Annotated in this window: 41 protein-coding genes and 1 tRNA gene; 23 read left to right on the top strand and 19 right to left on the bottom strand. The window is 67.2% G+C overall.

From position 1 onward, the window contains the following. The coding region (locus B1A78_RS05345; RefSeq protein ID WP_077145960.1) for an FAD-dependent oxidoreductase at positions 1 to 946 on the bottom strand (946 nt) is incomplete at its 3' end. Between the two features lie 157 nt (positions 947 to 1,103). On the opposite strand from B1A78_RS05345, the gene B1A78_RS05340 reads away from it, so the two are divergent. From B1A78_RS05340 to B1A78_RS05330, 3 genes are all read left to right on the top strand, one after another. Continuing rightward, positions 1,104 to 1,177, top strand: a tRNA-Gln gene (locus tag B1A78_RS05340). Positions 1,178 to 1,415: 238 nt separating this feature from the next. Beyond that, positions 1,416 to 2,132: a Bax inhibitor-1/YccA family protein gene (locus tag B1A78_RS05335; RefSeq protein WP_077145966.1), complete on the top strand. Its 717-nt coding sequence runs from the start codon at positions 1,416 to 1,418 to the stop codon at positions 2,130 to 2,132. A 117-nt stretch (positions 2,133 to 2,249) separates the two neighbouring features. Then, positions 2,250 to 2,909 (top strand): DedA family protein, encoded by a 660-nt coding sequence (locus tag B1A78_RS05330; protein WP_077145959.1) that lies wholly within the window; start codon positions 2,250 to 2,252, stop codon positions 2,907 to 2,909. 7 nt (positions 2,910 to 2,916) lie between these two features. On the opposite strand, the gene B1A78_RS05325 is transcribed toward B1A78_RS05330, so the two are convergent. Together B1A78_RS05325 and B1A78_RS05320 are read right to left on the bottom strand one after the other, a co-directional pair. Continuing rightward, positions 2,917 to 3,159: a hypothetical protein gene (locus B1A78_RS05325; RefSeq protein WP_077145958.1), complete on the bottom strand. Its 243-nt coding sequence runs from the start codon at positions 3,157 to 3,159 to the stop codon at positions 2,917 to 2,919. Beyond that, positions 3,156 to 4,208, bottom strand: a complete 1,053-nt coding sequence (locus B1A78_RS05320) for a Glu/Leu/Phe/Val dehydrogenase dimerization domain-containing protein (protein WP_077145957.1) — start codon at positions 4,206 to 4,208, stop codon at positions 3,156 to 3,158. Before B1A78_RS05320 ends, B1A78_RS05325 begins: the two co-directional genes overlap by 4 nt. 119 nt (positions 4,209 to 4,327) lie before the next feature. Here B1A78_RS05320 and B1A78_RS05315 point away from each other — a divergent pair, with 119 nt between their 5' ends. From B1A78_RS05315 to B1A78_RS05265, 11 genes are all read left to right on the top strand, one after another. Next, on the top strand, positions 4,328 to 4,792 hold the full coding sequence (locus B1A78_RS05315; protein WP_077145956.1) for an Lrp/AsnC family transcriptional regulator: 465 nt from the start codon (positions 4,328 to 4,330) through the stop codon (positions 4,790 to 4,792). Between the two features lie 142 nt (positions 4,793 to 4,934). Next, complete coding sequence (locus B1A78_RS05310; protein WP_077145965.1) at positions 4,935 to 5,828, top strand: TauD/TfdA family dioxygenase; 894 nt, start codon at positions 4,935 to 4,937, stop codon at positions 5,826 to 5,828. Beyond that, a complete protein-coding gene (locus tag B1A78_RS05305) occupies positions 5,825 to 7,228 on the top strand; it encodes an FAD/NAD(P)-binding protein (RefSeq protein ID WP_256837487.1) in 1,404 nt (467 codons plus the stop codon). The genes B1A78_RS05310 and B1A78_RS05305 overlap by 4 nt, the downstream gene beginning before the upstream one ends. A gap of 96 nt (positions 7,229 to 7,324) precedes the next feature. Beyond that, positions 7,325 to 7,948 carry a TetR/AcrR family transcriptional regulator gene (locus B1A78_RS05300; protein WP_077145955.1) on the top strand — a complete coding sequence of 208 codons (624 nt, stop codon included), beginning with the start codon at positions 7,325 to 7,327 and terminating at the stop codon, positions 7,946 to 7,948. Between the two features lie 350 nt (positions 7,949 to 8,298). Beyond that, positions 8,299 to 8,712, top strand: coding sequence for a hypothetical protein (locus B1A78_RS05295; protein WP_077145954.1), 414 nt, complete (start codon positions 8,299 to 8,301; stop codon positions 8,710 to 8,712). Between the two features lie 5 nt (positions 8,713 to 8,717). After that, on the top strand, positions 8,718 to 10,013 hold the full coding sequence (locus tag B1A78_RS05290) for an efflux RND transporter periplasmic adaptor subunit (protein ID WP_077145953.1): 1,296 nt from the start codon (positions 8,718 to 8,720) through the stop codon (positions 10,011 to 10,013). Positions 10,014 to 10,105: 92 nt separating this feature from the next. Then, a complete protein-coding gene (locus tag B1A78_RS05285) occupies positions 10,106 to 13,285 on the top strand; it encodes an efflux RND transporter permease subunit (RefSeq protein ID WP_077145952.1) in 3,180 nt (1,059 codons plus the stop codon). An 11-nt stretch (positions 13,286 to 13,296) separates the two neighbouring features. Beyond that, positions 13,297 to 14,700 carry an efflux transporter outer membrane subunit gene (locus B1A78_RS05280; protein ID WP_077145951.1) on the top strand — a complete coding sequence of 468 codons (1,404 nt, stop codon included), beginning with the start codon at positions 13,297 to 13,299 and terminating at the stop codon, positions 14,698 to 14,700. Positions 14,701 to 14,914: 214 nt separating this feature from the next. Beyond that, positions 14,915 to 15,532, top strand: a complete 618-nt coding sequence (locus B1A78_RS05275) for a hypothetical protein (protein WP_077145950.1) — start codon at positions 14,915 to 14,917, stop codon at positions 15,530 to 15,532. 4 nt (positions 15,533 to 15,536) lie between these two features. Continuing rightward, on the top strand, positions 15,537 to 16,070 hold the full coding sequence (locus tag B1A78_RS05270) for an RNA polymerase sigma factor (protein WP_077145949.1): 534 nt from the start codon (positions 15,537 to 15,539) through the stop codon (positions 16,068 to 16,070). After that, positions 16,067 to 16,390, top strand: coding sequence for a hypothetical protein (locus B1A78_RS05265; protein WP_077145948.1), 324 nt, complete (start codon positions 16,067 to 16,069; stop codon positions 16,388 to 16,390). Before B1A78_RS05270 ends, B1A78_RS05265 begins: the two co-directional genes overlap by 4 nt. A 27-nt stretch (positions 16,391 to 16,417) precedes the next feature. Here the strand turns inward: B1A78_RS05265 and B1A78_RS05260 are convergent, their stop codons facing one another. The 6 genes from B1A78_RS05260 to B1A78_RS05235 form a co-directional block, all read right to left on the bottom strand. Further along, a complete protein-coding gene (locus tag B1A78_RS05260) occupies positions 16,418 to 18,589 on the bottom strand; it encodes a toll/interleukin-1 receptor domain-containing protein (protein ID WP_077145947.1) in 2,172 nt (723 codons plus the stop codon). 57 nt (positions 18,590 to 18,646) lie between these two features. Further along, a complete protein-coding gene (locus B1A78_RS05255; RefSeq protein WP_083733854.1) occupies positions 18,647 to 20,359 on the bottom strand; it encodes a flotillin family protein in 1,713 nt (570 codons plus the stop codon). Positions 20,360 to 20,427: 68 nt separating this feature from the next. Then, positions 20,428 to 21,051 carry an OB-fold-containig protein gene (locus tag B1A78_RS05250; RefSeq protein ID WP_077145946.1) on the bottom strand — a complete coding sequence of 208 codons (624 nt, stop codon included), beginning with the start codon at positions 21,049 to 21,051 and terminating at the stop codon, positions 20,428 to 20,430. 15 nt (positions 21,052 to 21,066) lie between these two features. After that, complete coding sequence (locus B1A78_RS05245) at positions 21,067 to 21,792, bottom strand: hypothetical protein (RefSeq protein ID WP_256837486.1); 726 nt, start codon at positions 21,790 to 21,792, stop codon at positions 21,067 to 21,069. Continuing rightward, positions 21,789 to 23,000, bottom strand: coding sequence for a toxic anion resistance protein (locus B1A78_RS05240; RefSeq protein WP_077145945.1), 1,212 nt, complete (start codon positions 22,998 to 23,000; stop codon positions 21,789 to 21,791). The genes B1A78_RS05245 and B1A78_RS05240 overlap by 4 nt, the downstream gene beginning before the upstream one ends. Positions 23,001 to 23,063: 63 nt before the next feature. Continuing rightward, entirely contained in the window at positions 23,064 to 24,023 is a 960-nt protein-coding gene (locus tag B1A78_RS05235) for a bile acid:sodium symporter family protein (RefSeq protein WP_077145944.1), read from the bottom strand. 284 nt (positions 24,024 to 24,307) lie between these two features. On the opposite strand from B1A78_RS05235, the gene B1A78_RS05230 reads away from it, so the two are divergent. From B1A78_RS05230 to B1A78_RS22215, 3 genes are all read left to right on the top strand, one after another. Next, entirely contained in the window at positions 24,308 to 24,973 is a 666-nt protein-coding gene (locus B1A78_RS05230; RefSeq protein WP_077145943.1) for a purine phosphorylase, read from the top strand. Beyond that, positions 24,970 to 25,632, top strand: a complete 663-nt coding sequence (locus B1A78_RS05225) for a D-Ala-D-Ala carboxypeptidase family metallohydrolase (protein WP_077145942.1) — start codon at positions 24,970 to 24,972, stop codon at positions 25,630 to 25,632. The genes B1A78_RS05230 and B1A78_RS05225 overlap by 4 nt, the downstream gene beginning before the upstream one ends. A 111-nt stretch (positions 25,633 to 25,743) precedes the next feature. Further along, positions 25,744 to 26,274 (top strand): hypothetical protein, encoded by a 531-nt coding sequence (locus B1A78_RS22215; RefSeq protein WP_144037694.1) that lies wholly within the window; start codon positions 25,744 to 25,746, stop codon positions 26,272 to 26,274. A gap of 40 nt (positions 26,275 to 26,314) precedes the next feature. Here B1A78_RS22215 and B1A78_RS05215 read toward each other — a convergent pair whose 3' ends face one another. The 3 genes from B1A78_RS05215 to B1A78_RS05205 are packed head-to-tail and all read right to left on the bottom strand — an operon-like array spanning position 26,315 to position 29,317. Next, positions 26,315 to 27,322 (bottom strand): cytochrome d ubiquinol oxidase subunit II, encoded by a 1,008-nt coding sequence (locus B1A78_RS05215; protein ID WP_077145940.1) that lies wholly within the window; start codon positions 27,320 to 27,322, stop codon positions 26,315 to 26,317. Further along, the gene (locus tag B1A78_RS05210) at positions 27,319 to 28,710 is read right to left on the bottom strand and encodes a cytochrome ubiquinol oxidase subunit I (protein ID WP_077145939.1); all 1,392 of its coding nucleotides are present in this window, start codon (positions 28,708 to 28,710) and stop codon (positions 27,319 to 27,321) included. Before B1A78_RS05210 ends, B1A78_RS05215 begins: the two co-directional genes overlap by 4 nt. Continuing rightward, a complete protein-coding gene (locus B1A78_RS05205) occupies positions 28,697 to 29,317 on the bottom strand; it encodes a GbsR/MarR family transcriptional regulator (RefSeq protein WP_218667945.1) in 621 nt (206 codons plus the stop codon). The genes B1A78_RS05210 and B1A78_RS05205 overlap by 14 nt, the downstream gene beginning before the upstream one ends. A 188-nt stretch (positions 29,318 to 29,505) precedes the next feature. On the opposite strand from B1A78_RS05205, the gene typA reads away from it, so the two are divergent. The 5 genes from typA (at position 29,506) to rutA (ending at position 34,423) form a co-directional block, all read left to right on the top strand. Next, positions 29,506 to 31,338, top strand: coding sequence for a translational GTPase TypA (gene typA, locus B1A78_RS05200; protein WP_077145937.1), 1,833 nt, complete (start codon positions 29,506 to 29,508; stop codon positions 31,336 to 31,338). A 111-nt stretch (positions 31,339 to 31,449) separates the two neighbouring features. Continuing rightward, complete coding sequence (gene rutB / locus B1A78_RS05195; protein WP_077145936.1) at positions 31,450 to 32,178, top strand: pyrimidine utilization protein B; 729 nt, start codon at positions 31,450 to 31,452, stop codon at positions 32,176 to 32,178. Next, positions 32,178 to 32,561, top strand: coding sequence for a pyrimidine utilization protein C (gene rutC / locus B1A78_RS05190; protein WP_077145935.1), 384 nt, complete (start codon positions 32,178 to 32,180; stop codon positions 32,559 to 32,561). The genes rutB and rutC overlap by 1 nt, the downstream gene beginning before the upstream one ends. Then, on the top strand, positions 32,558 to 33,352 hold the full coding sequence (gene rutD, locus B1A78_RS05185) for a pyrimidine utilization protein D (RefSeq protein WP_077145934.1): 795 nt from the start codon (positions 32,558 to 32,560) through the stop codon (positions 33,350 to 33,352). The genes rutC and rutD overlap by 4 nt, the downstream gene beginning before the upstream one ends. A gap of 12 nt (positions 33,353 to 33,364) precedes the next feature. Continuing rightward, the gene (gene rutA, locus B1A78_RS05180; RefSeq protein WP_077145933.1) at positions 33,365 to 34,423 is read left to right on the top strand and encodes a pyrimidine utilization protein A; all 1,059 of its coding nucleotides are present in this window, start codon (positions 33,365 to 33,367) and stop codon (positions 34,421 to 34,423) included. Here the strand turns inward: rutA and ligD are convergent. The 6 genes from ligD to B1A78_RS05150 form a co-directional block, all read right to left on the bottom strand. After that, on the bottom strand, positions 34,420 to 36,924 hold the full coding sequence (gene ligD, locus B1A78_RS05175) for a DNA ligase D (RefSeq protein WP_077145932.1): 2,505 nt from the start codon (positions 36,922 to 36,924) through the stop codon (positions 34,420 to 34,422). The genes rutA and ligD overlap by 4 nt on opposite strands. Next, on the bottom strand, positions 36,911 to 37,393 hold the full coding sequence (locus B1A78_RS05170; RefSeq protein WP_077145931.1) for an MgtC/SapB family protein: 483 nt from the start codon (positions 37,391 to 37,393) through the stop codon (positions 36,911 to 36,913). The genes ligD and B1A78_RS05170 overlap by 14 nt, the downstream gene beginning before the upstream one ends. Further along, entirely contained in the window at positions 37,393 to 38,253 is an 861-nt protein-coding gene (locus tag B1A78_RS05165) for a Ku protein (protein WP_077145930.1), read from the bottom strand. Before B1A78_RS05165 ends, B1A78_RS05170 begins: the two co-directional genes overlap by 1 nt. Positions 38,254 to 38,326: 73 nt before the next feature. Next, a complete protein-coding gene (locus B1A78_RS05160) occupies positions 38,327 to 40,507 on the bottom strand; it encodes a TonB-dependent siderophore receptor (RefSeq protein WP_077145929.1) in 2,181 nt (726 codons plus the stop codon). A gap of 40 nt (positions 40,508 to 40,547) precedes the next feature. Further along, a complete protein-coding gene (locus B1A78_RS05155; protein WP_077145928.1) occupies positions 40,548 to 40,727 on the bottom strand; it encodes a hypothetical protein in 180 nt (59 codons plus the stop codon). Then, entirely contained in the window at positions 40,724 to 41,890 is a 1,167-nt protein-coding gene (locus tag B1A78_RS05150) for a PepSY domain-containing protein (RefSeq protein WP_077145962.1), read from the bottom strand. Before B1A78_RS05150 ends, B1A78_RS05155 begins: the two co-directional genes overlap by 4 nt. Positions 41,891 to 42,104: 214 nt before the next feature. Here B1A78_RS05150 and B1A78_RS05145 point away from each other — a divergent pair, with 214 nt between their 5' ends. Beyond that, positions 42,105 to 42,536, top strand: coding sequence for a hemerythrin domain-containing protein (locus B1A78_RS05145; RefSeq protein WP_218667944.1), 432 nt, complete (start codon positions 42,105 to 42,107; stop codon positions 42,534 to 42,536). Between the two features lie 9 nt (positions 42,537 to 42,545). Here B1A78_RS05145 and B1A78_RS05140 read toward each other — a convergent pair. Next, the coding region (locus tag B1A78_RS05140) for a CHAT domain-containing protein (protein WP_144037693.1) at positions 42,546 to 44,176 on the bottom strand (1,631 nt) is incomplete at its 5' end.

Raw genomic sequence — 44,176 nt, 5'->3', positions numbered from 1 at the left:
GGGTCTGGTAACCGATGCAGCTGACGACCAGCCCCGCCTCGATCGCATAGGTCTCGCCGGTCGGGACCGAGCGCAGTTCGGCGTCGAGCGCGGTGCGTTCGACGATCACGCGCTGGACGCGGCCCCCATTTTCTTTGGCGCCCTCGATCGCCACCGGCATCGCGAAGAAATCAAAATCGATCGTCACCGGCTTGGCGACGGGGTTGGCGGCGAAGGCGCGCAGATGCGTCACCGACTTGCGCATGCCGGGTTCGAGCAGCGCGTCGTCGCCCTCGGGCGGCAGGTCGGCGGGGTCGACGCGCGGGGAGGCGCGTTCGAGATGGCCGAGCTCGCCGAGCTCCTTCGGCGTCATCGCGATCTGGTGCGGGCCGCGGCGGCCGAGGATGTGGATCTGGCGCACCGCGCTGTCGGCGAGCGTAGCGCGCGCATGCGCGACGATGTCGCTGCCCGAAAATTCGCCGGGCGTCTTGGCGAGGATGCGCGCGACGTCGAGCGCGACATTGCCGTTGCCGATCACCGCGACGCCGGGCGCGGTGAGCTGCGGGTCGAGCCCGGCGAAATCGGGATGGCCGTTGTACCAGCCGACGAAGGCGGCGCTGCCGATCACCCCCGGCAGCTCGGCCCCCGGAATGTCGAGCGGTCGATCGTTCGGCGCCCCGGTCGCGAGCACCACGGCATCGTAAAGCTCGACGAGCTCGTCGATCGTCACGTCGGTGCCGACCGCGACATGGCCGACGAAGCGGACATTGTCGGTCAGCGCGACGCCCTCGTAACGGCGCGACACCGCCTTGATCGACTGGTGATCGGGGGCGACCCCGGTGCGGATCAGCCCATAGGGGACGGGCAGGCGGTCGATGACGTCGACCGCGATATCCTCTGCCTTCTGCAATGTTTCGGCGGTGTAATAGCCGGCCGGACCCGAACCGACGATCGCGACATGACGCATTCAGCCCACTCCTTCGGGGTGTCCGCGCGGGGCGCGGCCCCCTGTTCATTATGCGGGCGATGCTAGCGGCGATTTGCGGCAGGGCAAGGGGGAGCGATCAACAGGCCGCAACGGTCTTGACAGCGCGCGTCCCGAATCATAATGCGCCCGCCTCTGGTGCCCTGTCGTCTAATGGTAAGACTGCGGTTTCTGATACCGCCTATCGAGGTTCGAATCCTCGCGGGGCATCCAGACTTCCCCATCCAGTCCTGCGACATCCGGTTCGGCGCTCTCCGCCCGCGACCAATCCTTCATTGATCTTTCACGATCGATCGCTAATTATCGGACATGCGGGCCGGGCCCCTCTGGCGATCGATCTTCGGACGGTCGTGATGTCGGACCGCATCGAGCATGCTCGATGCAGGTCCTTTCTATCTCAGTTCGTTGAACCTGTGCGCGCTGCTCGTTGGATCGATCAACGAGGATGGATATGTTCGAACAACACTCTCTCAACCCGGCGCGCGGTGCGGCCGATACCGCCGCGTTCGATGCCGGGCTCAAGCGCCATATGCTCAGCGTCTATAATTATATGGCGTCGGGCGTCCTGCTCACCGGCATCGTCGCGCTGCTCGTCGCCTCGACGCCCGCGCTCTACCAGCCGATCTTCGGCACCCCGCTCAAATGGGTGGTGATGCTCGCGCCGCTGGCCTTCGTCTTCCTCTTTTCCTTCCGGATCGAGAAGATGTCGGCGTCGACCGCCCAGACGCTCTTCTGGGTCTTCTCGGGCCTGATGGGGCTGTCGCTCGCCTCGGTGTTCCTCGTGTTCACCGGCGCCAGCATCGCGCAGACCTTTTTCGTCACCGCGGTGATGTTCCTGTCGATGAGCCTCTATGGCTATACGACCGGGCGCGACCTGTCGAAGGTCGGCAGCTTCCTGGTGATGGGCCTGATCGGCGTCGTGCTCGCGAGCCTCGTCAACCTGTTTCTCCAGTCGGGCGCGTTGCAACTGGTCGTGTCGATCGTCGGCGTGATTGTCTTCACCGGCCTGACCGCGTGGGACACGCAGAACATCAAGTCGCAATATGCCGCCCATCATGGCCATGAAACCAACAGCAAGCTTGCGGTCTTCGGGGCGCTCTCGCTGTATCTGAACTTCGTGAACCTGTTCCAGATGCTGCTCAATCTCATGGGGCAGCGCGAGGAATAGGCCGCACGGGCCGTGGCATTCGTGCGACGATCCGAATGACGCCGTCATCGGCGCGATGCCGCCGCCCGCTATAGTCGGCGCGGCGGCATCGTCTTCGGGTGCCCGACAGGAGGATATGTGGACGATCTGATCCCGCGCGCGACGGCGTTTATCGCGCAACACGGGATGTGGGCGGGGCCGATCGTCGGCCTTCTCGCTTTCGGCGAATCGCTCGCCCTCGTCGGGCTTTTCATTCCGGCGACCGCGCTGATGATCGCGGTTGGCGGCTTGATCGGCATGGGCGCGGTCGAACCTTTGTGGATCATCGGCTGGGCGATCGTCGGTGCCTGTCTCGGCGACTGGATATCCTATGCGCTCGGGCGCCGGATCGGCCCGTCGGTCTATCGGCGCTGGCCGCTCAACCGGCACCGCCAGATGGTGGCGCGGGCGCGGCTCTTCTTTCGCCGTTACGGCTTTCTGTCGATCTTTGCCGGGCGCTTTCTCGGTCCGGTCCGTGCGACGATCCCGCTCGTCGCCGGGGTCATGGACATGCAGCACCGCCGGTTCCAGATCGCCAATGTCACCTCGGCGATCCTGTGGGTGCCGGTGATGTTCGCGCCCGGCTATTTCGCGGTGAAGAGCCTCGGCTCGGTCGAGCATGTGACCGAGGCGCATCTGCTCGGCATGGGCGTGGTCGTGGCTTTGCTCACCATCGCGGCGGCGGCGATCGGCGCGCGGGTCTTGGGGCGCAGCGACCGCAAACGCAGCCGCCGCCGTACCCCCGCGCGTGCTCGCTAAATAGGCGTCAGGCGGGCGTTGCCTCGCGCCGCCCGGCGTCGATCACCAGCACGGCTTCGCGCAGCCGCGCGACCAATATGTCGGCGCCCTTCGCGTCGACCCCCGCGACCTCGACCATGATTCGCAGCCCGTCATCGGCGCGTTCGGCGGTGAGCGCCTCGGGCACCAGCGAACGCTGCGCGAACAGCCCGACGACGCGGAGCAGCGCCTGCGGGTCGTCCTGCATCCAGATTTCGAAGCGCTGGCTCAAGCCGCGACCCGGTCGACGCCGCTGATCAGCCGCTCGGCCATGCGGTCGGCGACCAGCGCGGGCGACAGGCGGCATCCCGCCGCCTCTTCGAGCAGCGCGGCGACGCGCGGGCCGATCTGCGCGACGCGCGCGACGACATGCGCGCGATTCTCGCCCAGATATTCGGCCGACACGCTGATGATCCCGCCGGCATTGGCGACATAGTCGGGGACATAGGCGATGCCGCGCTTCACCATCAGCTCGGCGACCTCGGGGGTGGCGAGCTGGTTGTTCGCGCCGCCGCAGACGAGCCGCGCCTTCATCGCGCCGACGCTCTCGGGGGTCAGTGCGCCGCCGAGCGCGCACGGCGCGAAGATGTCGGCCTCGACCCTGTGGATGTCGGCGACATCGACGACCCGCGCGCCGAGGATCTTTTCCAGCCGGTCGCGGCGGTCGGGACTCACGTCGGCGATCACCAGCTCGGCGCCCGCATCGGCGAGGCGGCGACACAGTTCGGCGCCGACATTGCCCGTGCCCTGCACCGCGACGGTCAGCCCTTTCAGGCTCGATCCGAAGGCGTGCGCGGCACCCGCCGCCATCGCGTCGAACACACCCTGCGCGGTCCAGGGCGACGGATCGCCGCCGGCGCGCCGCGCATCGGCCTCGATCCCCGAAACGTGGCGAGTCTCCGCGGCGACGCTGCGCATGTCGGCGACACTGGTGCCGACATCCTCGGCGGTGACATAGGAGCCGCCGAGCGCGGCGACCGCGCGGCCAAAGGCGCGGAACAGCGCCTCGCGGTCGAAATCGCCGGCGGGACGGCGGAGCACCGCCTTGGCGCCGCCGAAGGGCAGGCCCGCCATCGCATTTTTGTAACTCATGCCCTCGGCGAGCCGGAAGGCATCGGCACTCGCGGCGGCGAGGTCGGGATAATGCCAGAAACGGCAGCCGCCGGCGCCGGGGCCGAGCCGGGTCGAATGGATCACGATGACCCCGTCGAGGCCGGCGGCCTTGTCTTCGAGGCGCACGACCTCGGCGGCGGGTGTCAGGCGCGAAACTTGTACGACCATGGGAAATCTCCTTGCCCGCCGCTTATGGCGGGGCGGGCGGGGAGAAACTTGCCCCAAATGGCTGGAAAAATCGCCGATATGGGTTAAATAATCTCGAAATCACGATAATATGAGAAGGTATGACCGACCTTGACCCCTTCGAGAAGAAAATCCTCCGCGAATTGCAAGCGGACGCGAGCCTGACCACCGCCGAACTCGCCGAGCGTGTCGGGCTGTCGGCGACCCCCTGCTGGCGGCGGATCAACCGGCTCGAGCAGGAGGGCTATATCCGCGCCCGCGTCGCGCTCGTCGATCGGCGCAAGGTCGGGCTCAACGCGCATATCTTCGCGCAGGTGAAGCTGAACGCGCATGGCCGCGCCAATCTCGACGAGTTCGGCGCCGCGATTCAGGGCTTTCCCGAAGTGCTCGACTGTTTCGTGCTGATGGGCAGCACCGATTTCATGCTGCGCATCGTCGCGAAGGATATCGACGCCTATGAGAAATTCTTCTTCGACCGGCTGAGCAAGCTTCCGGGCGTGCAGGAAATCAACTCGACCGTCGCCTTGTCCGAAATCAAGTCGACCAGCGCGCTGCCGATCGCCTGACCATCGATTCTGCGACCAGTCGTGGCTTTCGCGCGGGCTGTCGCGCAACCCTTGTCAATCAAACTGGTTGAATTATGATCGCGGGCTGTCGGGACGACACGAATCGACCGCTTTCCAGTCCATCGACCAGAAGGATCGCGCCATGGCCAGTTTGCCGCAGACACCCGACATTTTCGAACAGGCCCACTCGCTGGGCATCGTCCTGTCGCCCTCGACCCCGACGCTCGGCGCCGAGATCGCCGGGCTCGACCTCGACCGCCCGCTGACCGATGCCGAGGCCGAATGGCTCCACGCCGCCTGGCTGCGCTTCAAGGTCGTCTTCTTCCGCGACCAGGACATCAGCTACGACGGCCATGTCCGGCTCGGCGAATTGTTCGGCGAGCTCGAGGGCCATCCGGTGATCCCGCATGTCGAGGGCTATCCCGAAATCCTGCGGATCGAAGGCGTCGAGGGCGTGCAACTCACCGCCGAGACGCTCGCGCCCTTCCAGGCCTATAACAAATGGCACACCGACGTGACCTTCCGCCAGCGGCCGTCGATCGCCTCGATCCTGCGCGCGCGGACATTGCCGCCGCTCGGCGGCGACACGATGTGGGCCGACACCGCCGCGGCATACGCCGGGCTGCCGCAACCGGTGAAGGACCGCATCGCGGGGCTCGAGGCCGAGCATGACATCGTGCGCAGCTTCGGCGGCCGCGTCTCGGAGGAAAAGCGGGCGCAGCTCGCGCGCGACTTCCCGCCGGTGCGCCACCCGGTGGTGCGTACCCACCCCGAAACGGGCGAAAAGATCCTCTACGTCAACTACACCTTCACCAGCCGCATCGTCGACATCCCGGAGGAGGAGAGCGACAGCCTGCTCCGCCTGCTCTTCGACCGGATCAAGGTGCCCGAATATCAGGTGCGCTTCCGCTGGACCCCCAATGCGATCGGCATCTGGGACAATCGTTCGACCCAGCATTATGCGGTCGGCGACTATTGGCCCGAATATCGCGCGCTCGAACGCGTCACCGTGTCGGGCGACGTGGTCAGACGATGAAGTTCGACGGCACGATGCTGCAGGGCCCGCGCCCGCGTTTTCGCACCGCGACCCGCGTCGCGATCGTCGGCGCGGGCTTTTCGGGGACTTTGCTCGCGATCAACCTGCTCGAACAGGATGACGTCGAGGTGCTGCTGATCGAGCGCGACCGCCAGCGCATGGGCGCCGGCGTCGCCTACAGCAGCCCCGACGCCGACCACCTGCTCAACGTCCGCGCCGGAAATATGAGCGCCTTCCCCGACCGTCCGCACCATTTCTGCGACTGGCTCGCGGCACGCGGCCTCGGCTGCGACAAGGCCTTCGTCAGCCGCGCGACCTATGGCCGCTACCTGCGCGAGACGCTGGGGCAGGCGATGGAAAAATATGGCCGGCGGCTGCAACTGGTCGACGACGAGGTGCTCGACATCGCCGAACATGGCGGCAAGGTCACGCTGGGGCTCGTCAACGGCGGGCTGATCGAGGCCGACAGGGTCGCGCTCGCGATCGGCAATCTGCCGCCGCACGACCATCCCGCGATCGCGCGCGCCGGACTCGCGCCGCTCCACTATGTCGGCGATCCCTGGACGGGGCCGCTCGCCGAGGGGCTGAAGCCCGACGATATGGTGCTCGTCGTCGGCACCGGGCTGACCGCGGTCGACGTCGTACTGCGGCTCGTGTCGAACGGTTTTGCGGGGCGCATCGTCGCGATGTCGCGCCGCGGGCTGCGTCCGCACCGCCATGTCGACGGCCTCGCGCCGGTCCGCCCGATCCTCGCCAAGCCCGCGCCCGAACTCTCCGAACTCGTGCGCTGGGCGCGCACCGGCGCGGCAGAGGACGACTGGCGCCTGACGGTCGATTCGATCCGCCCGATCACCCAGATGATGTGGGCGTCGGCCGACGCCGAAAAGCGCCAGCGGTTCCTGCGCCACCTCCGCCCCTTCTGGGACGTCCACCGCCACCGGCTCGCGCCGCCGGTCGCCGACCGCATCGACGCGCTGATCGCCGAGCGCCGGCTGGTCTTCCGCGCCGGCAAGATCGAGGAGGTCGCGGGCAGCGTCGACAGCGTCGCGGTCCACTGGCGCCCGCGCGGCGAGGATCGCCGCCAGCGGCTCGACGTGGCGCGCATCGTCAATTGCACCGGGCCGCAGGGCGACCTGCTGCGCGCGACCGATCCGCTCGTCCGCCGGCTGCTCAAGCAGGGGCTGATCCGCCCCGACGCGCTGCGCCTCGGGCTCGACATCGATCGCGACGGCCATGTCATGAACCGCGACGGCCGCCCCGCCGAACATATCCTCGCGATCGGCCCGATGACGCGCGGCGACCTGTGGGAAGTCGTCGCGGTCCCCGACATCCGCACCCAGGTCAGCGCGCTCGCGCGGCGGCTGGTCAACGCGCACTGGACGGGGGGCGAGGGGCTTTAGGCGCTTCCCCCTTTCCCCTCCCGCCTGCGGGAGGGGAGCCAAAGGTCGCGACCCCCCTCTGGACTTTCGTGGCCGGCTTATTATATACCGACCGTTATGGAACAGGATGTCATCTCCGCCCCGGCCTCCGGGCAAAAGGGTCGCCCGCGCGAATTCTGCGTCGATCAGGCGCTCGCCGAGGCGCTCCACGTCTTCTGGGCGAAGGGCTATGACGGCGCGTCGATGACCGACCTGACCGAGGCGATGGGCATCACCAAGCCCAGCCTCTACGCCGCCTTCGGCAACAAGGAAGCGCTGTTTCACAAGGCTTTGGATTTGTACGAGCAGGAAAAGCTCGAATATGGCCGCGCCGCGCTCGAACAGCCGACGGCGCGCAAGGTCGCCGAATATTATCTGCATGGCGCGATCGACGTCCATGGCGGCACCAGCGATCCCAAGGGGTGCATGGGGCTGATCTCGTCGCTCGCGTGCAGCCCCGAGGCCGAGTCGATCAAGGCCGATGTCGTGCGCCGCCGCGCCTCGTCGCAGCGCCTGCTCGTCGAGCGCTTCGAACGCGCCAAGGCCGAAGGCGACATCCCCGCGCATGTCGATGCCGAGGGGCTGACCAGCGTGCTCTATGCGCTGCTCCAGGGCATCACGGTACAGGCGGGCGCCGGCGCGACCCGCGCCGAGCTCGAACGTCTGGTCGATACCAGCATGACCTTGTGGCCCAGCCCCTGACGGGCGCCTGAAAGCCTGGCTGAACGCCCGATTAAAAATATTTCGTACCGCGCGGTATAAAACTCTTGACGCAAGGCTGATCCGGGTTATATACCGGACAGTACAGAAGGTGGCTGGACGGTTCGACCGGCTGCGATGACGCGAAGGGAACGCCGATGCGCAAACGGACATGTAGAACCGCCTAGGGACCACCCGGGCAAACAAGCAGACATTCACGGACAGGCGACGGACCCCGTTTTCACGCGGCGGACGAACCCTTCCGCTCATCCGAAATCTCCCCTCGCCGGGCGCAAGCGTCCCGGGGCCTGAGCCCCCTTGCGCCCGGCACCCCCATCCAAGGAGGACCCGCCATGGCCTATCTTGCCGTCAACGAAGCGCTCGACTTCGCGCTTGCTCCCTCCCGGGTCGCCGCCCTTGCCCCCGTGGCGGCCCCCGCAGCGCCCAAAGCCAAACCCGCTGGCTTTACGGCGCTCGAATGGTCGGTCGTGATGCTTGCGCGTCACGACCGGCCATCATCGCTCCGCGAGCCCGGCCGCGTCGGCAAGCTGCTCGGCGCGATCTTCGGCGAAAGCTACAACCGCCGGCTCGCCGACCCGAAGCTCGAGGCGCTGCGCCGCATGGCGGTGCTCACCTGGCACCATGGCTATGCCGTGACGATCGTGCAGATCGACGATTTCTTCGCCGCCGGTTTCAGCGCCGACCATTATGACCTGCTCGGCCGCCGCATTGCCGAAGTGCTCAGCACGCGCCTCTTCCGAAAGTAACGACAATGAACATGCTCTCCCCCTTCGACCGCGCGAAAGCGCGGGAGGTCGAACTCGTCCCCGGTACGGCCGCTGCCCCCGGAAAAGCCCCGAACCGCTGGCGTCGCGGCCTCGCCGTCGGCCTGCCGCTCGCGCTCGTCGTCGCCGGCGGCTACGCCCTCGCCAGCCGCGACAATGCCGCGGTCGCCGCGCCGCCGATCCCGGTCGTCACCGTCGCCGCGCCGCTGGTGCGCGACATCACCCAATGGGACGATTATGTCGGCCGCTTCGAGGCGAGCCGCGCGGTCGAGGTGCGTCCGCGCGTCTCGGGCGAACTCGTCGGCGTCCACTTCACCGACGGCCAGATCGTCCGCAAGGGCCAGCTGCTCTTCACCCTCGACGCGCGCCCGTTCAACGCCGCGCTCGCCGAGGCGCGTGCCGACGCCGCGAGCGCGCGCAGCGACCTCGAACTCGCGCGCGTCAACCTCGCGCGCGCCAACCGCTTGATCGCCGACGAGGCGATTTCGCAAAGCGACCTCGACCAGTTGAACGCCAGGGTGCGCGCCGCCTCGGCGGCGCTCGCCGCCGCCGATGCCCGCGTCCGCTCGCGCTCGCTCGACGTCGAATTCACGCAGGTTCGTGCGCCGATCAGCGGCCGCATCTCCGACCGCCGCGTCGATGCGGGCAATCTCGTCGCCGCGGGCGAGGGCCCGGGCGGCAGCCTGCTCACCACGATCAACGCGCTCGATCCGATCTATTTCAACTTCGACAGTTCGGAGGCGCTGTTCCTCAAGGGGCAGCGCGAGCGCCAGGCCGGCGGCGGCGCGGCGCAGCAGGTCGAGATCCGTCTGCAAGATGAAAGCGACTATCGCTGGAAGGGCCGCGTCGATTTCTCCGACAATGCGATCAACGGCAATTCGGGCACGCTGCGCGTCCGCGCGGTGATCGACAATCCCGACAATTTCCTGACCCCCGGCATGTTCGGCAATATGCGCCTTGCGCAGGGCGGCACCGTGTCGGCGTTGCTCGTCCCCGACGCCGCGGTGCGCACCGATCAGGCGCGCAAGCAGCTGTTCGTGGTCGGCAAGGACGGCACCGTCGCGGCGCGGCCGGTCGAGACCGGACCGCTCGTCGCGGGGCTGCGCGTCATCCGCTCGGGGCTGAAGGCGGACGACCGGGTGATCGTGCAGGGCATCCAGTTCGCCCAGCCGGGTGGCAAGGTGACGGCTAAACCGACTATGATCCGGCCCAAGGCCGCGCCCGCCGCGCCGACCGGCGCCGGCCAGGCGCCCGCCGCGTCGCAGGCGACGCTCGCGCCCTGAATCCGCGCGCCGCGCCGGCCCCGTCCGGCGCGGCACCGCTTCAACCCGTTTGCTCTATCTTGCCGGCCCTTCGCGGGCCGAGGAGGCTCGCCATGCGTCTCAGCCATTTCTTCATCCGCCGCCCGATCTTCGCGGGCGTGATCGCGATCATCATCACGATCGTCGGCGCCTTCGCCTATTTCGGGCTGCCGGTGTCGCAATTCCCCGCGGTGGTCCCGCCGACGGTGACGGTCAGCACCAACTATCCCGGTGCCTCGGCCGAGACCGTCGCCGACACCGTCGCCGCGCCGATCGAGCAACAGATCAACGGCGTCGACAATATGCTCTACCAGTCGTCGCAATCGACCGGCGACGGGCGGGTGACGATCACCGTCACCTTCAAGCTCGGCACCGACCTCGACACCGCGCAGGTGCTCGTCCAGAACCGCGTCGCGCTCGCCGAACCCAGCCTGCCCGAGGAAGTGCGGCGACAGGGCGTCGTCGTGCGCAAGACCTCGCCCTCGTGGCTGATGGCGGTCAACGTGCTGTCGCCCGACGGCTCGCTCGATCGCAGCTATGTCTCCAACTATGCGCTGACCCAGCTCAAGGACCGGCTGACCCGCGTCGACGGCATCGGCGACGTCCAGGTCTTCGGCGCGCGCGACTATGCGATGCGCGTGTGGATCGACCCCGGCCGCGCCGCCGCGCTGAACCTCACCGCGGGCGACATCGTCACCGCGCTGCGCGAACAGAATGTCCAGGTCGCCGCGGGCACCGTCGGCCAGCCGCCGTTCGACACCGGCGCCGCGCACCAGCTCAGCGTCGAGACGCAGGGCCGTTTCAAGACTGCGGGCGAGTTCGCGAACATCATCGTGCGCACCGCGCCCGACGGCGCGATCACGCGGCTCAGCGACGTCGCGCGCGTCGAACTGGGGGCCGAGGATTATGGCGTGAACGCCTATCTGTCGGGCCAGGATTCGATCATCATGGGCATCACCCAGCGGCCGGGCACCAACGCGCTCGCCGCCGCCGAAGGGATCAAGGCCGAGCTCGCCGAAGCGTCGAAGAGCTTCCCCAAGGGGCTCGAATACCGGATCATCTGGAACCCCACCGAATTCATCAGCGAATCGATGACCGCGGTGCAAAAGACGCTGCTCGAGGCGATGGTCCTCGTCGTCCTCGTCATCCTGATCTTCCTGCAGAGCTGGCGCGCCGCGATCATCCCGGTCATCGCCATACCGGTGTCGCTGATCGGCACCTTCGCGGTGCTCGCAGGCCTCGGCTATTCGCTCAACACGCTGTCGATGTTCGGGCTGGTGCTCGCGATCGGCATCGTCGTCGACGACGCGATCGTCGTCGTCGAGAATGTCGAACGCAATATGGAGCATGGCCTGTCCCCGCGCGAAGCCGCGCACACCTCGATGGACGAGGTGTCGGGGGCGCTCGTCGCGATCGTGCTCGTGCTCTGCGCGGTGTTCGTGCCGACGACCTTCCTCACCGGGATCACCGGCGAATTCTATCGCCAGTTCGCGGTGACGATCGCCACCGCCACCGTGATCTCGCTGATCCTCTCGCTCACCCTGTCGCCCGCGCTCGCCGCGATGCTGCTGCGCCCGCGCGCGACCGAAGCCCCCGCGTCGGGCTGGCGGCGCTACGCCTGGCAGGCGGGCAACCGTTTCAATCGCAGCTTCGACCGGCTCAGCGACTGGTATGCCGCAACCGTGCGCCGCGTCGTCGCCGCGCCGCGCAAGGCCTTCATTACCTATGGCGGACTGATCGCAGCGACCGCCGCGATCTTCTGGGCCACCCCCGCGGGCTTCGTCCCCGCGCAGGACCAGGGCTATGCGCTCGCCGCGATCCAGCTTCCCCCGGGCAGCTCGATCCAGCAGACCGACGAAGTGCTCAAGAAGGTGGTGAAGAAACTGCTCGACGTGCCCGGCACCGAGGCGGCGGTGATGTTCGCCGGCTTCGACGGCGCCTCGGGCACGCAGGCGTCGAACGCCGGCGCCGCCTATGTCACCTTCAAGCCCTTTGCCGAACGCGCGGGCACCGACCGGACCGAGGCGAATATCGAGAATGACATGCGCGCGGCGCTCGCCGACGTGAACGACGCCTTCGTCTTCGTCATCCCGCCGCCGGTGATCCAGGGCATCGGCAATGGCGGCGGTTACCGCATGATCGTGCAGGACCGCAGCGATGCCGGTTACCAGGCGCTCGAACAGGCGGGCGGCCAGCTCATCGGCGCCGCGCACCAGCAGCGCGAGCTCGCCAATGTCTTCACGCTCTACAACACCGCGACCCCGCGCGTGTACGCCGACATCGACCGCGCCAAGTCCGACATGCTCGGGGTCCCGCCGGCGCGCGTGTTCGAGGCGCTGCAGGTCTATCTCGGCTCGGCCTATGTCAACGACTTCAACCTGCTCGGGCGCACCTTCCGCGTCACCGCGCAGGCCGATGCCGCCTCGCGCGACGATCCGTCGGACATCGCGCAGCTCAAGACGCGGTCGAACAGCGGCGAGATGGTGCCGCTCGGCGCGGTTGCAACCTTCAGCGACCGGACCGGCCCCTATCGTGTCACCCGCTACAACCTCTTCCCTGCGGTCGAGGTCGATGGCGAGACGGCGCCGGGTTTCTCGACCGGCCAGGCGATCTCGGTGATGGACAAGGTGGCCGAAGACCTGCCCGCGGGCTTCTCGGCCGAATGGACCGACCTCGCCTTCCAGCAGAAGGCGGCGGGCAATGTCGCCGCGCTGATCTTCGCGCTGTCGGTGGTCTTCGTCTTCCTCGTGCTCGCCGCGCAGTTCGAAAGCCTGACGCTGCCGCTCGCGATCATCCTGATCGTGCCGATGACCCTGCTCGCCGCGATGGCGGGGGTGAATTTGCGCGGTCTCGATAACAATATCCTGACCCAGATCGGGCTCATCGTGCTGATCGCGCTCGCGGCGAAAAATGCGATCCTGATCGTCGAATTCGCCAAGCAGGCCGAGGAACGCGGTGCGAGCATCGTCGAGGCGGCGGTCGCGGCGGCGCGCGCGCGTCTCCGCCCGATCCTGATGACCAGCTTCGCCTTCATCCTCGGCGTCGCGCCGCTCGTCTGGGCCTCGGGTCCCGGTTACGAGCTGCGCCAGGCGCTCGGCACCGCGGTCTTCTACGGGATGATCGGGGTCACCTTCTTCGGGCTCGTCTACACGCCCAGCTTCTATGTCGTCTGCCGCACGCTCGGCGACCGCCTCGCCGCCCGCCGAGCGCAGCGCGGCGGCTCGGCCGATCCCGTGCTCCAGCCCGCCGAATAAGGAGAAAGCCCATGCGCAATTTTCTCATCGCCACCGTCTCCGCGCTCACCCTCGCCGCCTGCGCGGTCGGGCCGGACTATGCCCCGCCCGCGCCCCCGCAGGCCGCGGCCGGTGCCTTCCTCTCGACGAAAGCGGGGGTCACCACCACCGCGCCCGCCGACGCCAACTGGTGGCGGCTCTACAACGACCCCGTGCTCGACGGGCTGGTGACCGACGCGCTCGCCGCGAACACCGACGTCCGCGTCGCGGTGGCGCGCATCGCCAAGGCGCGCGCGTCCTTGCGCGAAGTGCGCGGCGACCGCTTGCCGAGCACCAACCTCAGCGCCGGCGCGAATTACGGCCGCGTCAGCGAAGGGCAGGTGCCTGCGGGCGCCGACCGCGAGGGGTGGCAGGTCGATGCCGGCCTCACCGTCGGGTATGAGGTCGACCTCTTCGGCCGCGTCAGCCGCGGCGTCGAAGCCGCGCGCGGCGACGTCGCCGCTGCCGAGGCCGACGCCGACGCGGTGCGCGTCACCGTCGCCGCCGAAACCGCGCGCGCCTATGCCGATGCGGCCTCCTCGGCCGAGCGCCTCGGGGTCGCGACACGCATCGTGTCGCTGCTCGACCAGTCGGTGAAGCTCACCGCGCGCCGCGCCGAGGTCGGGCTGACGACGCGGCTCGACACCGCGCGCGTCGCCGCCTTGCGCAACCAGCGCGCCGCCGACATCCCCGCGATCGCCGCCGAGCGCGACGCCGCGCTTTTTCGCCTCGCGACGCTCACCGGCCGCGCCCCCGCCGACCTGCCGCCGATCGCGGCGGCGCGCACGACGACCTTGCGCCTCGACCAGCCGATTCCGGTCGGCGACGGCGCCGCGCTTCTCGCCCGCCGCCCCGACGTGGCGGCCGCCGAACGCCGCCTCGCCGCCGCGACCGCGCGCATCGGGGTCGCGACCGCCGACCTTTATCCCAAGGTCACGCTCGGCGCCTCGGTCGGCCAGACCAGTTCGGGCCTCGGCGACCTCTTCGGCGGCGGCCCGCTGCGCTGGCTGCTCGGTCCGCTGATCAGCTGGAATTTCCTCAACCAGGAAGGCACGCGCGCGCGCATCGACGGCGCCGAGGCCGACACGCAGGCCGCGCTCGCGACCTTCGACGGCACCGTGCTCCGCGCGCTCGAGGAGACCGAGACCGCGCTTTCGGGCTACGCGCATATGCTCGATCGCCGCACCGCGTTGCAGTCGGCGCGCGACGAAGCGGGGATCGCGGTGAAGATCACCCGCGCGCAGCAGCGCGAGGGCGCGATCGACGGCCTCGCCGCGCTCGACGCCGAACGCACCTTCGCCGAGGCCGAGGGCGCGCTTGCGCTGGCGGATGCGAGGATCGCCGACGCGCAGGTCGACCTCTTCCGCGCGCTCGGCGGGCGGTGGGACGCGCGCTGACGCGGCGCGAATATTTTTTCTTCCGCCCCTCGCATCCAAACCGGCACCCCGTACCGTCTACTCCCTGACCGGCCCGAAAAGCCGGTTCTTGCGGCGGCCGCGAAGCGGTCCGTCGGCGGCATCCGCTCTCCCCGGGGCGCCCCCGCCCGACCGGCCTTGCCCGCGGTCGCCGCCTGTGGTTTCACCATGCCCCGGGCATGCAGGGAGGGAAATGATGTTCCAGATTTTGGCCAATGCCACCGCGGCGATCCCGACGGCGACGGCGCCTGCCGCCGCGGTCGCGGTGCCCGCGCAAACGATCCCCGCGCAGGTGATCAGCGCGTCCGACGTCGCCGCGCAGATCGACCCAGGCGAAATCGCGCGCTTCATGCCGCCGCCGCCGCCGACCACCGAATTCGTCGCGGTCAGCGACAGCTTTTTCCGCCTGATGGAAAATATCACGATGGTCGCGCTGTTCGTGGTCGGCTTCTTCCTGCTGTCACGGCTGCTCCATGCGTGGATGATGCACCGCTCGATCCGTCGCGCGCTCGACGCCAAGTCGGAGTCGGTCAACCCGCTGATCGAAAAGCTCAACAAACCCTATGAGCATCTCGGCACGTGGAAGTTCGGCGGCACCGGCACCGGCACCAGCAACGAGGATCGCAACGGCCTCGTCCTGCTCGCGATCGGTCTCGCCATGGCCGGCTTCGGGCTGATCCAGGGCGAGGAGCAGATGATTCGCGAGGCCGCCGGCGCCGCGCTCTTCCCCGCCTTCGTCGGCATCGCACTGCTGGTCCGCCGCCGCATGGCGCGCGCCGCGGCCGCCGAGGAACGCGCCGCGGACCTCGGATGAAAGCGTGGCCGATGAGGACTTTGCCCTCAACCAGCGCGTCGCCGGGGGGGACCGCGCCGCTTTCCAGCTCCTCGTGCTGCGGCACGAGGGGCGATTGCGCGCCTTCCTGTCGCGCGCTGCGGGCAGCGACGCCGACGGCGACGACCTCGCGCAGGAGGCGTTCGTCCGCGCCTGGCGCCGCGCCGGCGATTATCGGGGGCAGGGCAGCTATGCAGCGTGGGTCATGGGGATCGGCTGGCGCCTCTTCCTCGACCAGCGCCGCACCGCGAAGCGCCGCGAATCTCTCGCTGCGCAGGACGAGGATGGCGTTACCAGCAGCAACCCGCATGGTGCGACCGACGCCGCGATCGACGCCGACCGGTTGCTCGCGGGCCTGTCGGCACAGGAACGCGCCGCGCTCACCCTCTGTTTCGGCCATGGCTGGTCGCATGGCGAGGCCGCCGAGATCATGGGCGTGCCGCTCGGCACGCTCAAATCTCTGGTCTTGCGCGGCCGGGCAAAGGCGCAGAAACTGATCGGCGAAGGAGGCGCGGCATGACCGGCTCGGACGACAGCGCGATGGACGCCATGCTGGCTTCGATGCTTGCGCCGCCGGCGCGTGCCGGCGACCGCACCTTTGCGGTGCAGGTCGACCGTGCGATCGATGCGCAGGCGGCCTATGCCCGCGCCCGATCGCGCTTCTGGACCAGCTTCGCCTTTGAGACGTTGGCCGTGATGGCGCTGCTCGCCGGCCTCTGGCTGCTCTCGGGCACCCCCATGCTCGCTCCGCTCGCCGGGCCCGCCCAATGGGGTGTCGCGCCGCCGCTGCTGCTGATCCTGCTGCTCTGGTTCGGCGGCACGCAGAGGCTGCGCGCATAGCAGCCTCCCCGTTCCGGGGGGCGGCTGCTATCGGCAAACCGCCTTCGCCCCCCAAACCGCCCCGATCAGCGGATCGCCCGCGCGTTCGTCGCTGCTGAACGCCCGCGCGTCGGACCCCAGCTTCCGGCACGCGGCGTCCGCCAGCACGTCGAACGGCGCGAACAGCGGCAGCAGATCCCACAGGTGCACCTCGCCGCCATTGGTCGCGGTCGCGAGCTGGCGATTGTCGGGGCTCAGGCTCAGCGCCGAGATCGCCGCGCCATGTGCCGCGAAATCGGCGACCGGCTGGCGCGACGATATGTCCCACACCACGACATGGCCGTCGGTGCGCCCGACCGCGACGAAGCGCGAATCGGCGCTGATCGCAAAGGCGCCGCGCGCGACGTCGCGCGTCTCCAGCTTCACCTCGGTCTCGCCATCGCCCATCCGCGACAGGCGGATCACCCCGGCCTCGTCGATCTCGATCGCCTGTGTCCCGTCGGCGGTGATCGCCAGCGCGCCCTTGTTCGCGTCGCGCGGCGGCAGCGTCGCGACCACGCGGCCGCCGCGCCATAATTGCAGTCCCTGGTCGAGCGACATGGTCACGACGCCCTCGCCGTCGGCCGCCCACGCCGCCGATCGCAGCCTCGGCACCGCGATCCGCGCCGCCTCGATCTCCTTGCGCGTCGCCAGGGACCAGATGCGCGCCGTGTCGTCGAGCGAGCCCGTCAGCACCCGGTCGCCGTCGGGGTTGAAGCTGCCCGACAGCACCGCGCCGCGATGCCCGCCGATCTTGGTCACCGCCGACCCCGTCTGCGCATTGCGCAGCTCGAAACTGCCATCGGCCAGTGTCATCAGGAAGCGCGTTGAATCGGCGTTGAACCAATTGTTGGTCAGCTTGGTGCCGCCGATGGTCGGGTCGGCGTTCATCCCGCGCGTGTTGGGCGGCCGCGATCCGGTCTGCCCCTTCATCGCGCCGCCGGTCAGCGCGATGCGCTCGCCGCTCGCCGCGTCGAACAGCCGCGCAACCTTGTCGAGCCCCGATGTCATCACGCGCGTCCCGTCGGGACTCATCGCGAGGAAGCTGATCGAATTGGTGTCGATGGTCAGCATCGTGCGCTGCGTCGGGGCGCTGGTCAGCCGCGCCAGCAGCACGCGCTGGCGTCCCGTGCTTGCGGGCGAAATCTGCGCCCCCGCGAGCGCGTAGCGCAGCGCGAGGTCGTTTCGTCCCGCATCGGCGGCGGCCAGCCCGCGCTGCGCGAAGCTGTCGGCGAGCGCCTCCTGCGCGCGCGCATATTGCGCCTCGGCGCGCGTCGCGTTGCTGCGCGCGATCCCCGCCTGGCGCTGCGCCTCGGCGGCATTGGCGAGCGCGAGCGCACGTTGCTGCTCGGCCAGCTTGCGCTGCTCGTCGGCGAGCTGGCGCGCGGCGCTCTCGCGCGACCGCGCGAGTGCCTCGGCCTCGGCGCGTTGCCGCGCCAGCGCCTCGCCCTTTTGCGCGCGGACCGCTTGCGCCTCGGCGATGACGCGCTGCCGTTCGGCCTCGCGCGCGCTGCTTCGGGCCGCGAAACCCAGCGCGGTCGCGACGCCGGCCAGCGCGACGAACAATATCAGCGCCCCCGCCATCGCGATCATCTGCCGCCGCCGCCGCGCATCCTCGCGCCGGCGCAACTGGTCGAGGTCGAGCCCGAGCAGCCCGGCGAGCAATTTCTGCCGTCCGCCCGCCGCGCCGTCGCCGATGATGTGCCCCGTCTCCTTGCGGATATCGCGCAGGTCGGCGGCGAGCACCGACGTCTCGCGGAGCGCCGGCGGCATGCACTGGACCTCGGGGTCGTCGCTGTCGGGGTCGCCGTCGCCGATGACGGGAAAGATCGCGTCATTGCCGTTCTTCGCGCGGAACAGCCGCACTTCCTCGTCGACCCAATGGCTCCGCGCCGAATTGGGGGTACATAGTACGATCAGCGCCTCGCTCGATTCGAGCGCGGCGCGCAGCCGGTCGCCGAGCTCGCCGCCGCCCGCCAGATCCTCGCGGTCGTGAAAGATCGGATGCAGCGTCGCGGGCACCGGCCCGCGCTTGCCCGCCATGCCCTGCAGCGCCTTGGGCACCTTGTAACTGTCGAGGAAGCGATGAAGCTTGGCGGCGAGCTTGCCGTCGGCGCGGGCGTAGCTGAAGAAGGCGCGGTAGCGCGCCTCTTCGTCAATCTCGCTGATCGCTGTCGTCATGTTGCCCCCGCTGCGCGACGCTAAGTCAGGCAGCGGGGATTGGAAAGCCCGGAAAGATCAGCTTTCGTCGTCGTCGGTTTCGACCGCCTCGGTCGCGGCCGGGCGCGGCTTGCGGTTGCTCCGCGGCGCCGGGGCAGCCGCAGTGGCAGGCGCCGCTTCGGCAGTCGCGCCGCCGATCAGCGCGTCGAGCGACCCGCCGTCGAAGCCCAGCTCCTTCATCAGCCCGTCGATCACCGGCGCCTGCGCGCGATACGACAGCGCCGCCGCGACCGCATTGCTGGCGAGGTTGCCGCCGTCGACCGATCCGCCGCCGCCCGCCGCGCCGCCACCATTCTGCGTGATGCCGTCGACCTGAACGATCTTGATCGAATCGATCGCCTCCATCGGCTTCGCCGCCTCGCGCACCACCTCGGGCAGCACCTTCAGCAGCGCCATCTTGGTCTGCAGCGAAATCTGGTTCGACGACAGGATATTCGCCGCTTCGTTGATCGCGCGCTGGCCCGCCGCCTCGACCTCGAATCGGACGCGTGCGGCCTCGGCGCGCAGTTTCTCGGCGTCGGCCTCGCCCTCGGCTTCGAAGCGCAGCGCGGCGGCGCGGTTCGATGCCGCCTCTTTCTCCGCCTCGGCCTGCACCTTGACCGAAATCGCCTGCCGCTCGGCTTCCTTGGCCGCTTCGATCAGTTCGATGCGCTTCGATCGCTCGGCGATCTCGGTCTCGCGTGCGGTTGCCACCTGTTCCTCGGCGGCGACCGCGACGGCGCGCGCCTCGTCGGCCTCGCCGCGCGCCTGGCTTTCCTCGCGGCTCTTGTTCTGGATCAGGATCTGCTGTTCCTGCCGCGCCAGTTCGATCGCCTGTTCCTGCGCGATGCGCGCTTCCTCGATCGCACGATCGGCCTCGATCTGCTTGGCGTCGACCAGCTGCTTGGCCTGGATGCGCGCGCCCTCGGCCTCCTGGTTGCGCTGTGCCTGTTCGCGCGCGATTTCGGCCGCCTGGGCGGCGCGGCGCATCTCGACCTCGCGTTCCTGCTCCAGCCGCGCGAATTCATTGTCGCGCGAAATCTGGAAACTGCGCTGGTCGGCCTCCAGATTCTTGGTCTCGATCTGGACGCGGGTGTCCTGTTCGATGTCGTTGCGCGCCTTCTTGCGCAGCTCGATCTGCTCGGTCAGCTTGGTCAGGCCCTCGGCGTCGAAGGCGTTGTTGGCGTTGAAATGCTCGATCGAGGTCTGGTCGAGCCCGGTCAGCGACACCGATTCGAGCTCTAGCCCGTTCATCGACAAATCGTTCGAGCTGACCTGCTGCACCTTCTGGACGAAATCGGCGCGCTGTTCGTGCAGCTGGTTCATCGTCATGCCCGCCGCGACCGACCGCAGCGCGTCGACGAACTTGCCCTCGACCAGATCCTTCAGCGCCTCGGGGTTCATCGTGCGCAGGCCCAGGGTCTGCGCCGCCATCCCGATCGCGCCCGCGTCGGGCCGGACACGCACGTAAAATTCGGCCTTCACGTCGATGCGCAGGCGGTCGAGCGTGATCAGCGCGTCGACATTCTTGCGTTCGACCGCCAGCCGCACCGTGTTCATGTTCACCGGCATGGTTTCGTGGAGCACCGGCAGCACCAGCGCGCCGCCGTTCATGATCACGCGCTCGCCGCGAAAGCCGGTGCGGACAAAAGCGATTTCTTTCGTCGCGCGGCGATACAGCCGCGTGATGATCAGACCGAGTATCAGGAGGACGGCCAAGCCGACTCCGGCGTAAATCGCGATTTCAATCATGGATTAAACTGCCCTGTTTCTGCGATTCGGCTTCCGGTTTTGGAAAGCCGCCCGCATCGATATTAGGGTCAGTCTAGGCGGGGTAAATAGAAATCGCCGTTTGAAAAGCCTTTGAATATTTCGCCTTCGCGCTTGACCAGCAGGATCGTCTCGCCGGTCTGGAACGTCTGGTCGGCGCTGTCGGGCTCGACCATGATCTGGTGCGGATGGCCGTGGCGGTCGATGCATTTGGCGGGCGCGGGATTGCCCGGCGTCGCGGTGCCGATCGTGATCGTCGCGCGCGTGCCGATCAGTTCGTCGCGGTCGATCGCGGTGGTCTCGATGCTCGGGAACACCCGCGCGATCACCCGCGACGCGGCGCCGGTCGGGGGCAAGGCGGCGACCGCGGCGACCGGCGCGGCGAGCAGGCTCGTCGCCGGGCCGCCGGTCAGCGCCGTCACCAATTGCTGCAATCCCAGCCCCAGCGTGCCGAACAGCGCGAGGAAGACGACGAGCCACATCAGCAGCGGCACGCGCCCGATCCCGGCCCAGGCGAGCAGCGCCTCGGCCGCGCCGGCGTCGCCGTCATGCCCGCCCACGTCGCCATCGACATCGCCGACGATGCCGAGCGCCTGCACCGCGCCGATCAGCAGCATCAGCAGTAGCGCGGCGCTGAAGATCACATTTTCGGAAGCAAGCAGCTGGTCGAACATCGCGCTGTTCTGGCGTCAGCTGTCGACGCCGTCCAGCCCCTGATATTTGAGCTGCAGGTAACGCTCGCGCGTCGCCAGCTTGTCGAGCTCGCCCGCCGCGAGGCTGCGTGCGGCATGGCCGATCTCGCTCTCGAGCGTTTTCAGCCCGCCGACGAGCGTCTCGTCGGGGGTGCGCCCGGCATGCGCCTCGCCGCGCAGCCCCGCGGGGATGCGCTGATAGCCGGCGACCAGCTCGGGCAGATCCTCGCCGACGAGCTTGCGGATATTCGCCGCGGCGGGGCTCGACGCGTCGAGCGTCTGGAGCTGCGGCGCGAGCAGGTCGAGCTGTACCCCGATCCCGTCGACCAGCTGGCGCGCCGGCGCGGGCAGCGCGGGGCGCTGCGCCTCGAGCCAGATTTCGGTCCGCCCCGCGAGCTGCTTGAGGTCGGTCTTGGGCAAATCGGCCTGCTGCGGCTCGGGGAAGGGCGAGCGCCCGAACAGCACCGCGACCCCGACCAGCAGCACGAGCAGCGCGAGCAGCCCGACGAAGCCGAGCGGCTGGATCAGCAGCCCGAACACCGCGGCGCCGAGCAGCACCACGCCGCCCGCGATCAGCATCCGGCCGAGCTTCCTGTAAAGATGCTGGCGGCGCAGCGCGACGCTCTTAGTCCCGATCGGGCGCCGCCGTTCGCGCGATCGTTCGATCGCGGCATTGCCCAGCGCGCTGATCTTGTCGACCTCGCTCATCGTCATCGTCGTCATGCTTCGAGCGAGGCGAGCGGGCTGTCGGCGCCGCCGACGCTCGCCTGCGCCTGGCTCGCACCCTCGGCGCGCGCGATATAGCCCTTCGACTTCGCGACCTCGCCCTCGAGCGACTGGACCGTGGTCTTCATGCTGTCGAGCGCCTTCAGCTTGAAGGTGTCGATCGCGTCCATCGTGTCATAGATATTCTGGAACGCGCGGCTCAGCGTCTCCATCGGGATCGTGCTCGACGCGGCCTGTTCGTGGATGCGCGCGGTATTGTCCTTGAGCATCTTCGACGTGCCGTCGATGATGTTCGCGGTCGTCGTGTTGAGCGCGGTGATCTGTTCGAGCACCAGCTTCTGGTTGGTCATCGCCTGCGCGACGGTGATCGCGGTCTTGAGCGCGCCGACGGTGGTGGTCGAGGCGCGGTCGACCCCCTTCACCAGCTCGATATTGTTCTTCTTGACGAGGTCGAGCGCGAGATAGCCCTGCACCGTCACCGCCATCTGCGTGAGCAGGTCCTGCGTCCGCTGCCGCGCATAGAAGAGCGCATTCTCGCGCAGCACCTTCGCCTTGGCGGGATTGGTGCCGTCGAGTTCGATCGCCTTGTCCTCGAGCCGCCGGTCGAGCGTCTGCGCGATATGGATCATCTGCTCGAGCTTGCCCATCGCCTCCCACAGCTTGCGGCGCTCGACGTCGATCGCCGCATTGTCCATCAGCAACTCGTCCTTGCCGTTCGACAAGGCGGTGAGCACGCCGCTGATATGCGACTGCGCGCTGCGATATTGCGCGAAATAATTGGTGACGCTGCTCCCGAAAATCTTGTCGAGGAAACCGCGCTTCGACAGCAGTTTCCCGTTCGCCGACGGGTCGAGCCGCTCGACGGTGTTGCGCAGCTCGATCAGGTTCATGCCGATGTCGCTGTCGCGGTCCATCGCCTTCACCGGCCGGTCGAGGAAGCGGTTCGACTGGTTCGCCGCCTCGAGCATTTCCTTGCGGCCCATATTGGTGATCTGGTCGATGCGCTGGCCGAATTCGGGGCTGTTCTCGTCCTGCGCGACGAGGTCGTCGATGAAACCGTCGACGCGTTCCTCGAGCTTCGATTTCTGCTCGGTCGACAGCGAGACGAGGCCCGCGGCCTTTTCGGGCGACACCACGGGTACGGGATCGGGCGGGGTCAGCTTCAGTTCGTCGGTCGCCGTCGCGGTTGCGGTCACTTCGCTCATTCGTCTTCCTTCCGGGCCCCGTGCCGATACCTATATGGCATGCGGCACTGTGTTATTCAAGCATCACACTCGATCTGCCCCGTTCAGCACCGGCGCGAGCCAGGCCGACAGGATCAGCTGCGCCATATGATAGACAAGGATCGGCACCAGCACCATGCCCGCGACCGCGGGCGGAAACAGCGTCGCGGCGAGCGGCGCGCCGACCGCGATGCTTTTCTGTGCGCCCGAAAAGAGCAGGGTGATCCGGTCGGCGCGCGCCAGCTTCAGCAGCGCGCCGAACCCCCACGCCCCGCCGAATGCGAGCGCCAGCAGCACGCCGACGACGGCAAGGACGATGGCGATCTCGCGCGCGTCGAGCCATTGCCAGATCCCCGCGACGACCGCGGCCGAAAAGGCGACATAGACCGCGATCGCGATCGCGCTACGGTCCATCACCGTCGCCAGCCCCTTGTGCGCAAGCACCCACGGGCGCAGCCAGCGCTGGACCAGCTGTCCGGCGATAAAGGGCAGCAGCAATATCGCGACGATGCGCAGCACCGCCTCGCCATGGATCTCGCCCGCGCTCCCCGCGAGCGCGGCGAAGAGCAGGGGCGAGGCCGCGACCCCGATCAGGTTGAGCAGCGCCGCCGCGACGACGCTCGCCGCGACATTGCCGCCCGCGAGTCCACTCGCCGCGGTCGCCGACTGGACCGTCGAGGGCAGGATGCCGAGGAACAGGAAACCCAGCGCCAGCGTCGTGGGCAGGAAGGCCGCGGTCGCCGCCTGCGCGCCGAGCCCGAACAAGGCCATGAACCCGAAACAGAAAGCGAGCGCGCCGCCCTGCAACTTCCAGTTGCGGATGCCGTGCAGCACTTCGCCCCGCGGCAGCCGCACCCCGTTGAGAAAGAAAAGAAAGACGATCGCCGCGGTCGAAATCCCCTGCGCGACGGGCACCATCGCGCCCCGCACGGGGAGGAGGCTGGCAAGCAATATCGTCGCGAGAAGGAGCGGAACGAAGCGATCGGGAAAGATGCGGGAGAGCATGGAAAGGCGATGGCGGGGGAAGCGGTGCTTGGCAAGCCGCCAAAGATCCTCCCTGTGGCGAAGCCATGGGGAGGGGGACCGTCGCCGCAGGCGATGGTGGAGGGGCCGCGACGCTGCGTCATTGCCCCTCCGTCAGCGCTCCGCGCTGCCACCTCCCCATCGCTTCGCGACAGGGAGGAGTAATAGGCCCGCTCGTCCCGAGCGAAGTCGAGGGACGCCCAGCGCCGCGCCACCGTGTCTCGACTTCGCTCGACACAAACGGAGAGGGAGTTAGATAACGCCCCATGAACCTCCTCATCCTCGCCGCCCTCGCCGAAGAGGCCGACGCCCTCTTCCCCGGCACCAGCACCCCGATCCATGGCGCCTTCCCCGTCCGCCGCCTCACCGCGCACGGCCATGCGATCGCCATTGCCACCTGCGGGCTGGGCAAGGTCAACGCCGCGCTCGCCGCCGGCCTCCTTGCGGCCGACGCCGACCTGCTCCTCATGTCGGGAACCTGCGGCGCGCTCGGCGCCGAGCCGGGGCGTGCCTATTGGCTCGCCGAGGCGGTGCAGCATGATTATGGCGCGAACGAACCCGGCCTTTTCCGCCGCTACCGCGCCGGCGACTGGCCGATGGGCGAGGTCGGCCAAGAAGCGTCTGGTGCGCATTTCGCCGCGATGCCCGACCCAGGCCTCGGCCTGCCGCACGCGCGCATCGCCAGCGGCGACAGCTTTATCGCCTGCCCGGATGCCGCCGCCGACCTCAAGGCCAATCTCGGCGCCACCCTCGTCGATATGGAGGTCGGCGCGGTCGCGCAGGTCGCGGCGCGTCTCGGCAAGCCTTGGGCCGCGATCAAGGCGGTGACCGACGATGCCAATGACGCGAGCGGCGGCGATTTCCAGGCGAACCTCCTCCGCGCCGCGCGGGCTGCGGGGCAGGAGGTCGAACGACTGGTCGCGATGCTGTGAAGCGCGCGCTCGTCGCCGCGCTGCTCCTCGCCCTCGCGGGCGGTGCCGTCTGGCTGCTGCTCGCCCGATCGGTCGCCCCGATCGTACAAGTCGCGCCGCAGCGCGACGCCGACCTCTTCGCCGCTTGGCGCCTCGGCGCGGCGAAGGACGATGTCGCGGCGATCGAGGCCTATCTGACGCAGGAAGGCGTCGCCGACATCCTCCCGCTCGCCGACATCTTGCGCAGCGACGCGCGCTGGCGGACGTGCAAGGCGGGCCAGCCCTTCGCCGTCCCGCCGCGCAGCCTCTGGCCCGCGATGGTGCCGACGCTGCGCTATATCCGCGACGAACTGGTCCCGGTCACCGGCCCGGTGCGTGTCGTCTCGGGCTACCGCGACCCCGTCGCCAATGCATGTTTCAAGGGCGCAAAGGCGAGCCGGCACCTCCGCTTCGCCGCGCTCGACTTGACCCCGGTCGAACCGCTGTCGCGCGCCGAACTCATAGCGAAGCTCTGCCCGCTCCATGCCCGCACCGGCGCGCGCTTCGACGTCGGCCTCGGCATCTACACGATCACGCGCTTCCACATCGACACCGCCGGCTACCGCCGCTGGGGCGCCGACTATCACGCGGCATCGTCGCCGTGCCTGACGACACATCCCCCATCGTCACCCCGGACTTGATCCGGGGTCCATGACTTCGGCGCCGCTATGGATGCCGGATCAGGTCCGGCATGACGAAGGTCTGGAAACCGACCGATTGCGGACATCTCGCCGCGTGATAAGCAGCGTTAAATGGCAGCCACATATTATTTTCTATCAGCCCCCAACGATCACGGTGTGTTGGACTGGTTTCGGTCTCAGACCGAAACGGCAGAAAAACATTCGAACGAGGTGCGAGTGCTGCTGCATTATTGCCAGTTCGGCGCGTTGGCTCAAAACGCCGATGGGAGCTTCGACCCTTCAAGATCACCGATTGTTTCGATCTTCTTCCCGAAGGTTCGGCGAGGCGCACTTTGGACCGTGGGCGAGGTCCACTTCATTTATAAATCGAAGGAATTTCCTGCACTTGAGCGTCTACGCAAGCGCTTCCAAGCTTGGATCAATGAAAGCCCAGCAATTTGGGAACGGAAGCATGATGGCCGCGAAGCTTACGGATACTATCTCGATGGCACGGTCAAAAATATTGCGGATGTCGTATTCGCGCTGCCTTCGGGGCTGACCGCTTACGAAGCCGGACAATATTTCGTTGCCGAATCCGATAATGAAGGGGTGCTAGACCGCGTATGCGGCGCACTCCGACTTCGCGGCATTGATTGCAGCTAGGGCGCGTCCGCTAACCACCCCAAAGCCGACATCAGCGCCCTCACTCATAACTCAAATGCGTCGCCTTCCCCCTAAAAATCCAATGCGCCAGCACCGAATATCCCAGAATCACCGGCAGCACGAACAGCGCGCCGATCAGGATGATGCTCAGCGATTCGGGGCTGGCCGCCGCCTGCCAGATGTCGAGCCGGTCGGCGATCAGATAGGGGTAAAAGCTGTACGCGATCCCTACGAACCCCAGCGCGAACAAGATGCCTGCGGTCGCCAGCGGCACCCATGACAATTCATCCTTTTCGCGCAGCGGCCGCCGCAGGAAGATCGCGAGCCCCGCGAACAAGGTCGCCGAGGCGATCGGGATCGGCAACAGCGCGATGATTTCTGGCAGGCGGAACCAGCGGGCGAAAATACGCTCGGACAGCAAGGGCGTCGCGATCGAGATGATCGCCATCGCCAGCGCGGTCAGCCACAAGGTCACTTCGGCCCAGCGCACCGCGCGCTTCTGCAAATCGCCCTCGACCTTGTAGACCAGCCAGCACGCCCCGACGAACAGATAGCCCGCGACGAGGCCCAAGGCGGCGAGCAGGCAGAAGAGTATCGACGACAGGCTCTGATCGAACCCCAGCACATAGGCGCCGAGCATATAGCCCTGGCACAGCGCGGTGATCAGCGAGCCATAGAAAAAGGCGGCGTCCCAGCGATGCTTCTGCTCGGGCGGTGCCTTGGCGCGAAATTCGAAGCTCACCCCGCGCAGGATCAGCGCGACGAGCATCAGCACGACGGGCAGGTAAAGCTGCGTCAGGATCAGCCCGTGCGCGACCGGAAAGGCGACGAGCAGCAGTCCGATGCCGAGCACCAGCCAGGTCTCGTTCGCGTCCCAGAAGGGGCCGATCGACGCGACCATCAGGTCGCGATTCGCGTCCTTCTCGAGCCGCGTCAGCATGCCGACCCCCAGGTCATAGCCGTCGAGGACGACATAGAGCAGGATCGACAGCCCCATCAGCCCGGCGAAAATCACCGGCAGCCACCACGGATCGATGAACGGCGTCATGGCGTCACCCCCTCTTCGAGCGGTGCGGCGGGGCCGGGCGCCGCGCCGGGGATCGGGAACATCGCCTTGTCGTCGGGGGCCGCCTTGCCGAGCCGCGCGAGGCGATAGAGCACCGCGATATAGGCGGCGAGCAGCACCGCATAGACCGCGAGATAGAGCGTCAGCGAACTTGCGACCATCATGCTTCCGACCGGGCCGACCGCGTCGGCGGTCTTGAGCACCCCGGTGACCAGCCACGGCTGGCGCCCGATCTCGGTGACATACCAGCCCGCAAGCGTCGCGACCCAGCCGGCAAAGGTCATCGCGACGAGCGCGCGCGCATACCAGCGCGGCAAGCTGTCGATCCCGCGCCGCCAGATCGTGAACGCGCCGAACCACGAGATTGCGAGCATCAGCACGCCCAGCCCGACCATGATCCGGAACCCCCAGAACAAGGGCGCGACCGGCGGATGATTGCCCCGATAATCGTTGAGCCCCGGCACGACGCCCGCCGCCTCATGCTTCAATATCAGGCTCGCGCCCGACGGGACGGCAACTTCCAGATGGTTGGTGCGCGCCTTTTCGTCGGGGATCGCGAACAGGATCAGCGGGGTGTGCGGCTGCGTCTCCCAATTGGCCTCCATCGCCGCGACCTTCTGCGGCTGATGCTCGAGCGTGTTGAGCCCGTGCATGTCGCCGACGAAAATCTGCACCGGGATCAGCAGCGCGGCGGCATAGACGGCGGCTTTCAATGTGCGCCGCACGCCTTCGCCGCCGCCGTCCTTCAGCCAGCGCCAGGCGCTCATTCCGGCGATCAGGAAGGATACGGTGAGCGCCGAGGCGAGCAGCATATGCGTCAGCCGATACGGCATCGACGGGTTGAAGACGATCGCCCACCAGTCGGTCGCATGGACGATGCCGTCGCGGATCTCATAGCCGACAGGAGTCTGCATCCAGCTGTTGAGCGCGATGATCCAGAAGGCCGACAAGGTCGTGCCCCCGGCGACGAGGCAGGTCGCGAGCGTGTGCACCCAATTGGGCACGCGGCTGAACCCGAACAGCATGATCCCCAGGAACACCGCCTCGAGGAAGAAGGCGGTGAGCACCTCATAGGCGAGCAAGGGCCCCGCGACATTGCCGACCTTTTCCATATAGCCCGGCCAGTTGGTGCCGAACTGGAAACTCATCGTGATGCCGGAGACGACGCCCATCGCAAAGCTCAGCGCGAACACCTTCACCCACAGGCGATAGGCATCCATCCACGCGACATCTTTCGTGCGGTTGTACGCGAGCTTGAAGCCGAGCAGCGCCCAGCCGAGCGCGATGGTGATCGTCGGGAAAAGGATGTGAAAGCTGATGTTCGCCGCAAACTGGATGCGCGCGAGGATCAGCGGGTCAAGAGCGTCCATCGTCCGGTTCCTCCGTCCGGCCTTTCCCGCGGCCGAGCATGCGGTCCTTGAACTCGAGCGCTTTTACCACACGCTCGCCGAGCCGCAAAAGCTGGAGCAGCCGCTCGGTGTCGACCCGCTCCATCTCGGCATACCAGTCGGTGAGCAGCTCGATCTGTTCGTGCATCGCCGCGATGCGCTCCTGCGCGAAGCGGTCGCCGGGGTCGGTCGCGGGTTCCATCAGCAAGGTACGCAGCGTCGTCAACGTCGGGTCGATCTCGCGCTTCTTGCGCTCCTCGACCAAGGTGCGGAAGATCGCCCAGACGTCGCGCGGCGTCGCATAATAGTCGCGCCGGTCGCCGGGCAGGTGCTTGAGCTGGACGAGGCGCCAGCTTGCGAGTTCTTTCAGCCCCATCGACACGCTGCCGCGCGACAGCCCCAGCGCCTCGCTGATCTCCTCGGCATGGCGCGGCGCATCGGCGAGGAACAGCATCGCATAAATCTGTCCGACGGTGCGGTTGATCCCCCAGCGGCTCCCCATCTCGCCGAAGTGCAGGACGAACGCCTGCGCTAGCGGGGAGAGCCGAACCGGCGGAGACGAGGAGTCGGGGGTGGGGGATGGTTCCACGCCGACTCGTGTAGCGGCGTGTTTCTGAAGTTTCAATAATTATTGAAACTTCATCTCGCGGGGTCACGCTACGCGGCACCTTCGCCAACTTCGGCAATTTCGTTGCGATGCAACAAGGCTTCTGCTACGGGCGCGGCCAATCGCGGCGCCCCCGGCGCGGCCCCCTCCCTATCCAAGGCTTCTCTCGCATGTCTCTGCGCAATATCGCCATCATCGCGCACGTCGATCATGGCAAGACCACCCTCGTCGACCAGCTCTTCCGCCAGTCGGGCACCTTCCGCGACAACCAGCGCGTCGAAGAACGCGCGATGGACTCGAACGACCTGGAGAAAGAACGCGGGATCACCATTCTCGCCAAGTGCACCAGCGTCGAATGGGGCGAAGGCGCCGACATGACGCGCATCAACATCGTCGACACCCCGGGCCACGCCGACTTCGGCGGCGAGGTCGAGCGCATCCTTTCGATGGTCGACGGCGTCATCCTGCTCGTCGACGCCGCCGAAGGCCCGATGCCGCAGACCAAGTTCGTCACCGGCAAGGCGCTCGCGCTCGGGCTCAAGCCGATCGTCGTCGTCAACAAGATCGACCGCAGCGACGCGCGTGCCGCCGAGGTGCTCGACGAAGTGTTCGAACTCTTCCTCGCGCTCGAAGCCAATGACGAACAGCTCGACTTCCCGATCCTCTACGCTTCGGGCCGCGGCGGCTATGCCTCCGAAAGCCCCGACGCGCGCGAAGGCGACCTGACGCCGCTGTTCAAGACGATCGTCAGCCATGTCCCGACGCCGGGCCTCGACGAAGACGCGCCCTTCACCTTCCTCGCGACCCTGCTCGACCGCGATAACTTCATCGGCCGCATCCTGACCGGCCGCGTCCAGTCGGGCACGGTCAAGGTCAACCAGCCGATCCACGCGCTCGACATGGACGGCAAGGTCATCGAAACCGGTCGCGCGTCGAAGCTGCTGGCGTTCCGTGGGCTCGACCGCGTTCCGGTCGAGGAAGCGAAAGCGGGCGACATCGTCGCGATCGCGGGCCTGACCAACGCGACCGTTGCGAACACGATCGCCGACACCAGCGTCAGCGAACCGATCGCCGCGCAGCCGATCGACCCGCCGACGCTGTCGATGCGTTTTGCCGTGAACGACAGCCCGATGGCCGGCCGCGAGGGCAGCAAGGTCACGAGCCGCATGATCCGCGACCGGCTGCTGCGCGAAGCCGAGACCAATGTCGCGATCCGCATCACCGAAAGCGCCGACAAGGACAGCTTCGACGTCGCAGGCCGCGGCGAGCTCCAGCTCGGCGTGCTCATCGAAACGATGCGCCGCGAGGGTTTCGAACTCGGCATCAGCCGCCCGAAGGTGCTGTTCGGCGAGGATGAAGCCGGCAAGCGCACCGAACCCTATGAAACCGTCGTCATCGACGTCGACGACGAACATAGCGGCACGGTTGTCGAGAAGATGCAGATCCGCAAGGCCGACCTGACCGACATGCGTCCGTCGGGTGGCGGCAAGACGCGCATCACTTTCTCGGGCCCGTCGCGCGGCCTGATCGGCTATCATGGCGAATTCCTGTCCGACACGCGCGGCACCGGCATCATGAACCGCCTGTTCGAGAAGTACGGTCCGCACAAGGGTCCGATCGAAGGCCGCAAGAATGGCGTCCTCATCTCGAACGGCAATGGCGAAGCCGTCGCCTACGCCCTTGGCCCGCTCGAAGAGCGCGGCATCCTCTTCGTCTCGCCCGGCGAGGCGCTCTATGAGGGCATGATCATCGGCGAGAATGCGAAGCCGGAAGACCTCGAGGTCAACCCGATGAAGTCGAAGCAGCTCACGAACTTCCGTTCGACGGGCAAGGACGACGCGATCCGCCTGACCCCGCCGAAGCGCATGACGCTCGAACAGGCGATCGCCTATATCGACGATGACGAGATGGTCGAGGTGACCCCGAAGAACATCCGCATCCGCAAGGCGCTGCTCGACCCGCATGAGCGCAAGAAGGCCTCGCGCAAGAAGGAAATGGCGTAAGATATCGACCGGCGGCCCCTCAAAAGGCCGCCGGTTTTCATTTGGGCGGGGGCGGCTTGCATCGCTCGCCGCTTTCGGGGAAGCTGCCGCCTTCGTTTTGAAGGAGACCCCATGGCGTTCGCGGTCGATACGGCACTTGGCGGCGGGGCAAAGGTGACGCTGCCCGCGCGGCCCGAGCCGCTGATCGTCGATCCCGCGACCACCGCCGTCGTCGTGATCGACATGCAGAACGCCTATGCGTCGAAGGGCGGTTATGTCGACCTGGCGGGCTTCGACATTTCGGGCGCCGCCGGGGTGATCGGGCGGATCGCGCAAGTGCTGGAGGTCGCGCGCGGCGCGGGCATGCCGGTCGTCTATCTGCAGAACGGCTGGGACGGTGATTATGTCGAGGCGGGCGGGCCTGGTTCGCCCAACTGGCACAAGTCGAACGCGCTCAAGACGATGCGGGCGCGGCCAGACCTCGCGGGGCAATTATTGGCGCGCGGCGGCTGGGATTATGAGCTGGTCGAGGCGCTGGCGCCGCAGCCGGGCGATATCCGCCTGCACAAAACGCGCTATTCGGCCTTCTTCAATTCGCAGCTCGACAGCACGCTCCGCTCGCGCGGTATCCGCACGATCGTCTTCGTCGGCATCGCGAGCAATGTCTGCGTCGAATCGACGCTGCGCGATGCGTTCCACCTCGAATATTTTTCGGTGATGATCGAGGATGCGACGCATCATCTCGGCCCCGATTATGTGCGCGAGGCGACCATCTACAACGTCGAGACATTCTTTGGCTGGGTGAGCAATGTCGCCGATTTCTGCGGCAGCATCGGCCAGCGTCCTGTTGGAGAGAGTTGATGCCCTTCGAACCGATCAACCCGTCGCAATTCCCGACCCCGATCGCGCCCTATTCGGCGGGGGCGAAGGCGGGGAACACTGTCTATGTCTCGGGCGTGCTCGCGCTCGGCGAGGGTGGGGTGGTGCTGCATGTCGGCGACGCGGCGGCGCAGACTCGGCATGTCCTCGACGTCATCAGGATCACGCTCGAGGCGGCGGGCGCGACGCTCGAAGACGTGGCGATGAACCATATCTTCCTCAAGGATTTCGCGGATTATGCGGCCTTCAACGCCGTCTATGCCGAATATTTCCCTGGCGCGAAGCCTGCACGCTACTGCATCAAGGCGGAACTTGTGAAGGCGGACTGCCTCGTCGAGATCGCCTCCGTGGCGCATATCGGATGACGGCGATCGACGGCCTTTACTGGGAGGCGCATGGCCAGTCGCAAAGCCTGCCGCTGATCCTGTCGGCGGGACTTGGCGGATCGGGCCAATATTGGCGTTCCAATATCGAGGCGCTGGCGGTCAATTACCGTGTCATCCTTTATGACCATCGTGGCACCGGGCGGTCGTCGCGCGATCTCGATGGCGTGGTGTCGGTCGACTCGCTCGCCGACGATCTGATCGCGCTGATGGACGGGCTGGGCATTCGCCGAGCCAATTTCATCGGCCATGCGGCGGGCGGCGTCGCGGCGCTGGCGCTGGCGCTGAAAGCGCCCGAGCGGGTCAACAAGCTGGTCGTGGTCAACGGCTGGTCGCGGCTCGACACGCATTTCGCGCGTTGTTTCGACATTCGGCTGGGCATTTTGCGCGACAGCGGCCCGCGCGCCTATCTGCGCGCGCAGCCGCTGTTTCTCTATCCTGCCGCGTGGATCTCGGCGAATCTCGATGCGCTCGACGACGAGCTCGAGACCCAGCTCGCCGATTTTCAGGGCGCCGACAATCTTGGCAAGCGGGTTGCGGCGCTGCGCCGCTTCGACATCGATGCGCGGCTAGGCGAGATCATGCGCCCGGTGCTCGCGGTCGCGGCCGAGGATGACATGCTGGTGCCGTCCGACTGTTCGCGGCGGCTGGCACGCGGGCTGCCGAATGGCGAATTGCTGTTGCTGCCGCGCGGCGGGCATGCGTGCAACATCACCGAGCCTGCGGCTTTCACCGAGCCGGTGCTGCGCTGGCTGGAAGCGATACAGCTCTAAAGGGGAAATATCATGCAGGTTGGTGTTTTCGTTCCCATCAACAACAATGGCTGGCTGATCAGCGAAAACGCTCCGCAATATATGCCGAGCTTCGACCTCAACAAACAAATCGCCCAGAGCGCCGAGAAGCACGGGCTCGATTTCCTGCTGTCGATGATCAAGCTGCGCGGCTTCGGGGGAAAGACCGAATTCTGGGAATATGGACTCGAAAGCTTCACGCTGATGGCGGGGCTCGCCGCGGTTACCGAGAAGATCAAGATCTATGCGACCTGCCCGACACTCGTGATCCCGCCCGCCTTCGCGGCGCGCATGTGCAACACGATCGACAGCATCAGCCACGGGCGCTTCGGGCTCAATCTGATCACCGGCTGGCAGCGCCCCGAGTACAGCCAGATGGGGCTGTGGCCGGGCGACGAGCATTTTCGCAACCGCTACCAGATGCTCGACGAATATGCCCGCATCCTGCGCGAATTGTGGGAGACGGGACGGAGCGACTTCAAGGGCGATTATTACCAGATGGACGATTGCCTCGTCCGCCCGAAGCCCGAAGGCGAGATGAAGATCATCTGCGCGGGTTCGTCGGACGAGGGGCTCGCCTTCTCGGCGCAGTGGGCCGACTATGCTTTCTGCCTCGGCAAGGGGGTGAATACCCCGACCGCCTTCGCCTTCAACAACGAGCGGCTCGCCGCGGCGACCGCGAAGACCGGGCGCGACGTGTCGGTGTTCGTGCTGGTGATGATCATCGCCGCCGAAACCGACGAAGAGGCGCAGGCGAAATGGAAGTCGTATAACGACGGCGTCGATGTCGCCGCGATCTCGTGGCTGATGGACCAGGGCGCCGCCGACAAGCACAACACGACCACCAATGTCCGCCAGCTCGCCGCGCCTGAGGGCGCGGTGAACATCAATATGGGAACGCTGGTCGGCTCTTACGAAAGCGTCGCACGCATGCTCGACGAAATGGCCGAGGTGCCGAACACCGGCGGCGTGCTGTTGACCTTCGACGATTTCATCGAGGGCGTGGAGGCGTTCGGCACGCGCATCCAGCCGCTGATGAAAAGCCGCCGCTAGAAGCCGGGAAGCGACTGCGCCGCGAACCCCCAGCCTTTGAGGTCGGGGCCTGCGGCGCGTTCGAGCAGCTCGTCGGCATCCTTGATCGACCACGCCCCCGCCTTGGCGACATCGCCGAGCGCGTCCCATCCGATCGGTACCGCGACGGGGGCGCCTTCGCGGGCCCGGGCCGAATAGGGCAGGATCGCCGTGCTGCCGCGCTGGTTGCGCAGATAATCGATGAAGATCTTGCCCTTGCGCTTGGCCTTGCTCATCGTCGCGACATAGCGGTCGGGTTCGGCAAGGCTGAGCGCCTCGGCAAAGCGTTTCGAGAAATCTTTGTGATGGTCCCAGCTGTGCCCCGGATCGAGCGGGACAACGACATGCACACCCTTGCCGCCCGACAGCATCGCGAAGCTGGCGAGGCCGATGTCGGCGAGCTGGCGGCGGATATCGGCGGCGGCTTTCTTCACGTCGGCGAAGGCGAGCCCATCGTCGGGATCGAGGTCGAAGACCATGCGGTCGGGCTTTTCGAGCGCGCCGACATGGCTGCCCCAACCGTGGAACTCGATCGTGCCCATCTGGACGCAGGCGAGCAGACCGTCGGCGTCGTCGACATAGAGATAATCCTCGTGCCCGCCGTCCTTCTCGCGGATCGGGACGTGGTGCACATGATCGCCGAAGCTGCCTGAGTCATGCTTCTGGAAGAAGCATTTCTTCGCGCGTCCTTGGGGACAGCGGACGAGGCTGATCGGGCGGCGCGCGGCGTGCGGGAGCATCAGCGGCGCGATGGCGGCGTAGTAATCGGCGAGTTCGCCCTTGGTCGCCTTCGCTTCGGGAAAGATGATGCGGTCGCGGCTGCTGATCGTGACGTCGGATCGGGCAGCAGGGGCGGGTTGCCGCTTTTCGGGTTTCACCGCTTTGGCCTCCTTGTCGCTGCGCAGGCCGAGAAAGCTTGCGTGGCGCACCGATCCGCTCGCGGTGAATTCGGCGAAGGCGATTTCGGCGACGAGCTCGGGTTTGATCCAGCGGGCCTTGCGCGCGGTGGCGGGGTCGATTTCGAGCGGGGCGGTCTTGCGTTCGAGCCGTGCGAATTTCGTTGCAAGTTCGGTCATGGTGTCGGTGTCGAAACCGGTGCCGACATTGCCCTTGTAGACAAGCTCGCCTTTCTCGCGCTGCGCGAGGAGAAAGGAGGCGAAAGGGCGCGCCTTTGCCGCAGAGGGGTTCCAGCCGACGAGGATGAACTCTTGGCGGCGGGTGCATTTGACCTTCACCCAGCTCTTGGTGCGGCGGCCGAGGTATGGCGCGTCGGCGCGTTTCGAGATGATGCCTTCCTGCGCGGCGCCGCACATCGCGGCGTAGAGCTTCTCACCCGAGCCGATGACATGATCGGCGACCGCGATCGGAGGCTGGGCGTCGCGCAGTAGGGCTTCGAGGCGTTCCTTGCGTTCGAGATTGCCGAGCTTGGCGAGCGATTTGCCGTCGGCTTCGAGCAGGTCGAATGCGAAGAAGTGGAGCTGGGTGCCCTCGCCCTGCGCTCCGTGGCCGCGTTTGAGCACGGCCTGCAGCGACGAGAAATCGGGGTTGCCGCCCTTGCCATAGGCGACGATCTCGCCGTCGAGCAGGCAGGGCGGCAAGTCGAGCGCAGCGATATGACGCACGAGCGGCGCGAATTTGTCGGTCCAATCGAGGCCGCTCCGTGTATACACGCGCACCTTCTCGCCCGCGGCGGCGATTTCGGCGCGATAGCCGTCATATTTGATCTCGTGGAACCAGCCGTTGCCCGTCGGCACCGCATCGACCAGCGTTGCAAGCTGGAGCGGGCGGAATTTGGGCGGCTTGCCCATTTTTGCCGGCTTGGCGACGGCCTTATTATGTGCGGCAGCGGCCTGCATCTTCTTTGCGAACGCCGCGCCCTTCGCTCCTTTCAGCGATTGTTCGCCGCCTTCGTCACCCGCAATCTCGGCCATGGTGCGGCCGGTGAGGACGCTGGTGAGCTGACGCCCGACGAGATCGTCACTGCCGCCGGAAAAAGCGTCATCGACCTTGCGCAGCAGCCAGTTCTCGCGCTTCTCGCCGGAGCGCGGCTTCATGCGAACGAGCAGCCATTCGCCCTTCATCCGCTCGCCGTCGAGGATGAAGTGGAGATGGCCCTTGTCGATGTCCTTCGCGCTCTTGCCCTCGACGGGTTTCCAGGTACCGCGGTCCCACAGCATTACGCTGCCGCCGCCATATTCGCCCTTGGGGATCACCCCCTCGAAATCGGCGTAGGACATCGGATGGTCTTCGGTGCGCACCGCAAGGCGCTTGTCGGCGGGATCGGCGCTCGGGCCCTTGGTCACCGCCCAGCTCTTGAGGACGCCGTCGACCTCGAGCCGGAAGTCGTAATGAAGCCGCGTCGCGTCATGCTTCTGGACGACGAAATGGTCGCCAGCGCCTTTGGCGACCTTGCCCGCAGGTTCGGGAGTCAGCTTGAAATCGCGCTTGGCGTTATATTGGGCCAGAGGGTCAGTCCGGCGCATCCGCATCCTCCACTGTGGGCAACCGGCGCTCGACGAAGCGCAGCAGCACAAGCATCGCAAGCGCCAGCCCCGCAGCGATCAGGACGACTGCGAAATAGCCGGCGCCACTCGCAATTCCGATTCCAGCGGTCAGCCAGATATGCGCTGCGGTCGTGAGGTTGCGGACTTCGCCGCCCTTCACGATGATCAGACCTGCGGCGATGATACCGATCGCCGCAGCCATTCCTTCGATCACGCGCAACGGATCGAGCGACGATTTGGCGCCCCCCAACTGATGGAAGAGCGCGATCGAAACGACCGTCATCAACGACGCGCTGAGCGCGACGAGGCCATGGGTGCGCAGCCCCGCATCATATCCCTTCAACTCGCGATCAAGGCCGAGCAGCAGACCGGCCAGGGTCGCGACGCCGAGGCGCAGCAAGACCTGCACATCGATCGTCTCCAGCCAGAGTGCTTCGTTGAGTTCCATCAGGCGCGCTTGCGTGCCGGAGCTTTTTTCGCGGGCGGCTTTTTCGCTTCCGCGGCGGGCGCCTTCTTCTTGCCGTCGACCGATGCCTTCAGCGCCGCCATCAGGTCGATGACGTTCGACCCGCGCGACACCGGCGCCACCTCTTCGACATCCTCGAGCACGCGCTTGCCCTTGGCTTTCGCCTTCTTGGCGATCACGCGCTTCAGCGCATCGACATAATGATTGTGATAATCGCCGGCGTCGAACTTGCCCGACTTCTTGTCGATCAAGGTCGCGGCGAGGTCGAGCAGGTCGGCATCGGGCTTGGCATTGCCGACATCGCGGAAATAGTTGGCCGCTTTGTTCACCTCGTCGGCGTAGCGGAGCACTTCGAGCACCAGCCCGCGGCCACAGGGGCGCAGGCCTACAAGCTGTTCCTGCCCGCGCACCGACAGCTGGCCGAGGCCGACCTTCTTCGATTTCTTCAGCGCCTCGCGCAGCACGATATAGGCTTCTTCGGCAAGCTCGTCGGCGGGGACGACATAATAGGGTTTGGCATAATAGAGGATGTCGATCTCGCCCGCGTCGACGAACTGGACGAGTTCGAGCGTGCGCTTGCTCTCCAGCTTGACCGCTTCAATCTCCTCCTCGTCGAGCAGGACATAATTGCCCTTCGAGGTTTCATAGCCCTTGACGATATCGTCGGTGTCGATCGCACCGATGCCCGGCACGACCTTCTCATATTTGACCGGCTTGCCGCTCGGTTCGTGGATTTGGCGAAAGCTGATCGCGGCGCCCGACTTGGTCGCAGGGTAGATTTCGACCGGGATCGACACGAGCGCGAGCCGGATCTGTCCCTTCCAATAGGCGCGTGCGGCCACGGCTTTTCCTTTCGCTGCCCCCTTTGGATTCGGAGTCCAAATGATCGGGGCAGCGAGGGGTTCCTTGACCGCTTCAGAACTCGATCGACGCCGAGGCCTTGAAGGTGCGCGGGCCGCCCTGGAGCAGCCGGGTGCCGAACGCGCTGAAGGCGTTGTACGCGGTCGCCCAGTAACGCTTGTCGGCGACATTATCGACGTTGAAGCGCAGGGTGAGCGGGGTCTCGCCGACCAGCGCGACATAACGCGCGCCGAGGTCGAAGCGCGTCCAGCTATCGAGTTCGAGCGTGTTGGTCGCGTTCGCCGCCTGCTTGCCGGTATGGACGACGCGGCCGACCAAGGTCAGTTCGGGCAGGAAGGGCAGGTCCCATTCGACATTGGCGTTGGCGAGCAGCTCGGGCACGCCGACCGCGTCATTGCCTTCGTTCACCCCGCCTTCGGTGCGGCGCAGCTTGGCGTCGAGGACGGTGAGACCCGAGATGATGCGCAGGCCGTCGACCGGCTCGCCGTCGAGCGTGAACTCGGCGCCCTTGTTCCGCTGGGTGCCGTAATTGCCATAGACGATCGTCACCGGGTCGACGAAGGCGTTGGGCTTGTCGATCTGGAACAGCGCGATGCCGGCGTTGAATCGGCCGAAATTGAGCTTGCCGCCAACCTCATATTGCTTCGACTTGACCGGGGACAGCGCCGCGCCGGCGTTGACGACGCGCAGCGGGGCGGTGAGCGGGTCGTTGTCATCGTCGTAGCCGACCGGCGCGGTCGAACCCGCGATCAGCCCCTCGATCCGGTTGCCGTAGAGCGACAGGCCCTCGACCGGCTTGATGACGATGCCGAACACCGGCGTCGCCGCCGATTCCTTGTAGCCGCCCGTGCGCGCGCCATCGGCATAGCTGTACGAGGTCGTCTTGATTTCCTGCAGGCGCAGGCCGCCGGTGACGAGGATGCGGTCGTCCCAGAAACCGAGCGTGTTCGAGACGAAGACGCTCGACAGGCGGTTGCGGCTGATCGGGAAGACATCGTCGAGATCGCCGCCGACGAACTGGTTCGGCGCCGGGCGCGGGGCGACGACCGGATCGTAGAGATTGGTCGCATAGCCCGCGAAGTCGAAGTCATAGGCGTTGCGGTTGACCTGCCAGTTCACCGCCACGCCGGCGTTGATCTCACTGCTGATGCCGCTGCCCGCCAGCTTGATGCGGATGCCCGTCGTCGCCGATTCATTATTGTCTTCGCGCGGCACATAGGAGCCCGCGCCCGTCGCGGCGCCGGTCACCGGATTGGCGACGGTAATGCTGGCGGTCGTCTGGTCCTCGCGCCCGTCGCGCGCGCCGATCTTGGCATAAAGCATCGCTTCGTCGGACAGGTCATATTCGAGGCTGAAGGTGCCGAAATAATCCTTGGTCAGGATCTGGCTCCACGGCTGCGAATAATTGGTGTCGGCGTCCGGAACGCGCGGAATCACCGCGCCGATGCCGACCTGGCCGCGCCAATATGTCTGGTTCAGCCGCTGGTAGTTGAGGCTCAAGGCGGCGCGCAGCGGGCCGCTGTCATAATCGAGCGTGGCGCCGAGGACGTAGCTCGAGTGGAATTCGTCGTCGATCGCGATGTCGCCGCGGCGTGCCGAGGCGTTGAGGCGCAGGCCCCATTGCCGGTCGGCGCCAAAGCGGCGCGCGACGTCGATCGCGCCCGAGAAATGCGAGGCCGAGGTATAGCCCAGCGTCCCGCGGATGACATCGCGGTCGGCCTTTTTGGGGAGCAGGTTGACGCTGCCGCCGATGCCGCTGCCGCCGGGCGCGGCGCCGTTGAGGAAGGCGCTGGCGCCGTTGATCACCTGCACCGACGAGACGAGTTCGGGCGCGACGATCTGGCGCGGGGTGATGCCGTAGAGGCCGTTGTAGCCGACGTCGTCCGAGGACAGGTCGAACCCGCGGATGACGAAGACTTCGCCCGCGATGCCGAAGCCCAATGCGGTGCGGATCGTCGGGTCGTTCTCGAGCACTTCGCCGAGCGAGTCGGGCTGCTGGTTGAGGATCAGCGCCTCGTTATAGCTGCGGATGTTGAACGGGATATCCTCGGCCGCCTTGGTGCCGAAGACGCCGACGTCGCCGCCGGCGGTGACCTTGGTCTGGTTGTTGCGCTGCGCGGTGACGAGAATCTCGTCGTCGCCCGCCGCGTCCTGCGCCATGGCGGGCGCGGCGATCGCGAGCATCGAGGCGCCGGCGGCGAGGCCGATCGCGATGCGGGTGTTCAACTTGGTCATCGATATTCCCCTTCTGGCGCGGCCTTTCCCGCGCGAAATTTCAGGTGCGGCGGACCCTCATGGCCCAGCCGACGGCGAAAACAGGTATGGCGAGCGCGGCCCAAGCCACGGCGTCGCGCCAGCCGTCGCCGGTGAGCGCGACGACCAGCCCGGCGATGCTGACGAGCGCGAGCAGCAGCGGCACGGCGAAGATCGAACGGAGGCCCCGGCGCCGGCTCATTCGGCGGGCACCAGGTCGCCGCCACTTTCGACCTCGCGGACGAGCGCGTCGGTGCCGCTGCGGCGCTTGCCGAGCCAGAGATAGAGGCCCGAGCCAAGGACGATCATCGTGAAGAGCGTCAGGACCGCCCACAGCAGCTTGAGCGGCAGCCCACCATAGTCGCCGAAGTGGAGCGGCTGCGACAGCGCGAGCGCCTTGGTATACCAGGGCATCGGGCGCGCGTCGGTGAACTCGCCCGTCTCGGCATCGATCAGTGCCGAGGTGAGCAGCCGCTCGGTGAGCGGCGTGTCGCCCTGGAAGAACACCGCATAATGATGCTTGCTGCTGAACGCGCCGCCGGGGAAGGCGATGAACTGCGGGTTGTTGCCGGGGATTTCGGCGCGCGCCGCGGCCATCGCCTTGTCGATCGAGCCGTATTTTTCGGGCGGCACCGCGCCCTTGCCGGCATAGGCCCGCGTCATCGCGGCAAGCTCGGTTATCTGCCAATATTGGAAGATCGGGGTGGCGAGCGCGTTGATCACCCCCGTTGCGCCGACGACGGTCATCCATGCGAGCGCGACGATGCCGAGCAGATTGTGATAGTCGAGCCATTTGAGCCGCGTGCTGCGCGACGTCCGCAGCGTGCCGAAATCGAGCTTCTTCATGAAGGGCGCGTAGAGCACGACGCCCGAGACGATCGCGACCACGAAGAGCAGCCCCATCAGGCCGAGGAAGAGCATTCCGGGCAGGCCGAGGAACATGTCGGTATGGAGCTGGAGCAGGAAGTGCATCACGCCGTCGTCGGCGGTCTCGCCATGCGCCCGGCCGGTCGAACGATCGAAATTCTGGATCGTCATATCCTCGGCAGGGGAATCGGGCTGCGGCGCGGTGGTGATCGTCATCGACGGCTGGTCGTTGTCGAACGCCATGAACACCGGCACTTCGCCGGGCCGCGCCGCGAGCGCTTTCGCCAGCATCTCGTCGAGCGGCTTGAGGCCGGGCGCCTCGCCCGACGATCCGACCCCGGGCATGCCGAATTGCGGCGTGCCTTCGGTCAGGGTGTCGATTTCGTCGTGGAAGATCAGAGGTAGGCCGGTGATGCACAGCATCAGCAGGAAAGCCGTGCAGACGATGCTCGTCCATTTGTGGACAAGAAACCAGACCCGGATGGTCGATCGCTGCATGAAGTCGGGCACAATCTTATTGCGAAGAATAATCAATAGCGCCCTAGGCGGGTGCTGCCATTTTGGCAATGATTATCGATGCAAAGGTCGGGCGAAACTTCCAAGGCGGTCACGAATGGCGAATGCGGTTTAATCCTCTTTTCAGAGGGGCAGGCTAAAAGCGTGTGCAGGGGACCATTCGATACGGGGTGGTCCTATGCATATGGTCCATGAAATGCGGCGATTGCGCGCCGAACATGCGGCCCTTGCCACCCTGTCGCGTTTCCTGATGGATATCGTCGCCGCGCCCGCGCCGCCGCGTCCGACCGAACTCGCGGCGGTGCGCGGCATGTTTCGCGACACGCTGGTCCGCCACCTGAAATGCGAGGATTGGGTCCTCTATCCGCGGCTCAAGGCGAGCGGCGATCGCGAGTTGACCCGGCTGGCCGGCGAATTCGTCCATGAGATGGGGCATCTGGCCGACGATTTTGTCGCCTATGACGCGCATTGGGGTGAGCCGCAGGTTGCGGCCGACTGGCCGGGTTTCTGCCGCGAAACCGAAGCGGTGCTCGACGCGATCGCGATGCGGATGGAGCGCGAGGAGAGCGAACTCTATCCGGCCGCCGAACGGCTCGGCGAACCGCTCCGCCACGCCGCGCACGGTTAGGCCTTCATCTCAGCGATCGCGATTGGTGACCAAGGTGAAGGGCGCCCAGCTCGCGGGATGCGCCCAATGCGGTTGCCATCCCTCGACCGCCGAGCCGTCGGCGCGCTTGCCCGTGCGCACGGCTTCCATCGCCATCGCCAGCGCGGTCGCGGGGGTCGCGCTCTTGTTCGCCAGCGCCTCGACGGTTAGCGCCGCAGTCGCATCGTCGGCGACGCGCCAGTGGCTCGCGAGCAGATTGCCCGCGCCGGCATAGAGGAAACTGCGCGCGAGGCTCGACAGCGATTCGCCGCTGGCGCCAGCCTCGATCCCCGGCGTCGCGGTGTTGCACGCCGACAGCACCACCCAGCGCGCCGACAGCGACAGCGCCGCGGCCTCGCTCGCGGTGAGCAGCCCGTCGTCGGCGGCGCTCGCCTTGCCCGGCGGGGTCAGGACGAGGCCGGGTTCGGACCCGGTGCCCATCTCGCCGGGGAGCAGCCCGTGGGTCGCAAAGACCACGGCGATCGCGCGCGGCAGGTCGCGGTCGGCCTTGACCGCGGTTTCGGTCGCGTCGCGCCCGAGCCGGACGCCGCCGCCGCGCGCGATCGCTGCCGACAGCCGGGTCAGTTCGGTCACCGTGCCGGGCAGCGGGTCGAGGCGGCGGAGCTTGTCGACCGACGCCATCGTCTTGTCGCCGCTGGCGAGGGTCAGCCCCGCGCCGCGTACCCCGACGCCGCCGCGTTTTCGTACGGTCCCGTCGGCGCCGCGCGCCGCCGCCTGGCCGCTGCCCACGAGCGTCGGCGCGCCATAAGCGACGAGGTCGGGTCGGCGCGATGCCGGCACCGGGCCGCCCTCGCGTGTCGCGAGTGCGAGCGCGCTGACCGAGGGCAGGGTGATGAAGCGATAATGGCGGGCAAGCCAATCGGTCGCGGCGAGATCGGCCTCGGCGCCGCTCTCGGGCTCGCCCTGCGGCGCGCTGGCGACGAGCGCGGCGAGCGGCAGCCCGGCGATCGGGCCGCTCGCGACGGTGTAGACGCGCCCGCCTTCGGGAAGCGCATCGGCGACGGGGGCGATCAGCCGCTGGTAAAGGCGGTACGCGGCGGCGCGGTCGTAGCGCGGATAGCGCTTGTCGATCGGGCTCGGCCCGCCCTTGTCCTCGGCGGCGAGCGACGCGTCATAATCGGGCAAGGAACAGGTCGCCTCGTCGATCCGGCATTTGAGCCGCGCGACGTCGGCGGCGACCGGCGCGGCGCCCTCGTCGAGCCGGTGCCATTCGGCCGCCTTCTTCGAGATCGCGAAGACATAATGATGTCCCTCCGACGGCAGCAGCATCAGCACGGCTTCGTCGGGTTCGAGCAGCGCCTGCACCGCCGCCACATCGATTGCCTTCGGCGTCACAAGCGTCGCATAGTCGGGAAATTCGGTCGCGATGCGCGCGTCGAGCGGAGCGAGGCGGGCTCCCGCCGCATCGAGCTCGGCGCGCAGCGCTGCCGCCTTCGCTTCGTCCTTGCCGAGCGACTGGTCGCGATAGCGCTGGGTCAGCGACACCACCGCCTGCGCGGCATCCTGCCGCTTGCGGACGAGGTCGCCGAGCGGTCCGGTCCCGGCGAGGCTGCGCGCCGCCGCTTCGTTGATCGCGTCGCCCGCGTCGCTGAGCGTCAGGT

The sequence above is a fragment of the Sphingopyxis sp. KK2 genome (assembly GCF_001990265.1).
GTDB lineage: Bacteria > Pseudomonadota > Alphaproteobacteria > Sphingomonadales > Sphingomonadaceae > Sphingopyxis.
This window is presented reverse-complemented; position numbering and strand designations above follow the sequence as displayed.

Coding starts and splice junctions, on each gene's coding strand:
- B1A78_RS05335 (WP_077145966.1), top strand. CDS start 1,416: ATGTTCGAACAACACTCTCTCAACCCGGCGCGCGGTGCGGCCGATACC.
- B1A78_RS05320 (WP_077145957.1), bottom strand. CDS start 4,208: ATGGTCGTACAAGTTTCGCGCCTGACACCCGCCGCCGAGGTCGTGCGC.
- B1A78_RS05315 (WP_077145956.1), top strand. CDS start 4,328: ATGACCGACCTTGACCCCTTCGAGAAGAAAATCCTCCGCGAATTGCAA.
- B1A78_RS05310 (WP_077145965.1), top strand. CDS start 4,935: ATGGCCAGTTTGCCGCAGACACCCGACATTTTCGAACAGGCCCACTCG.
- B1A78_RS05305 (WP_256837487.1), top strand. CDS start 5,825: ATGAAGTTCGACGGCACGATGCTGCAGGGCCCGCGCCCGCGTTTTCGC.
- B1A78_RS05300 (WP_077145955.1), top strand. CDS start 7,325: ATGGAACAGGATGTCATCTCCGCCCCGGCCTCCGGGCAAAAGGGTCGC.
- B1A78_RS05295 (WP_077145954.1), top strand. CDS start 8,299: ATGGCCTATCTTGCCGTCAACGAAGCGCTCGACTTCGCGCTTGCTCCC.
- B1A78_RS05290 (WP_077145953.1), top strand. CDS start 8,718: ATGAACATGCTCTCCCCCTTCGACCGCGCGAAAGCGCGGGAGGTCGAA.
- B1A78_RS05285 (WP_077145952.1), top strand. CDS start 10,106: ATGCGTCTCAGCCATTTCTTCATCCGCCGCCCGATCTTCGCGGGCGTG.
- B1A78_RS05280 (WP_077145951.1), top strand. CDS start 13,297: ATGCGCAATTTTCTCATCGCCACCGTCTCCGCGCTCACCCTCGCCGCC.
- B1A78_RS05275 (WP_077145950.1), top strand. CDS start 14,915: ATGTTCCAGATTTTGGCCAATGCCACCGCGGCGATCCCGACGGCGACG.
- B1A78_RS05265 (WP_077145948.1), top strand. CDS start 16,067: ATGACCGGCTCGGACGACAGCGCGATGGACGCCATGCTGGCTTCGATG.
- B1A78_RS05260 (WP_077145947.1), bottom strand. CDS start 18,589: ATGACGACAGCGATCAGCGAGATTGACGAAGAGGCGCGCTACCGCGCC.
- B1A78_RS05255 (WP_083733854.1), bottom strand. CDS start 20,359: ATGATTGAAATCGCGATTTACGCCGGAGTCGGCTTGGCCGTCCTCCTG.
- B1A78_RS05250 (WP_077145946.1), bottom strand. CDS start 21,051: ATGTTCGACCAGCTGCTTGCTTCCGAAAATGTGATCTTCAGCGCCGCG.
- B1A78_RS05245 (WP_256837486.1), bottom strand. CDS start 21,792: ATGACGACGATGACGATGAGCGAGGTCGACAAGATCAGCGCGCTGGGC.
- B1A78_RS05240 (WP_077145945.1), bottom strand. CDS start 23,000: ATGAGCGAAGTGACCGCAACCGCGACGGCGACCGACGAACTGAAGCTG.
- B1A78_RS05235 (WP_077145944.1), bottom strand. CDS start 24,023: ATGCTCTCCCGCATCTTTCCCGATCGCTTCGTTCCGCTCCTTCTCGCG.
- B1A78_RS05230 (WP_077145943.1), top strand. CDS start 24,308: ATGAACCTCCTCATCCTCGCCGCCCTCGCCGAAGAGGCCGACGCCCTC.
- B1A78_RS22215 (WP_144037694.1), top strand. CDS start 25,744: ATGGCAGCCACATATTATTTTCTATCAGCCCCCAACGATCACGGTGTG.
- B1A78_RS05215 (WP_077145940.1), bottom strand. CDS start 27,322: ATGACGCCGTTCATCGATCCGTGGTGGCTGCCGGTGATTTTCGCCGGG.
- B1A78_RS05210 (WP_077145939.1), bottom strand. CDS start 28,710: ATGGACGCTCTTGACCCGCTGATCCTCGCGCGCATCCAGTTTGCGGCG.
- typA (WP_077145937.1), top strand. CDS start 29,506: ATGTCTCTGCGCAATATCGCCATCATCGCGCACGTCGATCATGGCAAG.
- rutB (WP_077145936.1), top strand. CDS start 31,450: ATGGCGTTCGCGGTCGATACGGCACTTGGCGGCGGGGCAAAGGTGACG.
- rutC (WP_077145935.1), top strand. CDS start 32,178: ATGCCCTTCGAACCGATCAACCCGTCGCAATTCCCGACCCCGATCGCG.
- rutD (WP_077145934.1), top strand. CDS start 32,558: ATGACGGCGATCGACGGCCTTTACTGGGAGGCGCATGGCCAGTCGCAA.
- rutA (WP_077145933.1), top strand. CDS start 33,365: ATGCAGGTTGGTGTTTTCGTTCCCATCAACAACAATGGCTGGCTGATC.
- ligD (WP_077145932.1), bottom strand. CDS start 36,924: ATGCGCCGGACTGACCCTCTGGCCCAATATAACGCCAAGCGCGATTTC.
- B1A78_RS05170 (WP_077145931.1), bottom strand. CDS start 37,393: ATGGAACTCAACGAAGCACTCTGGCTGGAGACGATCGATGTGCAGGTC.
- B1A78_RS05160 (WP_077145929.1), bottom strand. CDS start 40,507: ATGACCAAGTTGAACACCCGCATCGCGATCGGCCTCGCCGCCGGCGCC.
- B1A78_RS05155 (WP_077145928.1), bottom strand. CDS start 40,727: ATGAGCCGGCGCCGGGGCCTCCGTTCGATCTTCGCCGTGCCGCTGCTG.
- B1A78_RS05150 (WP_077145962.1), bottom strand. CDS start 41,890: ATGCAGCGATCGACCATCCGGGTCTGGTTTCTTGTCCACAAATGGACG.
- B1A78_RS05145 (WP_218667944.1), top strand. CDS start 42,105: ATGCGGCGATTGCGCGCCGAACATGCGGCCCTTGCCACCCTGTCGCGT.